General features: G+C 46.0%; 58 protein-coding genes (2 of these 58 only partly in view). 26 read left to right on the top strand and 32 right to left on the bottom strand.

What is annotated here, in order from left to right; genetic code table 11:
- Positions 1 to 1,625, bottom strand: the 5' portion of a protein-coding gene (gene ilvD / locus ACYRYY_RS06900; RefSeq protein ID WP_460214874.1) for a dihydroxy-acid dehydratase. It extends 31 nt beyond the left edge of the window; only the first 1,625 of its 1,656 coding nucleotides appear in the window; its start codon is at positions 1,623 to 1,625; its stop codon lies beyond the left edge, outside the window.
- Positions 1,626 to 1,931: 306 nt separating this feature from the next.
- On the opposite strand from ilvD, the gene ruvB reads away from it, so the two are divergent.
- The 3 genes from ruvB to ACYRYY_RS06915 all read left to right on the top strand — a co-directional run bounded on the left by ruvB (position 1,932) and on the right by ACYRYY_RS06915 (position 5,120).
- On the top strand, positions 1,932 to 2,960 hold the full coding sequence (gene ruvB / locus ACYRYY_RS06905) for a Holliday junction branch migration DNA helicase RuvB (protein WP_460214875.1): 1,029 nt from the start codon (positions 1,932 to 1,934) through the stop codon (positions 2,958 to 2,960).
- The gene (gene radA, locus ACYRYY_RS06910; protein WP_460214876.1) at positions 2,960 to 4,291 is read left to right on the top strand and encodes a DNA repair protein RadA; all 1,332 of its coding nucleotides are present in this window, start codon (positions 2,960 to 2,962) and stop codon (positions 4,289 to 4,291) included. Before ruvB ends, radA begins: the two co-directional genes overlap by 1 nt.
- A 61-nt stretch (positions 4,292 to 4,352) precedes the next feature.
- Complete coding sequence (locus tag ACYRYY_RS06915; protein WP_460214877.1) at positions 4,353 to 5,120, top strand: enoyl-ACP reductase FabI; 768 nt, start codon at positions 4,353 to 4,355, stop codon at positions 5,118 to 5,120.
- Positions 5,121 to 5,170: 50 nt separating this feature from the next.
- Here the strand turns inward: ACYRYY_RS06915 and ACYRYY_RS06920 are convergent, their stop codons facing one another.
- Positions 5,171 to 6,025, bottom strand: coding sequence for a DUF2156 domain-containing protein (locus ACYRYY_RS06920; RefSeq protein ID WP_460214878.1), 855 nt, complete (start codon positions 6,023 to 6,025; stop codon positions 5,171 to 5,173).
- 235 nt (positions 6,026 to 6,260) lie between these two features.
- On the opposite strand from ACYRYY_RS06920, the gene ACYRYY_RS06925 reads away from it, so the two are divergent.
- Genes ACYRYY_RS06925 through ACYRYY_RS06950 form a run of 6 tightly spaced genes read left to right on the top strand, consistent with a single transcriptional unit; the run spans position 6,261 to position 11,661 of the window.
- Complete coding sequence (locus tag ACYRYY_RS06925; protein WP_460214879.1) at positions 6,261 to 7,052, top strand: cytochrome C assembly family protein; 792 nt, start codon at positions 6,261 to 6,263, stop codon at positions 7,050 to 7,052.
- Between the two features lie 6 nt (positions 7,053 to 7,058).
- Complete coding sequence (hemA, locus tag ACYRYY_RS06930; RefSeq protein WP_460214880.1) at positions 7,059 to 8,324, top strand: glutamyl-tRNA reductase; 1,266 nt, start codon at positions 7,059 to 7,061, stop codon at positions 8,322 to 8,324.
- A 15-nt stretch (positions 8,325 to 8,339) separates the two neighbouring features.
- Positions 8,340 to 9,260, top strand: a complete 921-nt coding sequence (gene hemC, locus ACYRYY_RS06935; RefSeq protein WP_460214881.1) for a hydroxymethylbilane synthase — start codon at positions 8,340 to 8,342, stop codon at positions 9,258 to 9,260.
- Entirely contained in the window at positions 9,257 to 9,958 is a 702-nt protein-coding gene (locus tag ACYRYY_RS06940; protein WP_460214882.1) for a uroporphyrinogen-III synthase, read from the top strand. Before hemC ends, ACYRYY_RS06940 begins: the two co-directional genes overlap by 4 nt.
- A gap of 1 nt (position 9,959) precedes the next feature.
- A complete protein-coding gene (hemB, locus tag ACYRYY_RS06945; RefSeq protein ID WP_460214883.1) occupies positions 9,960 to 10,928 on the top strand; it encodes a porphobilinogen synthase in 969 nt (322 codons plus the stop codon).
- 1 nt (position 10,929) lies between these two features.
- Positions 10,930 to 11,661, top strand: coding sequence for a DUF815 domain-containing protein (locus ACYRYY_RS06950; RefSeq protein WP_460214884.1), 732 nt, complete (start codon positions 10,930 to 10,932; stop codon positions 11,659 to 11,661).
- Here ACYRYY_RS06950 and ACYRYY_RS06955 read toward each other — a convergent pair.
- Positions 11,658 to 12,053, bottom strand: coding sequence for a (deoxy)nucleoside triphosphate pyrophosphohydrolase (locus ACYRYY_RS06955; protein WP_460214885.1), 396 nt, complete (start codon positions 12,051 to 12,053; stop codon positions 11,658 to 11,660). The two genes, ACYRYY_RS06950 and ACYRYY_RS06955, sit on opposite strands and share 4 nt — an antisense overlap.
- 74 nt (positions 12,054 to 12,127) lie before the next feature.
- Between ACYRYY_RS06955 and ACYRYY_RS06960 the strand changes: the two genes are divergently transcribed.
- Positions 12,128 to 12,559 (top strand): PilZ domain-containing protein, encoded by a 432-nt coding sequence (locus ACYRYY_RS06960; RefSeq protein ID WP_460214886.1) that lies wholly within the window; start codon positions 12,128 to 12,130, stop codon positions 12,557 to 12,559.
- A 657-nt stretch (positions 12,560 to 13,216) separates the two neighbouring features.
- Here ACYRYY_RS06960 and ACYRYY_RS06965 read toward each other — a convergent pair.
- The 7 genes from ACYRYY_RS06965 to ACYRYY_RS06995 all read right to left on the bottom strand — a co-directional run bounded on the left by ACYRYY_RS06965 (position 13,217) and on the right by ACYRYY_RS06995 (position 20,414).
- On the bottom strand, positions 13,217 to 14,386 hold the full coding sequence (locus ACYRYY_RS06965) for a phosphoglycerate kinase (protein ID WP_460214887.1): 1,170 nt from the start codon (positions 14,384 to 14,386) through the stop codon (positions 13,217 to 13,219).
- Positions 14,387 to 14,406: 20 nt separating this feature from the next.
- Entirely contained in the window at positions 14,407 to 15,402 is a 996-nt protein-coding gene (gene gap / locus ACYRYY_RS06970; RefSeq protein ID WP_460216465.1) for a type I glyceraldehyde-3-phosphate dehydrogenase, read from the bottom strand.
- 141 nt (positions 15,403 to 15,543) lie between these two features.
- Positions 15,544 to 17,187, bottom strand: a complete 1,644-nt coding sequence (locus ACYRYY_RS06975) for a PAS domain-containing protein (protein WP_460214888.1) — start codon at positions 17,185 to 17,187, stop codon at positions 15,544 to 15,546.
- A gap of 13 nt (positions 17,188 to 17,200) precedes the next feature.
- On the bottom strand, positions 17,201 to 17,863 hold the full coding sequence (locus ACYRYY_RS06980; RefSeq protein ID WP_460214889.1) for a ComF family protein: 663 nt from the start codon (positions 17,861 to 17,863) through the stop codon (positions 17,201 to 17,203).
- 25 nt (positions 17,864 to 17,888) lie between these two features.
- Positions 17,889 to 19,412, bottom strand: a complete 1,524-nt coding sequence (gene gpmI / locus ACYRYY_RS06985; protein ID WP_460214890.1) for a 2,3-bisphosphoglycerate-independent phosphoglycerate mutase — start codon at positions 19,410 to 19,412, stop codon at positions 17,889 to 17,891.
- 192 nt (positions 19,413 to 19,604) lie between these two features.
- Positions 19,605 to 19,970: a TraR/DksA family transcriptional regulator gene (locus tag ACYRYY_RS06990; RefSeq protein ID WP_460214891.1), complete on the bottom strand. Its 366-nt coding sequence runs from the start codon at positions 19,968 to 19,970 to the stop codon at positions 19,605 to 19,607.
- A 12-nt stretch (positions 19,971 to 19,982) separates the two neighbouring features.
- Positions 19,983 to 20,414, bottom strand: a complete 432-nt coding sequence (locus ACYRYY_RS06995) for a 23S rRNA (pseudouridine(1915)-N(3))-methyltransferase RlmH (RefSeq protein ID WP_460214892.1) — start codon at positions 20,412 to 20,414, stop codon at positions 19,983 to 19,985.
- Between the two features lie 203 nt (positions 20,415 to 20,617).
- Between ACYRYY_RS06995 and kamA the strand changes: the two genes are divergently transcribed.
- The 4 genes from kamA (at position 20,618) to ACYRYY_RS07015 (ending at position 24,762) form a co-directional block, all read left to right on the top strand.
- Entirely contained in the window at positions 20,618 to 21,934 is a 1,317-nt protein-coding gene (gene kamA / locus ACYRYY_RS07000; RefSeq protein ID WP_460214893.1) for a lysine 2,3-aminomutase, read from the top strand.
- Positions 21,924 to 22,751, top strand: a complete 828-nt coding sequence (ablB, locus tag ACYRYY_RS07005) for a putative beta-lysine N-acetyltransferase (RefSeq protein WP_460214894.1) — start codon at positions 21,924 to 21,926, stop codon at positions 22,749 to 22,751. Before kamA ends, ablB begins: the two co-directional genes overlap by 11 nt.
- A 102-nt stretch (positions 22,752 to 22,853) precedes the next feature.
- Complete coding sequence (locus ACYRYY_RS07010) at positions 22,854 to 24,425, top strand: PAS domain-containing sensor histidine kinase (protein ID WP_460214895.1); 1,572 nt, start codon at positions 22,854 to 22,856, stop codon at positions 24,423 to 24,425.
- Entirely contained in the window at positions 24,415 to 24,762 is a 348-nt protein-coding gene (locus tag ACYRYY_RS07015) for a response regulator (RefSeq protein WP_460214896.1), read from the top strand. The genes ACYRYY_RS07010 and ACYRYY_RS07015 overlap by 11 nt, the downstream gene beginning before the upstream one ends.
- Before the next feature lie 5 nt (positions 24,763 to 24,767).
- Here ACYRYY_RS07015 and ACYRYY_RS07020 read toward each other — a convergent pair whose 3' ends face one another.
- The 3 genes from ACYRYY_RS07020 to sppA form a co-directional block, all read right to left on the bottom strand.
- The gene (locus ACYRYY_RS07020) at positions 24,768 to 26,762 is read right to left on the bottom strand and encodes a PAS domain-containing sensor histidine kinase (RefSeq protein WP_460214897.1); all 1,995 of its coding nucleotides are present in this window, start codon (positions 26,760 to 26,762) and stop codon (positions 24,768 to 24,770) included.
- 181 nt (positions 26,763 to 26,943) lie between these two features.
- Complete coding sequence (locus tag ACYRYY_RS07025; RefSeq protein ID WP_460214898.1) at positions 26,944 to 28,467, bottom strand: YifB family Mg chelatase-like AAA ATPase; 1,524 nt, start codon at positions 28,465 to 28,467, stop codon at positions 26,944 to 26,946.
- A 118-nt stretch (positions 28,468 to 28,585) separates the two neighbouring features.
- Positions 28,586 to 29,443 carry a signal peptide peptidase SppA gene (gene sppA, locus ACYRYY_RS07030; RefSeq protein ID WP_460214899.1) on the bottom strand — a complete coding sequence of 286 codons (858 nt, stop codon included), beginning with the start codon at positions 29,441 to 29,443 and terminating at the stop codon, positions 28,586 to 28,588.
- Between the two features lie 120 nt (positions 29,444 to 29,563).
- Between sppA and ACYRYY_RS07035 the strand changes: the two genes are divergently transcribed.
- The 4 genes from ACYRYY_RS07035 (at position 29,564) to ACYRYY_RS07050 (ending at position 34,212) form a co-directional block, all read left to right on the top strand.
- Positions 29,564 to 30,730, top strand: coding sequence for an iron-containing alcohol dehydrogenase (locus ACYRYY_RS07035; protein ID WP_460214900.1), 1,167 nt, complete (start codon positions 29,564 to 29,566; stop codon positions 30,728 to 30,730).
- Positions 30,731 to 30,747: 17 nt separating this feature from the next.
- The gene (locus ACYRYY_RS07040; RefSeq protein ID WP_460214901.1) at positions 30,748 to 31,734 is read left to right on the top strand and encodes a YhdH/YhfP family quinone oxidoreductase; all 987 of its coding nucleotides are present in this window, start codon (positions 30,748 to 30,750) and stop codon (positions 31,732 to 31,734) included.
- A gap of 105 nt (positions 31,735 to 31,839) precedes the next feature.
- Complete coding sequence (locus ACYRYY_RS07045) at positions 31,840 to 33,951, top strand: ATP-binding protein (RefSeq protein WP_460214902.1); 2,112 nt, start codon at positions 31,840 to 31,842, stop codon at positions 33,949 to 33,951.
- A gap of 9 nt (positions 33,952 to 33,960) precedes the next feature.
- Positions 33,961 to 34,212 carry a hypothetical protein gene (locus ACYRYY_RS07050; RefSeq protein WP_460214903.1) on the top strand — a complete coding sequence of 84 codons (252 nt, stop codon included), beginning with the start codon at positions 33,961 to 33,963 and terminating at the stop codon, positions 34,210 to 34,212.
- A 53-nt stretch (positions 34,213 to 34,265) separates the two neighbouring features.
- On the opposite strand, the gene ruvA is transcribed toward ACYRYY_RS07050, so the two are convergent.
- From ruvA to ACYRYY_RS07070, 4 genes are all read right to left on the bottom strand, one after another.
- Positions 34,266 to 34,838: a Holliday junction branch migration protein RuvA gene (gene ruvA, locus ACYRYY_RS07055; RefSeq protein ID WP_460214904.1), complete on the bottom strand. Its 573-nt coding sequence runs from the start codon at positions 34,836 to 34,838 to the stop codon at positions 34,266 to 34,268.
- A complete protein-coding gene (gene ruvC, locus ACYRYY_RS07060) occupies positions 34,835 to 35,323 on the bottom strand; it encodes a crossover junction endodeoxyribonuclease RuvC (RefSeq protein ID WP_460214905.1) in 489 nt (162 codons plus the stop codon). Before ruvC ends, ruvA begins: the two co-directional genes overlap by 4 nt.
- Positions 35,324 to 36,073: a YebC/PmpR family DNA-binding transcriptional regulator gene (locus tag ACYRYY_RS07065; RefSeq protein ID WP_460214906.1), complete on the bottom strand. Its 750-nt coding sequence runs from the start codon at positions 36,071 to 36,073 to the stop codon at positions 35,324 to 35,326.
- 150 nt (positions 36,074 to 36,223) lie between these two features.
- Positions 36,224 to 36,964: a cytochrome c biogenesis CcdA family protein gene (locus ACYRYY_RS07070; protein WP_460214907.1), complete on the bottom strand. Its 741-nt coding sequence runs from the start codon at positions 36,962 to 36,964 to the stop codon at positions 36,224 to 36,226.
- Between the two features lie 218 nt (positions 36,965 to 37,182).
- Here ACYRYY_RS07070 and ACYRYY_RS07075 point away from each other — a divergent pair, with 218 nt between their 5' ends.
- From ACYRYY_RS07075 to ACYRYY_RS07100, 6 genes are all read left to right on the top strand, one after another.
- Positions 37,183 to 37,605: a cytochrome c maturation protein CcmE gene (locus ACYRYY_RS07075; RefSeq protein ID WP_460214908.1), complete on the top strand. Its 423-nt coding sequence runs from the start codon at positions 37,183 to 37,185 to the stop codon at positions 37,603 to 37,605.
- Between the two features lie 169 nt (positions 37,606 to 37,774).
- Positions 37,775 to 39,691 (top strand): heme lyase CcmF/NrfE family subunit, encoded by a 1,917-nt coding sequence (locus ACYRYY_RS07080; RefSeq protein ID WP_460214909.1) that lies wholly within the window; start codon positions 37,775 to 37,777, stop codon positions 39,689 to 39,691.
- Positions 39,684 to 40,391 (top strand): ABC transporter ATP-binding protein, encoded by a 708-nt coding sequence (locus ACYRYY_RS07085; RefSeq protein WP_460214910.1) that lies wholly within the window; start codon positions 39,684 to 39,686, stop codon positions 40,389 to 40,391. Before ACYRYY_RS07080 ends, ACYRYY_RS07085 begins: the two co-directional genes overlap by 8 nt.
- A 1-nt stretch (position 40,392) precedes the next feature.
- Entirely contained in the window at positions 40,393 to 41,070 is a 678-nt protein-coding gene (locus ACYRYY_RS07090) for a heme exporter protein CcmB (protein ID WP_460214911.1), read from the top strand.
- Positions 41,071 to 41,073: 3 nt separating this feature from the next.
- On the top strand, positions 41,074 to 41,739 hold the full coding sequence (locus ACYRYY_RS07095; RefSeq protein ID WP_460214912.1) for a cytochrome c biogenesis protein: 666 nt from the start codon (positions 41,074 to 41,076) through the stop codon (positions 41,737 to 41,739).
- Positions 41,740 to 41,859: 120 nt separating this feature from the next.
- The gene (locus tag ACYRYY_RS07100; protein ID WP_460214913.1) at positions 41,860 to 42,375 is read left to right on the top strand and encodes a hypothetical protein; all 516 of its coding nucleotides are present in this window, start codon (positions 41,860 to 41,862) and stop codon (positions 42,373 to 42,375) included.
- 1 nt (position 42,376) lies between these two features.
- Here the strand turns inward: ACYRYY_RS07100 and ACYRYY_RS07105 are convergent, their stop codons facing one another.
- From ACYRYY_RS07105 to ACYRYY_RS07140, 8 genes are all read right to left on the bottom strand, one after another.
- On the bottom strand, positions 42,377 to 43,054 hold the full coding sequence (locus tag ACYRYY_RS07105) for a TrmH family RNA methyltransferase (RefSeq protein WP_460214914.1): 678 nt from the start codon (positions 43,052 to 43,054) through the stop codon (positions 42,377 to 42,379).
- A 72-nt stretch (positions 43,055 to 43,126) separates the two neighbouring features.
- Positions 43,127 to 43,504: a hypothetical protein gene (locus tag ACYRYY_RS07110; protein ID WP_460214915.1), complete on the bottom strand. Its 378-nt coding sequence runs from the start codon at positions 43,502 to 43,504 to the stop codon at positions 43,127 to 43,129.
- A gap of 218 nt (positions 43,505 to 43,722) precedes the next feature.
- Complete coding sequence (locus ACYRYY_RS07115) at positions 43,723 to 44,370, bottom strand: enoyl-CoA hydratase/isomerase family protein (protein WP_460214916.1); 648 nt, start codon at positions 44,368 to 44,370, stop codon at positions 43,723 to 43,725.
- Positions 44,370 to 45,155, bottom strand: coding sequence for an enoyl-CoA hydratase/isomerase family protein (locus tag ACYRYY_RS07120; RefSeq protein ID WP_460214917.1), 786 nt, complete (start codon positions 45,153 to 45,155; stop codon positions 44,370 to 44,372). Before ACYRYY_RS07120 ends, ACYRYY_RS07115 begins: the two co-directional genes overlap by 1 nt.
- Positions 45,152 to 45,469, bottom strand: coding sequence for a DUF1634 domain-containing protein (locus ACYRYY_RS07125; protein ID WP_460214918.1), 318 nt, complete (start codon positions 45,467 to 45,469; stop codon positions 45,152 to 45,154). The genes ACYRYY_RS07120 and ACYRYY_RS07125 overlap by 4 nt, the downstream gene beginning before the upstream one ends.
- Positions 45,470 to 45,473: 4 nt before the next feature.
- Entirely contained in the window at positions 45,474 to 46,295 is an 822-nt protein-coding gene (locus tag ACYRYY_RS07130) for a sulfite exporter TauE/SafE family protein (RefSeq protein ID WP_460214919.1), read from the bottom strand.
- 182 nt (positions 46,296 to 46,477) lie between these two features.
- Positions 46,478 to 47,218: an HNH endonuclease gene (locus ACYRYY_RS07135; RefSeq protein WP_460214920.1), complete on the bottom strand. Its 741-nt coding sequence runs from the start codon at positions 47,216 to 47,218 to the stop codon at positions 46,478 to 46,480.
- A gap of 72 nt (positions 47,219 to 47,290) precedes the next feature.
- Complete coding sequence (locus ACYRYY_RS07140; protein ID WP_460214921.1) at positions 47,291 to 48,130, bottom strand: zinc dependent phospholipase C family protein; 840 nt, start codon at positions 48,128 to 48,130, stop codon at positions 47,291 to 47,293.
- A gap of 115 nt (positions 48,131 to 48,245) precedes the next feature.
- Here ACYRYY_RS07140 and ACYRYY_RS07145 point away from each other — a divergent pair, with 115 nt between their 5' ends.
- A complete protein-coding gene (locus ACYRYY_RS07145) occupies positions 48,246 to 48,479 on the top strand; it encodes a hypothetical protein (RefSeq protein ID WP_460214922.1) in 234 nt (77 codons plus the stop codon).
- An 11-nt stretch (positions 48,480 to 48,490) separates the two neighbouring features.
- Positions 48,491 to 49,057, top strand: coding sequence for a hypothetical protein (locus ACYRYY_RS07150; RefSeq protein ID WP_460214923.1), 567 nt, complete (start codon positions 48,491 to 48,493; stop codon positions 49,055 to 49,057).
- On the opposite strand, the gene truA is transcribed toward ACYRYY_RS07150, so the two are convergent.
- The 7 genes from truA to trkA form a co-directional block, all read right to left on the bottom strand.
- Positions 49,058 to 49,792, bottom strand: a complete 735-nt coding sequence (gene truA / locus ACYRYY_RS07155) for a tRNA pseudouridine(38-40) synthase TruA (protein ID WP_460214924.1) — start codon at positions 49,790 to 49,792, stop codon at positions 49,058 to 49,060. It abuts the gene before it with no gap.
- Positions 49,785 to 50,468, bottom strand: coding sequence for an energy-coupling factor transporter transmembrane component T family protein (locus ACYRYY_RS07160; protein WP_460214925.1), 684 nt, complete (start codon positions 50,466 to 50,468; stop codon positions 49,785 to 49,787). The genes truA and ACYRYY_RS07160 overlap by 8 nt, the downstream gene beginning before the upstream one ends.
- 33 nt (positions 50,469 to 50,501) lie before the next feature.
- A complete protein-coding gene (gene tatA, locus ACYRYY_RS07165; RefSeq protein ID WP_265822826.1) occupies positions 50,502 to 50,708 on the bottom strand; it encodes a twin-arginine translocase TatA/TatE family subunit in 207 nt (68 codons plus the stop codon).
- Between the two features lie 49 nt (positions 50,709 to 50,757).
- Positions 50,758 to 52,251: an apolipoprotein N-acyltransferase gene (gene lnt / locus ACYRYY_RS07170; RefSeq protein ID WP_460214926.1), complete on the bottom strand. Its 1,494-nt coding sequence runs from the start codon at positions 52,249 to 52,251 to the stop codon at positions 50,758 to 50,760.
- Positions 52,252 to 52,440: 189 nt separating this feature from the next.
- Positions 52,441 to 54,669 carry a carbamoyltransferase HypF gene (hypF, locus tag ACYRYY_RS07175; RefSeq protein WP_460214927.1) on the bottom strand — a complete coding sequence of 743 codons (2,229 nt, stop codon included), beginning with the start codon at positions 54,667 to 54,669 and terminating at the stop codon, positions 52,441 to 52,443.
- Positions 54,666 to 56,117, bottom strand: coding sequence for a TrkH family potassium uptake protein (locus tag ACYRYY_RS07180; protein WP_460214928.1), 1,452 nt, complete (start codon positions 56,115 to 56,117; stop codon positions 54,666 to 54,668). Before ACYRYY_RS07180 ends, hypF begins: the two co-directional genes overlap by 4 nt.
- 2 nt (positions 56,118 to 56,119) lie before the next feature.
- Positions 56,120 to 56,872, bottom strand: partial view of a Trk system potassium transporter TrkA gene (gene trkA, locus ACYRYY_RS07185; protein WP_460214929.1) — the 3' portion only. It continues 588 nt past the right edge of the window; only the last 753 of its 1,341 coding nucleotides appear in the window; its start codon lies off the right edge, out of view; the stop codon is at positions 56,120 to 56,122.

The raw sequence follows: 56,872 nt of genomic DNA on the forward strand, positions 1-56,872 counted from the left end.
GCGCTTGAAACACCTTTTGCGTATTTCAATAGGTAGCCGTGCTTAACCTTGGGTTCAGGTTTGACCCAACGGGCCTGCCGTCTCCTAAGTTCATCTTCGGAAACAGCGAGACCAATACCTCTCTCCGGGATATTGATGTCAATGACATCCCCGTCTTCTACTAACGCAATCATGCCGCCTTCCGCAGCTTCGGGAGATATGTGCCCTATGCAGGGTCCCCTCGTGCCGCCGGAGAAGCGTCCGTCTGTAATAAGTGCAACTTTGTTAAGCCCCATGCCCATTATGGCGGCGGTGGGAGCAAGCATTTCACGCATTCCCGGTCCGCCCTTGGGACCTTCGTAACGGATGACAACAACATCACCGTTTACTATTTTACCGGCGTGGATAGCAGCCATAGTTGCTTCCTCGCTGTCGAATACTTTTGCCTTGCCGCTGAAAACAAGCATGTCGTCATTAACTGCGGACTGCTTGATAACGCATCCGTTGGGAGCAATGTTCCCTTTCAGGACAGCGATTCCGCCCTCTTTATGATAAGGGTTGTCCAACGGACGAACTATGTCCTCATCAAAGATGCGGGCTTTGTCGGCGATTTCATATATTGTGCTGCCGCTAACGGTTATATTGTCCTCAAGCAGAGGCTTAAGACGTTTCTGGAAAGCGGGGATACCGCCTGCGGCGTCAACGTCTTCCATATAATACTCCCCGCCGGGGTTAATGCTTGTGATGTGCGGCGTGGATTTGCTGAATTTATCAAATGTCTGAAGGTTAAGTTCAACACCCGCTTCATAAGCGATTGCGGGAAGGTGAAGAGTGGTGTTAGTGGAACCGCCGAGAGCAAGATCCATCTTCACTGCGTTGTTGAACGCCTTTTCATTCATAATGTCTCTGGGTTTAATGTCCTGACGTACAAGTTCGCATATCTGAACGCCTGATTCAAAGGCGATTCTGCGCTTATTGCCTGAACCCGCAAGCCCTGTTCCGCATCCGGGAAGGCTCATGCCCATAGCTTCGGTGAGACACGCCATAGTGTTTGCGGTGAAAAGACCCTGACAGGCTCCCTGTCCGGGGCATGCGTTCATCTCAAGCCCTTCCATCTCTTCAGCGGTGATATTGCCCGCACGGCACTGAGCCATAGCCTCGAAGCTGTCTGTGATGAAAGAACGTCTCTTCATGCGCCAGCTTCCGCCGAGCATAGGACCCGCCGTAACAATAATAGATGGAACATTAAGCCTCGCCGCCGCCATAAGCATGCCGGGGGTGATTTTATCGCAGTTGGATAGGAATACCACTCCGTCAAGAGCGTGTGCTTCAACCACACACTCAATCATATCGGCAATGGCGTCCCTTGAAGGAAGGCTGTAGTGCATTCCTGAATGTCCCATGGAAATGCCGTCGCAAATTCCGGGCACACAGAAAATGAAGCCGTGCCCTCCGCCTGTGTGAATGCCTTTGTCAATGAAACGCTCTAGGTCTCTCATCCCTGTGTGTCCGGGTATAAGGTCGGTGAAACTGGAGCAGATGCCGATGTGCGGTCTTTCCATGCTGCTTTTGGGTACGCCTGCGCCGTACATAAGCGCGCGTGCAGGGGCTCTGTCCAGACCTTTTTTCACTCTGTCGCTTCGCATTAGGCTCTCCTTAATGTAGAAAAAAGCCTTAAAAACCCTGCGGTTTCAAGGCTTTGAGAAAGTTTTGCGCCCTGCCTGACTTCAGGCAGGCTAAACATTGTTAAGCAATAACATTAGCACAACACCTATACATGTTCAAGGTGTAAAACGCCGTTTATAGAGATTTAAAGAAAATAAGCCTGATTCGGGCTGATTACAATAAAAATAATCATCAATCCGCATCTAGATCAAATAGAAACTGCCCTGAAATACACATAGCTCTCCGCCTTGTTGCTTTTTAATTTCTTTGCTGATATTCTTTTCCCGATGGATTCAGATAACATTTTTTCCAAAGATAAATTCGATGAAGACGGGCTCACGAGCCACATACGCCCGCAGAAGCTTGACGACTACATAGGTCAGCACAAGGTTAAGGAAAACCTGCGGATATTTGTTCAGGCTGCAAAACAGCGCGGGCAGAGCCTTGATCACTGCCTGTTTTACGGTCCTCCCGGTTTGGGCAAAACCACCCTCGCCTACATCATTGCCAGTGAGCTTGGGGTAAACATCAACTCCACATCGGGACCTGTGATCGAAAAGGCGGGAGATCTCGCCGCCATTCTGACAAACCTTCAGGAAGGGGATGTCCTCTTTATAGATGAGATACACCGCCTTCACTCAAGCGTTGAAGAGATACTTTATCCGGCTATGGAGGACTTCAAGCTGGATATAATAATCGGCCAGGGACCTGCGGCAAGGACAATCAAGGTGGATCTGCAGAGCTTCACCCTCGTGGGCGCAACCACCAGAGCGGGACTGCTCACTTCACCCCTGCGTGACCGCTTCGGCGTGATCATGCGCCTTGAATTTTATGATGAAGATAACCTCGCATCCATAATCTCCAGAGCTTCAAAAATACTCAACCTTAAGACAGAACATGCAGCGGCACTTGAAATAGCCCGCAGGAGCAGAGGCACTCCCCGTATAGCTCACCGTATTCTCCGCCGTGTGCGTGACTTTGCTGATGTGCTTAATAACGGTCTTGTGGATCTGGATATTGCCCGTGAGGGGCTTCTCCGCCTTGAGATAGATAATGAGGGGCTTGACGCCTCCGACCGTAACTTTCTCCGTGCGATTATAGAAAAGTATGAAGGCGGACCAGTGGGGGTGGAAACCCTCGCCGCCACAATGTCTGAAGAAAAAGACACCATAGAGGACGTCATTGAACCGTACCTTATATATAAAGGATTCGTCAAAAAAACCCCCAGAGGCAGGGTGGCAACACGCCTCGCCTATGAGCATCTTCATCTGGAATCAAAAGGCAGGCTCTGCCTTGACGACTTCATGGAGGACTGATGGCTAAGAAGAAATCGGTCTATATATGCCAGAGCTGCGGCAGCGTATCCCCTAAATGGATAGGCAAATGTCCCGAATGCGGAGCATGGAGCAGTTATGTTGAGGAGATGCCTCAGGACGAGGCTTCCCCGTCCGCAAAAGTGCGGGATGTTCAACCACTCCTTCTCGGCTCAATCAAAGGGCTTGAGGTTGACCGCACAATAACCGGAATCGGCGAGCTTGATCAGGTTCTGGGCGGCGGCTTTGTTAAAGGCTCTGTGGTTCTCGTTGGCGGTGAACCGGGCATAGGCAAATCAACCATTATGCTTCAGGTGGCGGGTATTCTCGGCACAAGGGGAGTAAAAATACTTTACGCATCCGGCGAGGAATCGCCCTCCCAGATAAAGATGCGTGCAGAAAGACTGGGCATATCAACTGATAATCTCTCGATCCTTGCCACAAACTCCCTTGAAGATATCCTAACAGCGGCAGACAGAGATAAGTTTGAATATATTGTGGCTGACTCCGTGCAGACAATTGCATCTGAGGAGTTAAGCTCCGCCCCCGGAACAGTGGGACAGGTGAAGCATGTCACCTACCGCATGGTGGAGGCCGCCAAACAGAAGGGCATAACAACTCTTATCGTCGGTCAGGTTACAAAAGACGGATATATCGCAGGTCCTAAGGTTTTGGAACACCTTGTGGACACAGTTCTATACTTTGAAGGGGACTATTCCAGAGGGATAAGGATACTCCGCTCCGTTAAAAACCGTTTCGGTCCCACAAACGAAGTCGGACTCTTTGAAATGAGCAGTCAGGGACTTCTGGAATGTCCTGACGGCGGACTTCTCGGCAGCACACAGTCTGACGCCGCCGGAAAAGTGCTTGTTCCCGTCATGGAAGGCACAAGGGCATTCCTTGTTGAGCTTCAGGCTCTTGTCACACCCACCTATTTTCAGTTTTCACGCCGCAACGCCAACGGCTTTGACACCAACAGGCTCAATATGCTGATTGCTGTCCTTGATAAAAAAGGCGGTCTTAATCTCGGTGCATCGGATATTTATCTGAACATAGCCGGAGGAATAAAAATAACCGAAACCTCCGCCGACCTTGCAGTGTGCGCCGCAATAATTTCTTCGTTCAGGGAAAAACCGGTCCGGACAGACACTGTTTTCATAGGAGAAGTGGGGCTGACAGGGGAAACAAGGAATGTAGCCAACATTAAAAACAGATTGACCGAGGCGGTCAAATTTGGCGTGAAGCGTGCATATCTCCCCGAAAAGATGGACTTTGACGGAAAACTTGATATAATCCCAGTTAAAAATATTTCAGACTTTCTTGACAAATTCTAAGCAGACACCTTGTCTGAAACCGCTTACGCGGCTTGTTGAAACATCAGTTATTGGAGGAAACATGGGCTTACTTACAGGAAAAAAGGCTCTTATCTTCGGCATTGCCAATAATAAAAGCATAGCTTACGGCATAGCGAAAAAATTTAAGGAAGAAGGGGCGGAACTTGCGGTCTCCTACGCAGGCGAAAAGCTCGAATCCAGAGTAGTACCCATTGCAGAAGAACTCGGCGCAAAGCTCTGTGTTCCCTGTGATGTCACATGCGATGAAGATATAGCGAAAGCATTCGGCATAATAGCCAAAGATTTCGGTAATATAGATATTCTTGTCCACTCAATAGCCTTCGCCCCCGGCGAGGCTCTCAAGGGACGTTATATCGACACCGCCAGAGACGCTTTCAAGCTCTCAATGGATATCAGCGCTTATTCGCTGGTGGCACTCTGCAAAGCGGCAGAACCCATAATGAATGAATGGGGCAGCGTTATTAACATGTCTTACTACGGCGCAGAAAAGGTTGTTACAAACTATAACCTTATGGGTGTGGCAAAAGCCGCTCTGGAATGTTCCACACGCTACCTTGCCTGTGACCTCGGCGAAAAGAAGGTTAGAATAAACAGCATATCCGCCGGGCCCATCAAAACCCTTGCCGCTTCAGGCATCGGAGGTTTTAAAAACATTCTCGCACACATTGAGGAGCGCTCACCCCTTCACCAGAACGTTACCATCGAAGATGTCGGCGACACTGCGGCTTTCCTCGCAAGTGATCTTTCCAAGATGATCACAGGCGAAACACTGCACGTTGACTGCGGCTATAATGTAGTCGGCGTATAATAAAAAACTTCAAATCAATAAAGCCGCCTCATAAGGGCGGCTTTTTTTATTCAGATTTTGAACCTTACTCTGTATTTTTTAAGAAGCAGATCCGGCTGGTAGCTTCTTTTTGACTGGCGGAGACTGTCTTTGCCCATATCCTGTTCAAAGTTGATGAATTTATACTTTTCAGGCAGGTGCTTGGCAAATTCGTTGAATATAAACTGATAAACGCCCTTAAACTCCACAAGCCCCTTGGCAAAGTGCATTACATAAGTATCGGAGTTCAGCTCCTCACCCAGTATAAAGCCGCATGGTTTACCGTTTGCGTAGTAAATCTCCCCGCAGAGGACAAGTTCCTCACAGTGGGTCAGAGCCTCCAGACACGCAGTATAGTCTGTCTGTTCTTTCGGAAGATCCGCCTGCTCCTGCCATTTCTCAAGGATAGAAAGAGCATCCTCCTTAACTTCGCTGCAGATAGAACGGCTTGTGCCCTCATACTCCTCGTGAAACTGCTTAACAAGATTGCGCTTTTTGTGCAGCTTACGCCCTGCGTATGTAGCCATCTTTTCTCTGGTGTATATGTAGTCCGAATCCGCTTCATCACTGACATATTCTATACTTTCAGGATCAAGCAGGGCGAGGCTTTCCTCTGAGACAGGAAAGAAAAACTCCGCTTCTTTCTGAAGCTCAAGAATTTTTTCCTTTGAATATGCCTGAATATTGTTCACCGGCTGGATATACTTTTTGCCGTCGTAAGTTTTGCCTTTGATAACAGGCTCGTCCCCGGCGCATATCTCATACTCATGCGTATCTCTGAAAAGAAAGATATTGGCAAAGGTATATTCGGAAAGTGGTTCGGATATACTGCGAAACCTTCCGTACAGCAGTTCCTTATGATTTAAATCTATTTTTTCCCAAGTCATACAAGTCATAGCAGATGAAAATACTACAAGGGTTGTCTTCTTTCAATGGGAAAAACTCTTAACATCATTTACAGCGTCAAAAAAAGCGGATCAGGCAATTAAAAAACATAAATAAAACAGGAATATCAAAATAAAAGCTTACGATCACGGGAAAATTTTATATAATAATATTTCGGACTTCACAAAACCGGATAATTTTTGTAACTTACGAATCATCAGCGGAGTGGGAGAAAACATGCACTTTGATTTTGCTCTGGGCGCGGCTATCCTCGCTTTCATACATATAACGCTTTATCTTTTTCTGGGGAACAAGTATCTCCAGCACCTTACAAATCTGTTCGCAGTTCTGGCGTTTCTTCTCTTTACGGGGAGTATAGCTACTCACTGGAAACATTTCGGGCACTTTCCCTCCTACTCCTTGGGTGATCTTTTTGCTATGGTCTCCCTTACGCTTACTCTTATCTACCTGCTTCTCTACATGAAATACAGACGCCCCCTGCTTGGGCTTTTCATATTTCCCATAGTTATTATACTCAGCGCCCTTGTACTGGTTCTGCCTTCCGCCGCACCGAAAGACGCAGCAGGAGCAAGCGGCATATGGCTGTTTATCCACCTGCCCTTCACTGTTGTGGGCACTGCTTTTTTTATATTTGCAACAGTGGCAAGCATTATGTACTTTCTTCAGGAGCGGGAGCTTAAACGCAAAAACTTCGGGATAATATTCAAACGTTTTCCGCCACTTAATCAGATTGACCGTCTCACCGCCATAAACCTCCTTTGCGGGTTTTACTTTTTCAGCGTGGGTTTGATATCAGGCTTTGTCTGGATGATGTACGAACCCGACCGCATAGGGTTCATTATGCCGAAAATGATATTTGCCGTTATCACATGGGTGATATTCGGCTTGATAACATATTTAAAAAAATACAGAGGCATGACGCCGAGAAGCACCGCCTACTCGACTTTGGCGGGGTTTATTTCCGTTTTGGTCACTTACGCCGGTGTTGCGTTTTTTCTCATGGGCTGAATATAGATGCAGTTAGCAGTTGTAGGATTAAACCACAATACTGCGCCTGTTGAGGTGCGGGAAACTTTGGCAGTAGCCGAAGCGGTTCTGGAGGAGCTTTATGCAGATATCCTCCGTAATGACAGAATATATGAAGCAATGGTGATCTCCACATGTAACAGGGTGGAATATTACATAGTCACCGATGACTTTCTCTGTAACGTTGACAGTGTTCTCAAGATCATTTCAGAGCAATGCAGAATTGAACGCTCTATTCTCCAGAAGTACACATACATCCATTGCGGTGAAGACGCCGCAAAACATATCTTCCGTGTGGCCGGCGGGCTTGACTCTCTGGTTATGGGCGAACCTCAGATATTCGGTCAGGTAAAAGATGCCTTCGAGAACTCACGCAAATATAATGCGGCAAAAACCTTTATCCGCAAACTGGAAGAATTCGTTATCAAAACCACCAAAAAGGTCAGAACCAACACAGGCATAGGGGATAATCCGGTTTCTGTCAGCTCTGCTGCTGTTGAACTGGCTTCCAAGATTTTCGGCAGCCTTGAGGACAAACATGCCCTCGTGGTCGGCGCCGGGGAAATGTGTGAGATCGCCTGTAAACACCTCCGGGGCGCAAGCATCGGAGGCATAACCGTTACCAACAGAACATTTGAGAAAGCTGAACGACTCGCTGAAGAGGTCGGAGGAAGCGCTGTTCCCCTTGAAAACTTCCGTGAGGAGCTTTCCCATGCGGATATAGTGCTTTCATCAACCGGAGCAAGCGGATATATGATCGAAGCAGCTGACATCAAGCCTGTTATGATCAAACGCAAACATAAACCGATGTTTTTCATTGATATAGCCGTACCCAGAGATATTGACCCTGCGGTGGCTGACATTGAGAACGCATACGTTTACGACATTGATGACCTGAAAGCCGTTGTGGAGTCCAACAAAAAACTCCGCCAGAAAGAGGCTGTGAAGGCTATGGAATATATTGAAACCGGAGTGGCGGACTTCTACCGCTGGGTAGAATCCATGAAGATTGTACCGGTGATAAAGGCCCTGCGTGAAAGCTTTGACGAAAAGCGCATGCTTGAGCTTGACCGCTTCTGTGATAAGTTTAAGGTCAGTGATGCCGGGGAACGCAGAAAGCTTGAGTACCTCCTCAGCGCATTCATGAACAAGGTTCTCCACACTCCACTGAACAACCTGAAGGATCTGGCTCCCGGCAAGGAACGCTACAGTCTTGATGAAGCTGTTAAAATTATTTTCGACTTAAAAGATTAATACAGGGGATAGATAATGAAAAAAGTAAGAATTGCAACAAGAGGAAGCATGCTCGCTTTATGGCAGGCAAACCACATCAAGGATCTGCTTGAAAAACAGCACAAGGTGGAGTGTGAGCTTCTTGTTATCAAAACTCAGGGAGATAAAATTCTCGATGTGCCCCTCGCTAAAATTGGCGGTAAAGGGCTTTTCGTGAAAGAGATAGAGACAGCACTCCTTGAAAATCAGGCGGATATAGCAGTTCACAGCATGAAGGACGTCCCCATGGAGCTTCCTGAAGGTCTTGAACTTTACGCCAGCCCCGAAGGGGAAGCACCGGAAGATGCTTTCGTCTCAGTGAAATACAAAAATATAGCAGACCTGCCTCAGAATGCTGTCGTGGGTACAAGCAGCCTCCGCAGAAAGGTTCAGCTTGCACGCCTGCGCCCTGATCTTGAGATAAAAGATTTAAGAGGCAATGTGAACACACGCCTCAGAAAGCTTGACGAAGGCGAATATGACGCAATAATCCTTGCCCGTGCGGGTCTTGTGCGCCTTGAATACCATGACAGAGTGACAGACGTTATATCAACCGAAGACATGCTTCCCGCTGTCTGCCAGGGGATTCTGGGTATAGAAGTCCGCAGTGACGACAAAGAAAGCAAGGCTCTCCTTGACTTTCTCCGCCATGAACCCACAGAAACAAGGGTAAGATGCGAAAGAACCTTCTTAAGAAGGCTCGAAGGCGGATGTCAGGCTCCCATAGCAGGTCATTCCGTTATTGAAGGCGACCGTATTATAATGAAAGGGCTTGTTTCTGACCTTATAGGCGAAACATACATAGAAGCCGAAAACAAAGGCAGTGTCCTTGATGCAGCCGAAATCGGTTATGAACTTGCTGAATCTATACTTGCCGCAGGCGGTAAGGAAATACTGGATGAAATATATTCAAAATGAGACAGGTTCTTGTAACCAGACAGAAAAGCCAGTCGGCTGAACTTGTGCGCCTTCTTGAGAAAGAAGGCTTTCAGGTTTTCTCACTGCCGCTCATAGAGACATCTCCCACAGGTGCCGAAATTCCTGCAAGCGAATACGATGTGGCAGTTTTCACCAGTCCTGTTGCCGTTTCCTCCTTTGCCCCCAACTTCGGCAAAGTTAAATTCCGCTATACTGTTGCAGTGGGAACAAAAACCGCCAAAAAACTTGGAGAGTACGGCATCACTCCCGACGGAATTCCGGATGAATTTTCAGCGGAAGGACTGATCCGCATGTTCTCAGAAATTGACGTAAAAGGGATGACGGTTCTCTCTCCCGGTGCGGAAAAGCGTGCTGGGGATCTCTGCGGCTATCTTGCAGAAAGGGGAGCAATTGTTGACAAAATAAGCACTTATAAAACATCCCCGGTAATATACGAAAAAGGCTTTGTTGATAAATACTTAAAAGACAACGGCATAGATATAATAACCCTGACCGCACCGAGCGCCGCAGAAAGTCTCCTCTCCCAGACAGAGAACTTAAAGAGTGTGACACTTGTCAGTATAGGCAAAACCACATGGCAGTATCTGAAAGAAAGAGGGCATGACTCTGTTTATCCTCAGGTGCAGACCATAGAAGGCATGACTGAATTAATAGCTAATCTTTACAAAGGAGTTTAACATGGCATTTCCCATAGACAGAGGCAGAAGACTCAGAAGTAATCCGGCAATCAGAAAAATGGTGAGAGAAACTCACCTTTCAGTTGATGATCTTATCTACCCTCTTTTTGTGGCGGAAGGAGAAGGGATCAAAAAAGAGATCTCCTCAATGCCCGGCGTTTACCAGATGAGCATTGAGCATATTGTTACGGAATGCCAGAAACTCAAGGCTCTCGGTGTTCCCGCTGTTATTCTTTTCGGAATCCCCGAACATAAAGATGCCTTAGGTTCACAGGCATACGATAAACACGGCGTAATCCAGAACGCAATCAGAGCAATAAAACACGAAGTCCCAGAAATGTATGTTGTGACAGATGTCTGCATGTGCGAATACACAGACCACGGGCACTGCGGAATTATCAAAAACAACGATGTTGATAATGATGAAACACTGAAATACCTCGCTCTTGAGGCTCTCAGCCACGTTGAAGCAGGTGCGGATATGGTTGCCCCCAGCGATATGATGGACGGACGCATCATAACCATCAGAGACATTCTGGACTGCAACGGCTACCATAACATCCCGATTATGAGCTATGCTGTTAAATACAGCTCTGCTTTCTACGGTCCTTTCCGTGAAGCGGCAGAAAGCACACCCTCATTCGGCGACCGCAAAACATACCAGATGGATCCTGCCAACAGGCGTGAGGCTCTCCGTGAGGCAATGAGCGATGTTGAAGAAGGCGCTGATATCCTCATGGTTAAACCCGGTCTGCCCTATCTTGATATAATCCGTGAACTTGCAGACAATTTTGACAAACCTATCGCAGCCTACAATGTCAGCGGAGAATACGCAATGCTCCACGCCGCCGCTCAGAGAGGCTGGCTTGACTATGAAAAAGTAATGTTTGAATCCCTTCTCTCAATGAAGAGAGCAGGCGCTAAACTTATTCTCACCTACTTCGCAAAGGATGCGGCGAGGCTTCTCTGAGATGAATGGAGTCTACGCTTTTAAATGGCGCGGCGGTGCCCTTGAGACCATTGAAGAAATGGACGCAGTTCACCGCAGTGACCTTGTGGATCTGGACAACCAGATAGAACTTGCAGAAAAAAATATACGTTCTTTCACAGCCGGAGGGGCTCATCTTGATATGCTCCTCTGGGGGGAAAGAGGTGCAGGCAAATCATCCATAATCAAAATGCTCCTCACCGAATATCATAAACAGGGGCTCAGAGCGGTGGAGTTCCGTCAGGAAAATATAGCAGAACTTTCCGCTCTTTATTCCACAATCCGCAGAGACTCCAGACACTACTATATGATCTTCTTTGATGACATATCGTTCGACCGCAATGATGCGCTGTTCAGGCGTTTTAAATCCGCACTTGAGGGCGGGTTGGAAAAACGTCCTTCAAACTGTATGATAGTTGCCACGTCAAATATGCGCCATATGGTTCCCGATAAAGCTGCGGACACCAACGATATTTATGACCGTGACGAGGAAAATGAAAAAATCTCCCTTAAATCACGTTTTGCCATAAACATAGGCTTTTATCCCATGAGGAAAGAACCCTATTTGCGCATTGCGGAACATTACCTTAATAAATTCGGGTTAAATATTGATGACTGGCAGAGGACTGCGGAAAACTACGCAATGGACAGAGGCGGAAGAAGCGGAAGAATAGCCAAACAATTTGCTATACAAATGCTCTTAAACAACTCTTAGGCTCTGCTCAGCATGATGGTACGGACAGGTTCAACAAAATGAACATCCGCAGGGGCAAGGCTGTATGAGCCTAATTCATCAGCGCTTACCCATGCCGTATCATCGTGAACCTTAGGGACAAGACGCCCTGAAATCCAATCGCATTCATAGACAATAAGGCGGATTGACCATGTGTCGTAATGGTGGATACACTCGCCTATGAGACCGCCCACACGGACATATATGCCCAGTTCCTCATTAATCTCACGCACGATCGCTTCTGCGCCGGATTCGCCATGCTCAATCTTTCCGCCGGGAAACTCCCAGAAACCGCCAAGCCTCTGGTTCTCACCCCTGCGGGCAAGGAAAACTTTGTTGTCTTTAAATATCACCGCTGCCGCAACATCTGTCATTTTTTTCTCCGAGGTCTTGTAATTTTATAATAATTTCATGTAGAATTGTATAAATATTTAAAGGTTCATACACAATGTTCAACAAAATTAAAGGATTAATCTCAAAAGGGGAGCGCAAGCGCAGCTTCAGGCGTGCATCAGGCGGGTTCAGACTCTGTATAACGGTTCTTAAAACAGATAAAAAAACAGGGCTGACAGAACCGTCCACTTGCTTTATTGCCCGAGTGCATGACTACAGCGCCGGGGGACTCTGCATATTCCACAATAATAACCTCCTTGAAGGTGAAGAGGTGGAAATAGGCAACAAGCACTCCATGAAGAAACTGGCGTGCCTTAAGTGCCCGAATATGCCTCTCACTGCGGACTCATTCGCATCAGATATAATCAGAGGGCGTGTAGCATGGCGCACCCACAAACTATGCGGCATCCAGTTCACCTCAATCCGCAAAACTGATGAAAAGAAAATCAACGACATGGCTCTGGACAAGGTTAGCGGCGGCAAGTAAGCTTTTTTGTTAAACGATCGTCCAATACCTTACATAAGGCACATGGATGTGCCCGCGGAGTGCGTACCGCAGCGCATGCGAGGAACGCAGAACGAAGCGGAAGCAGCAAACGGCTTTGCCGTGAAGCCTGCGTGTGAATAGAAACAACAGGGATGTTGGTTTCTATGAACTATCAGAAGACAGACAAGGTTAGCGGCGGCAAGTAAGCTTTCTATTAAACGATCGTCCAGTATCTTAGATAAGGCACATGGATGTGCCCGCGGAGTGCGTACCGCAGCGCATGCGAGGAACGCAGAACGAAGCGGAAGCAGCAAACGGCTTTGCCGTGAAGCCTGCGTGTGAATAGAAACAACAGGGATGTTGGTTTCTATGAACTATCAGAAGACAGACAAGGTTAGCGGCGGCAAGTAAGCTTTCTATTAAACGATCGTCCAGTATCTTAGATAAGGCACATGGATGTGCCCGCGGAGTGCGTACCGCAGCGTATGCGAGGAACGCAGAACGAAGCGGAAGCAGCAAACGGCTTTGCCGTGAAGCCTGCGTGTGAAGAATGTTTGTTTATCCGGTGAATGGAAAAGAGAAGGGGGAACTTTTTGTAAAAAGCTTCCCCAAACCCCTTAAAAAACTTTAATCTGCTTCGCAAATGAGGCAGAGTTTTTATCCTAAGACTTCTATTCCGGGCAGTTTGCCGAACTCAATATATTCAAGAGATGCTCCGCCGCCGGTGGAGATATGCGCAAGTTTATCAGAAACACCTGCCTGACAAGCAGCGGAAACTGAATCACCGCCGCCGACAACCACCACAGCGTCACTGTCGCCAAGGGCTCTCGCCAGTGAGAAAGTGCCTTTGGAAAACTGTTCCTTCTCAAATACACCCATAGGGCCGTTCCAGAGAACAGTCTTACACTCATCAAGTGCCTTTATATACAACTGCGTTGTCTTCGGTCCTATATCAAGCCCCATCATGCCGTCGGGAATGTTCTCCCCTTCGGTGATAATACCTGTGGATGTATTGAATTCCGGCGCAACAACATGATCCACCGGAAGGTATATCTGCACCCCTTTTTCAGAGGCTTTTTTGAGAATTTTGTCTACAGTTTCATCCTGATCATTTTCAACAAGGGAGATGCCTGTCTTAATGCCTTTGAACTTCAGGAAGGTATAAGCCATTGCTCCGCCGATGAAAATCCTGTCAGTGAGCGAGATAAGCGATTCTATTACGCCGATTTTATCGGAAACCTTCGCACCGCCGAGGATAGCAGCGAAGGGTCTGTCAGCGTTTTTAAGAAGCTTTTCAAAATACCTTATCTCCCTTTCAACAAGGAAACCTGCTGCTTTGTCCTCAACAACCTCGGGAAGACCGTAAACCGATGCGTGCTTTCTGTGGCAAGTTCCGAAGGCATCATTAACATAAGCGTCCGTGAGCTTCGCAAGCTCCTCCACAAATTCGGGGAGATTTTTCTCTTCGCCTTTGTAAAAACGGAGGTTCTCAAGGAGAAGCACTTCACCGTCACGCATTTTGCGCACAGTGTCCTGCACCTTTTCACCTATGCAGTCGTCTATAAAATCCACATGGAAATAGTTTTTGCTTATGTATTCGGCAACTGGTTCAAGGGAATACGCCGGATTTCTCTCGCCTTTGGGTCTGCCTAGGTGTGAGGCGAGAATAACCCTCGCCCCTGCGTCCTTGGCATACCTGATGGATTCCAGAGCCTCACGTATGCGGGTATCGTCCTGAACTACACCGTCTTTGAGGGGGATGTTAAAATCCACCCTCATGAACAGTCTTCTTCCTTTTAATTCAAGATCTTTTATGCTTTTAGCCATTTCGTTTTATCCGTCAAGGATTACAGAACTCTGGTAACGAGTTCGGCAACTCTGTTCGAGTAGCCCCATTCGTTGTCATACCAGCTGAAAACCTTAAGCAGTTTGCCGTCGATAAGCGTTGTAAGCTCTGCATCAAAGATTGATGAGTGAGGGTTGCCGTTGAAATCGCATGAAACAAGGGGCTCTTCGCTGTAGAAAAGAATGCCTTTAAGCTTGTCAGCCGCTTCTTTGACAGCAGCGTTGACTTCTTCAACAGTAACAGATTTTTTAAGGCTTACAGTAAGGTCAACTATAGATACGTTGGGTGTGGGAACACGGACAGACGTACCGGTAAGTTTTCCTTTAAGCTCAGGCAGAACCAGACCCACAGCCTTAGCAGCACCGGTGGAAGTGGGTATCATGCTGAGAGCTGCGGCTCTTGCCCTTCTCAGGTCTTTGTGAGGAAGGTCCAGAATCTGCTGGTCGTTAGTGTATGAGTGGATAGTAGTCATAATTCCTGACTCTATACCGAAATTGTCATTAAGCACTTTCGCAACGGGAGCAAGGCAGTTTGTTGTGCATGAAGCGTTAGAGATGATATTGTGCTTGGTTTTGTCGTACTGGTCGTCATTAACACCTATAACAAGTGTGATGTCAGGGTCAGTGGCCGGAGCGGAGATAACTACTTTTTTAGCACCTGCTTTAAGGTGAAGCTCTGCCTTTTCTCTCTTAGTAAATATGCCTGTTGATTCGATAACAACGTCAACACCCAGTTTACCCCAGGGAAGATTTGCAGGGTCTCTTTCAGCGCTGATAGCAATTCTTTTTCCGTCAACTATGATGGCGTCCGCCTCCGCCTTCACGTCAAAGCCAAAGATTCCGTGTACAGAATCATATTTAAGAAGATGTGCAAGAGTATCGGGGCTGGTAAGGTCGTTTATTGCGACCACATCAACGTCAAGTCCTCTTTCAAAGATCGCTCTGAATGCGCAACGTCCGATTCTTCCGAATCCGTTAATACCGATTTTAACACCCATCATGTGCCTCCATATATTTTAATTAGTTTCATTAAACTGAAAAACTCCGCATAAACGGAGTCAGTATACCGTCTTAATACGCCTGAAACATGCGGCAAACACTGCCGCCTAAATAGCACACTGTTCTGCTGAAAAACCTTATCAGCCGGCTTCCGGCGCACTGTCTCCGGCGTCACTAACATTTACACTTGTTTTGGCTGTTTTTCCACCACAAAGTTTATCATAATCACGTTTAAGGCGGGCGATCTCGCTGTTAAGGAAAGCGAGACTCTGTTCCATATCCGGCTGCTTGAGGGATGCCTTGTTATTAAGAACGTTTATCAGTCTTTCAAGCTGATAAACCGTTTTTTTATTCAGCTCGGTGTATCTGGTCTTGCTGTCGTCAAGGTTAACCTGATAATTCCTCAATGCACTCGCCGCACGGGTGAGCTTATTGCGGAGTTCGGCATTTTCGTTCCTTGTACGGAGCAGTTCGTTCATTTTATCTTCGGACAGAAGACGTTCAAGAGTTATACGCATTTTCTGGAACTTTGTCTGAAGCTCCTCATAGCTTTCATTCAGGGCGGAATATTCCTTTTTAAGTTCTTCTATCTCATTTATGTCGTTAAGTTTTGACATTTTATACTTTTTAATCTGCCCTTTGTATGTTTCAAGGGAGCTGATAAGTTCGTACTGTTCCGTCATGTCAAACAAATGCTCTCCGGCTTCGTCAATCTCACCGTCATGATTCGGCACGGGGTACATCTGCTGCTCTATTTTAAGGAGCTTCTCTCCTTTATAAACATCTATATGTTCTGTGGTTTCCTTTCCTTCCAGAGCATCGCTGAGATGGCACCATGAGCATGGCTGGTCAAAACCGTAAAAGACTTTATAACATTCCTGCCCCACAATCTCATTCAACGGAGTATCCCCTGAAAAATTGCCGGCAGCACGGTTTACGTTTTTTACTATATAATGCCTGTCCACGGAGAAAAGCGGCATGGGCAGACCGTCCATCAGCTTTCTTATCTTGTTTCGGCTTATCTTGACTATACCGAGAAGCTCTTCAGACTTAACAAGCTCTTCACTGTGGGTTTCAAGCTCCGCCTCAAGCTCATGTATCTTAACATCATTATCTGACAGAACATCATCATAACTGCCGAGCTTACTGTTAAGGGCTTCCGCCTCTATCTGAGCAGACTGAAGTTCAGCCTTAAGGTTCAGAATCTCCTCGTTTTTGGCGACAATCTGCTCTTTAAGCTCCATAACTTCTTCAAGGCTGCTGTCATCACTGCTTTCGGCGTTCTCCATCTTTTCCAGAAGCTCATTCTGAACAAAAAGCCTGCGCTGAAGTTCGAGCAGTTTTCCGTCTTTTTCGGCTATATTTATCTCAAGTTCCGTAACTTTACCGATCACTCTTTCAAGCTCACGGCGGAGTGTCTCATCAGCAGTATAGTTTCTGAAAACAGGTTCGGGAGCAGGCTGTTCGGTGAGCGCCTTTGACGCAAACAGAGAAAGAACCCTGGCAGATTTCTGCCCGCCTTTGCTGTCCTGAATGACAAGAATGATTTCACTCCCTTCCGCCTCAATCCGGAAGAAGTAAAAGACGATTATTTCATCCCCTTTTCTGAAATAAATAACAGATTTGGACTCATCCTCAAGCCCCGGTCTGATAGTTTCAGGAACAGGCATGAGTGATGTTTTTCCCCCGTCAATACGGTACATTTTGCCGGCGTGCGGCAGATATGCAAACATGGGGAAATCCAGCCCTTTGAGGTTGGATGCGAGCATGTCCAGCATCTTCATTTAAAAAACTCCATCAATAATATCCTGAGCAGCAAAGTGTATATACATCCACCAGCTCCGCTCCGTTTATTTTAAGAACCTTAGCGCATTCGTTGACTGTTGAGCCTGTTGTGTAGATATCGTCAACTATGAGGATTTTCTTTCCCGAGCAAACGCCGCTGACGGCGAACGCACCGCTTACGTTCCTTATTCTCTGCTTTTTTTTCAGTTTCCACTGATAGCCGGTTTTCCTGCGGCGCACAATGAGCCTTTCGGCCTTTTTCCCGCTTATTCCGGCGATATATTCAGCCAACACATCCGCAGGGTGCATAACCCTCCGCAGTTTTCTTGTATAATGCGAAGGCACGGGGGCAATCACATCATATTTGAGAAAAATGCTGTCCGGCTGTTTTATGAGCCCGCCCAGATGAAAAATACCCCTCACACCGTAAGCAAACTTGATTTTCTTTAACAAATCCTTCAGCGGCGGAGCATACAGATAGTCAGTATGCAGTCTGTCATAACGTCTTGTAGGGCAAAAACCGCATACAAGAGCCTCTACGTTCAGAGGGTGCCCGCATGTTTTGCAGAATGTTGTCAGATTACGCAGATTTCCGGCGCATTCAGCGCAGAAGATTCCACCGGGGGCATCTTCCCCGCAGGAAGCGCAGACAGGGCGGAAAATTTCCGATAACATCCGTTCTCCGCTCCCTTTATAAGCCTTATTTCACCAGAAGCGATTCACCTGTCATCGCCTCAGGCTGTTTAATTCCCAGTATATCAAGAAGCGTAGGGGCAATGTCTGCAAGTTTGCCTCTGCCGCTTTTCAGCCTGCATTTATAATTATAAACTATAAACGGTACAGGATTCAAGGTATGTGCAGTGTGAGGCTGATCATTCTCATAGTCCCACATCTGCTCGCAGTTGCCGTGATCAGCAGTTACCGCAAGCACAGCCCCTGTTTCACCCGCAATCCGGATAACCTCACCGAGGCACTCATCCACAGCACGGCATGCCTTGACGGCAGCCTCTTCTATTCCGGTGTGCCCTACCATATCAGGGTTTGCGAAGTTCATCACCGCAACATCTATTCCGCCCTTGAGGAAGACTTCCTTAAACCTTTCCGCAACCTTATAAACGCTCATTTCAGGTTTTTTATCATAAGTAGGAACATCCTTTGGGGATTCTATGAGCTCCCGCACTTCACCCTCAAAAACAGTTTCACGCCCACCGTTAAAAAAATATGTGACATGTGCGTACTTTTCTGTTTCCGCTATGCGGAGCTGTTTTAAACCCTGAGCGCTTATGACTTCGCCGAATATATCGTTCAATTCCTCCGGCGGATACGCCACGGGGAAGCTGTAGTTTTTTTCATATCTTGTCAGTGTCATAAAATTGACCTGCGGATGGTCTTTTCTGGCAAAACCGCCAAATTTACTGTCATTAAAAGCAAGGCAGAGTTCCCTTGCCCTGTCCGCACGGAAATTATAAAAGAACACAAAGTCCCCGTCCTTAACCTTTCCGTTAACACCTTCTATAACTGCGGGCTGTATAAATTCATCGGTTTCGTTATGTGCGTAGGAGTCAAGCACAGCCTGAGCGGCTGATTCCGCCCTGCGCCCGATACCCAGACGGAGGATATTGTAGGCTTTTTCCACTCTTTCCCATCTTTTATCTCTGTCCATTGCATAATACCTGCCAGTGACAGTGGCAATCTTTCCTGTCTGTTTTTCAAGAAGGAAAGCTTCAAGCTCTTTGATATATTCAATGCCGCTTTTCGGAGGAGTGTCTCTGCCGTCCATGAAGGCATGGATGAAAATTTCTTTGATTCCTTTCTTCTGCGCCATTATTATCAGACCCTTAAGATGGTCAATATGGCTGTGAACCCCGCCGTCAGAGAGAAGACCAAAGAAATGCAGCCTCCCGGAGCCTTTGCGGGCATCATCAAAAAAAGTGTTTATATTTGAGTTTTCCTCAATGGCGCCGGAACGTACATCCATGCTTATTTTCAGGAAATCCTGATAAACTATGCGCCCTGCGCCTATGTTTGTGTGACCGACTTCAGAATTACCCATCTGTCCGGCAGGCAGACCGACCCTTTCCTCGCTTGCGTCTAGGAGTGTATGCGGGCATGTGTCTATGAGTTTAAGAAAATTGGCAGGATGGGACTCAAAAACGGCGTTGTTCTTTTCATCTTCACGGCAGCCCCAGCCGTCAAGTATCAGTAATATAAGCTTATCAACCATTACACACCTTTTATATCCGCTGCGAATTGATACTGACTGTATTTAACAATACCATATTCTCGCGATGCAGTCGCGCAAGCGTTAAGATAATAGAGGCGGTGAAAAACGGCAACAGAAAAAGACTCCTCACGAAGCCGAAAATAAAACAAAACACCGGCAAAAGCGGGAATTCCCGCCTATGCCGGATTTATGCTACATTTTTATGAGACCCTTTTTTTCCAGTTCGGATTTGCAGTCGGTGCAGTATCTTGCAAAGGGAACATATTCGAGCCTTTTTTGCTCTATTTCCTCTTCGCACTCTATGCACACGCCGTAAGTTCCGGTTGCTATACGCTGGAGAGCCTGCTCAACCAGCCTGAGTTTAAGCGCATCGGTTTCGACCTTACCGAGCATGAGGTTTTTGTTGTAGATGTTGTAAGCTTCGTCAGCGGAATCCTGAACCCCTTCAGTACCAAGCTTTATTGCTTCGTTATACTTTTCGTTCAGTTTCTCGATAAGCTCTTTTTTCATATCGAGCAGTTTCTGTCTATGGTAGCTTAACCTTTCAGCATCCATCATACATTAACCCTCCTATTTATGGTAGGGATGACCCTTTATTATAGTTAATGCCCTGTAGAGCTGCTCCGCCAGAACGACAAGGCTTATCCTGTGCGCCATTGTCATCGCAGAAAGCGAAACAGTTTCGTGTAAATGGGCTTTAAGCTCCTCGTGCAGACCGTCTGCCTCGCCGATAAAGAAAGTAACTCCGCCATATTCTTCAAGCTTTTTTTCCAGCCATGCTGCAAATTTTTCGCTGGTGAATGTTTTTCCCGCAGGGTCCATCCCCACAAGTGCCCCTTCTCCGGCCTTGAGCAGAAGAGGAAGCTGCTTTGATTTGTTGGCGGAAAAAGCCTCAACCACCGAACAGTCAGCGTATGCGCCTATTCTTTTCACATACTCCGATGTCAGTTCTTCTACGGCTTTGTCACGTATCCGTGAGGTCATTACGATCTTTAGTTTCATAAATTAAACGGAAATATCAGAGGGCTAACCGTTTGTCAACCAAGAACGGCACATTTTAGGAACTTTTAACATTAAAATAAGCTTAAAATGCTCTTAAACTGCTTTTTATGCCCATTTATAGGGGCAAAACTCATACATATGTTTATATTTCATGTTGAAAATATGTCTACATGATATATAATTGTAACAAAAAGGAGGCAACAGTGAGTATTTACACACCTAATCAGAAGTCAATTGCCGAATGCATTCAGCCGGATTCGTGCATGAAGGACTGGAAAGACTGGCACTGGCAGCTCCGCCGAACGATCAGGGACATAAAAACCTTTGAGGCGGTGCTGGGAATCAGCTTCACTCCGGAAGAGCGAAAGCATCTGGAAATGACGGCTGAGAAGTTTCCCATCGCAATAACCCCCTATTACGCCTCTCTTATAGACAAAGAGAACTGGCGCGACGACCCCGTATTCAGACAGGCATTTCCATCAGTAAACGAACTCATAACCGAAACATGGGAAATGAGCGACCCTTTGTCCGAGGATGTTGACAGCCCGGCAGAGTGCATAACCCACCGTTACCCGGACAGGGTTCTTTTTCATGTAAGCAACATGTGCGCCATGTACTGCAGACACTGCACAAGAAAACGTAAAGTCGGTGATAAGGATTTCATCCCCGGCAGAGAAACCCTGGAAAAAGGGCTTGCATACATCAGAAAGACCCCCGAAGTGAGAGATGTGCTTATATCCGGCGGAGACCCGCTCATGCTGACGGATTCAGCTATAGAGTGGATACTGGACGAACTGAGCGCAATAGAGCATGTGGAAGTGATAAGAATAGGAACCAGAATACCCGTTGTTCTCCCTTACAGAGTAACAGACGATCTGGCAAAGCTCCTCGGAAGTTACCCTAACCTGTGGCTTAACACTCATTTCAACCATCCGAGAGAGATCACCGATTCATCTATGGCAGCCCTCAAAAAGCTTTCATCCGCCGGAGTTCCACTGGGCAATCAGTCTGTTCTCCTCGCAGGGGTAAATGACTGCCCGTACATAATGAAAAAGCTTGTTCAGAAGCTGGTGAGCAATCGTGTGCGCCCGTACTACCTTTATCAGTGCGACCTTTCAGAAGGTCTTTCCCACTTCCGTACACCAGTGGGCAAAGGTATAGAGATAATCGAAGCTCTCAGGGGACATACAAGCGGTTTCGCCGTTCCTGTTTACGTCATCGATGCTCCCGGCGGTGGCGGGAAAATACCAGTCAGCCCCAATTATGTAGTGTCATGGTCAACCAATAAGGTTATACTCCGCAACTATGAAGGGGTTATTTGCTCTTACAAAGAGCCTGACTCATACGAGCCTGTGTTCTGCGACAGAAAATGCGACACATGCAACCTTGTCCTCAATGTCACGGGAGAGGAAAACCCCTCTGCAATAGGGATAGAGCGTCTCATGGCAGACTATGATGACCAGATAACGCTGATTCCCGAAGACACTGAAAGGCTGAGGAGACGCAACGATGACGGATGAGATAATAACTCTGGACGGTGCTTCGGTACATCACGGAAAATTCAGTGACAGGGTTTATATACTCTCTTTTCCTGAGACCTGCGGAGAAGAAACCGCAGCAAAAGCGGAGGAACTGGCAGAAAAAAACGGCTACTCCAAAATAATTGCCAAAGTGCCGGATACCAAAACAGATATTTTTCTGAACAGAGGCTTCATAACGGAAGCAGAGCTGCCTTTAAAAGACGCTCCGTGGGAGAAGGCGGTGTTCCTATCCAAATTCACTGACCCGTCCCGACGTGAAGAGAAAGAGAAGAAGCTTCAATCAGAGATCCTTGTGAAAGCACTCAGCTATCAGCCTTCACAGGAGGTCCCCTTTGATATGTGCGAGAGGATGTCCCCTGCCGATGCTGACGAAATGGCGGAGGTTTACAGGGTAGTATTTGAGTCCTACCCTTTTCCCATTCACGATCCCGATTACATAAGAAAAACAATGCGGGATTCAGTGGCATACTTCGGCATAAGAGAAAACGGGAAGATAACCGCTCTGGCAAGTGCGGAGCTGAATCCTCATATCAATGCGGCGGAAATGACTGACTTTGCCACTCTGCCCGATGTGAGAAGCAAGGGATACGCTGGCGCACTCCTCGCCAGAATGGAGGATGAAGTGCCTAAGCTTGGCATAAGCACTTTTTACACCATAGCCCGCTCTCTCTCCTTTGGCATGAATATAACTTTTGCAAAAAGAGGATATAATTTCGGCGGCAGACTGATAAACAATACAAACATCTGCGGCGGAACAGAAACCATGAACATCTGGTATAAATTTTCAGGGAGCTGACGCTCCCTGCTTTCTTTTTATCCTTTTTCAGTCTTTTTTATTATTGATTTTAATCGCAGGAAATATATGATTTAGCTTATACACAAGATTAAGGACTGAATTATGACTCAATTGAATTTTTCCGAACGGACAGATCTGAACAGTAATACTGTGTCTGATTATGAACATATTTTCAGATATGCAAAAGCCTGCATGGTTACCTTTGATCCGGAGACAACACTTATTACCGATGCAAATGAAGCTGCATGCCGTCTTTACGGCTACAGCCTCAGGGAACTCACCCAAAAAAGAATTCTGGATCTGACAACCTCAAAACCGGAACGCGCCAGAAACCTGATAGAGCATGTGCTTCAGAATAAAGAAGACGTAATCGGAACATGCCACAGAGATAAATCCGGCTGCCTGCACTATCTTGAATTTCATTCATCAGTATTTATGTCTGGCAATAAACCTTTTATCTTCAGCATAATTCATGACATCACTGAAAAAACTATAGCAGAACGGGAAAGACAGCAGGCTCTGGAATACAGCGAAAACAAATACCGCACCTATGTTAACAATGCCCCCATCAGCATATTTATAACCAGCCACACAGGGAATATTATCGAGATCAATAAAGAGGCCTGCCGTATTACAGGTTACAGCGAAGACGAGCTTCTTTCGATGACAGTTATGGATCTTTGGGCTCCAGACTCAGAAGAGAGCGCCCGCAAGGCGGAGGAAGCTCTTTTTGAACAGGGTATAATGTCAGAAACGCTGAAATTCATCCGAAAAAACGGAGAAAGTTTCTTTATGAGTGTTTCTGTAATAAAAATCGCCCGAGACAGATTTATAGGCTTCTGCCAGGACGCCACAGCCACTGCCCAGCTTGAAAGCGAATTGAAAATAATGAACGAAAGCCTCAAAGAGCAAGTTAAAATTGAGGTTGAAGCTCGAAGAAAACAGGAACAGATTATACATGAACAGAAAAAACTGGCAGACATGGGGCAAATGATCAACGCCATTGCCCATCAGTGGCGTCAGCCGATTAATGCTCTGGGGCTTTATATACAGGATGCGCATGAATGCTGGAAGAGAGGACTGATGAATAATACCTACATGGATTTGTTTTCTGAAACCAGTATGGGTATAATAAAGCACATATCATCCACCATTGATGACTTCCGCCTGTTTTTCGCACCTGATAAGAAGAAAGTGCGCTACAACGTAATCAGAGAGATTTCAGAGCTTGCAGGACTCATTGAGGTTCAGCTTGCCGCAAAGAACATAGACATACGTATAAACAGCAACTCTGAAGATGAAATACAGGTTTACGGATACGCAGGCGAGTTCAGACAGGCGCTAATCAATATAATATACAATGCCGCTGACGCCATAGAATCGGCACCGGACAAAAGACACGGTGAAATCAGCATAAATATCGGCACTGAAGGATGCTCTGTCGTAATAACTGTTACAGATAACGGAACAGGCATACCTGATGGACATCTTCTTAAAATATTTGAACCCTACTTCACAACCAAAGAAGAGGGCAAAGGAACCGGCATCGGTCTATATATGACAAAACTGCTGATTGAAAAGCATATGGGAGGCAGAATCACCGCCTCAAACAGCGAAAAGGGCGCCTGCTTTGCCATAATTCTGCCTAAAGGGGGAAACTGTGATGAAGAATAAAACAATTCTTTACGCAGAAGATGACCTTATGGTGAGTAAAGTCATGTCCATGATACTCGCCAGAGAGTTCAGAAAAGTTTACACCGCAAGAAACGGCAAAGAAGCTCTGGATCTTTTCCGTGAGCATAAGCCGGACATAGTAATAACAGACCTTGCTATGCCCGAAATGAGCGGCTTTGAGCTTGTTGACAGGATAATGGAGGAAAAACCTGATACAAAAATCGTTGTAACAACAGCGTACAGAGAGGAAGCGGACAGAGTTCAGGGCGTAAAAAAACTTTTTAAGCCCATCGACAGGGATGAATTTTTCAAGTGTCTTGATGAGCTTGGCAAATAGTGAGCCTAGGACTTAGGAATCAGTATTTCAAAAACGGCTCCTTCCTCAGTGCTTTCTGCGGTTATTCTGCCGCCGTTGTGTTTTTCTATTACCATTTTTGACATAAACAGCCCTATTCCCGTGCCTTTGCCCTCCTCTTTTGTGGTATAGTAAGGGTCAAAAACCTTGGGAAGCTTATCGGGGCTGATTCCTGTGCCGTTATCTTTTATGCGTATCAGAACATTATCAGACGTATTTTCTATCTCGATCCTGATAAATCCTTTCAGCACACTGCCCTTTGCCATGTTTTCCTCAATGGCATCCACGGCATTATAAACTATATTCAGCACTGCCTGCTTAAACTCATCCAGATAACCGGAAACAGAAGTCTTCTTATTCGGACAGTCACCCCACAAAGTTTCCTCTGTACAGTCGTGAATATTGTCGGAGCAAACACAGTATATGCGGTAACTGATTTTTCTGTCATAAAGCTGAACACGCAGCAGTTTCATCAGCTTGATCATTTCAGATGCCACGTCAAAACACGTCTTGGTTTTATCAGGTGCAAAAAAAGTACGGAAATCATCGATGGTTTTTGACATATGCAGAACCAGATCCTTACAGACAGTCTCAAAAGTGCGGATATATTCTTCTGAAAGCTCGCCTGATTCGTAAGTATCCATAATATCCTGAATGTAAAGGATCAGAGCGTTTATAGGCTGGCGCCACTGATGAGCTATGGCGTTAATCAGAAGCCCCATATCCTCAAGTTTTTTCTGTTCAAAAAGAAATCCTTCCTGTTTCTGCCTGATTGCCACCTCATGCCGCACTCTTTCCCCTAATTCCTCATTGAGTTTTTTCAATGCCTCCTCAAGGAGAACGCTGCGGGTGACATCCTTGCAGATGCCCATATAAACTCCGCCTTCAACTTCGGCGATATTAAGATAAATATAAAACTTTTCGCCGTTCTTTTTTGAAAACTTAAGAGATGCACTCTTTGATCCGTTTGCCAGCATCTCATTAAAGGCTTTTTCTGCTTCTTCTCTGTTTTCAGGCGCAGCCAGATCAATAAGCCTCATTGAAAGAAGCTCGTCCCTTGTATATCCGGTAATCAGGCACATTGCTCCGTTTACGTCTTTGCACCTGCCCTGCGGGTCGGTGAAGAAAATAGGATCGGGCGCATTTTTGACATAAGTGACGTATTTTTCTTCTGACGAATGTAGTCTTTTGGCGCTGTCTTCAACTTCTGCGGCAAGCCTGTCATTCAGTTCTTTCAATGTTTTATTCTTTTCTTCCGTCTCAGCGAAAAACCGCAGACGTTCACTTATATCCCTCACAACGGATATATTATATTTTTCATTGTCCCGCTCAAATGTTTTAAGGCTGGCTTCAGCGGGCAGAAAAGTTCCGTCCTTTCGCCTGTGGACACAGTAAATAAGGCTGTTACTGTCTGCTGAAAGTCTGGTCAGATAAGGAGAAAAATCTCCCCATTCCTCCGGCTCAACACGAAAATCGTTTACAGAAAGCTTCTTAATCTCTTCAGAGGTGTATCCGAGGTTTACACAGGTTTTTTCGTTAGCATATATAATTCTGCCGTCTGAAGCTTTGGCAACAAATATTGCATCATTGGACATATCCATAATTTCATAAAGGAACTGAACTTCTTCTGTTTTACGTTTTAAAGGACTTATATTCTCCACTGCAACCAGCGAAATTTTTTCTCCGCCGGCTTCTATAAGTGTTTTGACTATTTCAGCATGTTTTATTTCGCCGCCGGCGCATATATGACGTGAGCAGAGAGAAAGGCTTCCGCTGCGGATTATTTCATCCCATTCAGTCTTAAGTGCATCAGGATCAAGATCGGGACATAGGCGCACAGCATTCATCCCTGCCATTTCTTCTTTTGCATAGCCAAAATATGAAGAGGCAGCTTCATTTGCTTTCAATATGTCACCGTTTTCGTTCTGCCAGAGAAGGGGTGCAGACGCTTTTTCAAAGGAGCGTTCAAATAACTCAGACAAAACGTTTTTACTTATAGAAACATTATCAGATTTCAAGTTAAACCCTAGTAATTAATTATGATTCATAATATCATATTTCAGGAAATATACACAATCATATCAATCGTTATTAAAAATAATTACCATAATAACAATCAATATCAACTAAATAGGCTTGTCAGGTATAAACTGCGGTTGGAACTTAGGTTTCTCTATCCAGAAGTCTGTAGTGAAGTGCCTCCAGAACATGTTTAGGAAGAATCTCCTGCACATTTTCCATGTCTGCCAGTGTGCGGGCGACCTTAAGTATTTTTGAATAGGCTCTGGCGGAATAACCGAACTTGTCACAGGCGTTTTCAAGAAGTTTCATACTTTTGCCGTCAAGCCTGCAGTATTTTTTTATCTGCTTTTCGCCCATCTGGGAATTAAGGAGTATTTTTTCACCGCTGAAACGCACTTTCTGAGCCCTATGAGCATTAATCACTCTTTCTCTCATAGTCTCGGAACTTTCACCGTCCTCAAGACCGGCAAGCTCCTTCAGGTCCACAGCATTGACCTCCATGTGTATATCTATCCTGTCCAACAGAGGACCGGACAGACGGGCACGGTATTTCTGAACTTGAGACGGCGTGCAGACACATTCTCTCTTGGAGTCGCCGTAATATCCGCACGGACAAGGATTGCACGCAGCAACAAGCATGAATGATGCGGGGTATTTCACCGTTCTGTCGGCTCTGGCAACCGTAACCTCTTTATCTTCCATTGGCTGGCGGAGAGTCTCAAGCACACTCCGGTTAAACTCCAGAAACTCATCCATAAACAATATGCCGTTGTGGGCTATGCTCACCTGCCCGGGCTTTGCTTTGGATGTTCCGCCCACTATGGAAACAGAACTGCTGGTATGGTGAGGAGAAACAAAGGGACGCTCGAAGCTTATATCTGCCATATTCTTCACAAGCCCTGCAACGGAATGTATCTTGAGAGTCTCTATCGCCTCTTCCATATCAAGCTGCGGAAGAATACCGGGCAGCCTGCGGGCTATCATAGTCTTTCCGCTTCCCGGCGGTCCTATCATAAGTATATTGTGCATTCCCGCTGCTGCAACCTCTGCTGCACGGCGTGCGGTGAACTGCCCTTTAACATCCCTGAAATCGTGCATCTGTTCACGGTAGGCAGGCGGACTTACTGCGGTTTCTTCTTTAAAAACAACGCCGTCTTCATTCATGAGCCAGCCCAGAACATCCTGTAAACTTGCTGCGCCGCCGATATTGATCCCGCTGACCAGAGATGCTTCCGCCACATTTTCAGCAGGGAGAATGATGTTCTCAAACCCTTTTTCCCTTGCAGCATAAGTTACGGACAAAACCCCGCTCACAGGACGCAGCCTGCCGTCCAGAGAAAGTTCACCTATGAAAAGGGTTTTGTCTGTATCTGCATCGATATGCCCCGAAGATTTCAAAAGCCCGATGGCAACAGGCAGATCAAAGCCTGTGCCCTCCTTACGGAAATCGGCAGGTGCAAAATTGATTGTGATTGGTTTATTGAATATGGAGAACCCCATATTCTTCAGAGCGGAGCGCACCCTGTCCCTGCTTTCACGGACAGATGTTTCAGCGAGTCCCACCATGCTGAAGGACGGAAGACCGACATTTGCCGTATCCACCTCAACCTCAATAAGAACACCCTCAATACCCGCCACGTGAGCAGAAAAAATACGGCAGAACATCGCCCCTCCTCATATTTACAAAGAGTATATGCTAATAAACACGGGATGTTCAATAGTAAAGACCAAAAGAAAAGGCGGGGTTTCCCCCGCCTGCGAAAGCTGATTTACTTAAAAAGTTTCAGTACCCCTTATAAAGATACATGAAGTGTGCGCCCCCTGCGAGGCTTACACCTTCAAAACTGCCGAACAGTTTGTCCCATACGGTAATTTTCTTATCAAAGCTTCTAAGCTCAACATTTTCAAGCTTAAGCTCGTTCTTCATCTCTTCAAAGGCGTCTCTTCTGCTGCCGAGGTTATCCACAAAGCCCATCTCAAAGGCTCTCTTGCCGGTAAAAACCCTGCCGTCAGCCTGAGAGCGAAGAAGCGTTTCATCCATGTTTCTGCGCTTCTGAATATCCTCAACAAACTGCTCATACATATCCATAACAGTCTGCATCAGAATTTCCTTTTCGGCATCGGTCATTTCTCTGTCAGGAGAACCTATATCCTTAAATTCGCCGCTTTTCAGGGCAAAGTTTTTAATGCCTATGGTGTTCATCAGCTTCTCATAGTTTGAAAGCTGCATTATTACCCCTATGCTGCCCGTGATTGTGGTCGGCATGGCAAATATGCGGTCGCATGCGGCGGAAACATAGTAGCCGCCGGACGCTGCAACGCTCTCCATCGAGGCGTAAACGGGCTTATTTATCGTCTGGATATAGTCAAAAATCTCTTTTGTGGGGGTGATAACTCCGCCGGGGCTGTTTACCCTTATGATTATACCTTTCACCCTGTCATTTTCAGAAAGCTCTTTCAGTGTGTTAATTGTCTCTTCCGCATCATATATTATCCCTGAAACAGAAATTTCAGCTACAGTGTTTTCCGGAAGATGTCCGCCCTCTGCACCGCTGATAACATAGACTGCTCTGCCCACAAGACCGAGGATCAGAAGAATCATTATAATTTTTATTGTTATTTTCCCTATACTTCTTTTCATATGTCCCTCTTTAACGGATTAATAGCAGAATATAAGAGCGCAGTAAAGCCAATTAGCTGTCAAGGGGCTTGAACCAATCCGTATAAATGCTATCCTTACTATATTAACGGAGGACATGTAATGGACAATTTCACACTGAACATTCCCACAAAAATCTTCTTCGGCAGAAATCAGATAAAGGTTCTGGGAAGACAAATAGAAAAATACGGCGGCAAGAGGGTTCTTATCTGCTACGGCAGTAAAAGAATAAAAAAAGAAGGGCTGTTCCAGACCATAACAGACAAACTCGCAGACAGAGGGCTTTACTTCACCGAACTCGGCGGAATTGAACCTAACCCCAGAATAACCAGCGTACGTGAAGGGGTTAAAATATGCAGAGAGGAAAACATAGACTTCATCCTTGCGGTGGGAGGGGGAAGCGTAATAGACTGCGCAAAAGTTATCGCCGGTTCTGTAAGTTATGACGGAGACCCATGGGACTTCTGCCTGCGTAAAGCAGCAATCAGCAAGGCGCTGCCCATCGGCACTGTGCTTACACTCGCCGCAACAGGTTCCGAATCAAACGGAAATGCCGTTATCTCAAATGTTGAGACAAAGCAGAAGCTCCCTGTTTATTCGCCTATTCTCTGGCCGAAGTTTTCCATCCTTGATCCGGAATACACATACTCTGTGCCTCCTTTCCATACAGCAGCGGGCATAGCAGATATAATGAGCCATATATTCGAGCAGTATTTTTCATCCACCGCTGATACATTCACGCAGGACAGGCTGGCGGAAGCACTCCTTAAAACCTGCCTTAAATATGCTCCCGTTGTTATGGAAAACCCCACTGATTACACTGCCAGAGCAGAGATACTCTGGGCTGGCAACCTTGCCCTCAACACTCTTCTCTCTCTGGGAAAAGAAGGTGACTGGGCAAACCACGCCATAGAGCATGAAGTCAGCGCAATATTTGATATATCCCACGGGGCTGGGCTTGCCGTTCTTTTTCCGAACTGGATGAAATATGTGATGGATGACACAAATGCAGATAAATTTTACCAGCTTGCGGTAAATGTGTTCGGCGTTGCGGAAAGCAGCGATAAAAAAGCCGCAGCATTGGAAGGAATAGACCGTCTGAGATCTTTTTATAACTCCATAGGCATGCCCTCAAAACTTTCTGAAACAGGTGTTGAGGAGGAATCTCTGCAAATAATGGCTGAAGGCGCTGTCCGTTTCGGTGAAATAGGCACATTTAAAAAACTGAAATCAAAAGACGTACTCGCCATTCTTAAAATGGCTTATTAATCAGACAGGAGGCAGTTATGAGCATATCTTTCAGGGCTTATGTAACATCTGAAAATTCAGACGGTACATATTCAGGCAGGATCACGGAACGCAGCACAGACGATCTCCCCGCAGGGGAAGTGCTTATCCGTGTGCGCTATTCATCACTGAACTATAAGGATGCTCTGTCCGCCTCCGGAAATAAAGGTGTAACAAAGAAATATCCGCACACTCCCGGTATTGACGCTGCCGGAGAGGTTGCGGAATGCACAGACGGCAGCTTTAAACAAGGCGACAAGGTCATTGTCACCGGTCATGACCTCGGCATGAACACAGCAGGCGGTTACGGAGAATATATCCGCATACCTTCGGCATGGGTTCTGCCTCTCCCTGCCGGTTTAACAATGAAAGAGGCTATGTCCCTCGGAACAGCGGGTCTTACAGCCGCACTCTGCGTGGAGGGTCTCCTGCACATGGGGCTGAAAAGCGGTCAGATCGCAGTCACCGGAGCAACAGGCGGTGTAGGAAGCATTGCGATCTCAATATTAAAGGCGGAGGGTTTCACCCCTTTTGCAGTAACAAGCAAGGCGGATCAGGCAGATTTTCTCAAATCGCTGGGAGCAGAAGGCATAATCCCTTCCTCCGATTTCACAGCAGGAAGCGAAAAACCACTTATGAAGCCCATATGGGACGGCGGCGTGGATGTTTTGGGCGGAAATGCCCTTACGGCGATGCTTAAATCCGTAAAATACGGCGGTGCGGTGTCCTGCTGCGGACTTGCCATGTCTCCTGATCTTCCGCTGAATGTGTTTCCTTTTATACTGCGGGGCGTCAGCCTGATAGGGATAGACTCTGTAGAATGCCCTAATGATAAACGTATCAGAGCATGGGAAAAGCTGGGAAGCATATGGAAGCCATCTATGCTGACTGATCTCAGCCATGAAACAGAGCTTAACGGACTTGATGAAAAAATTAAGCAGATGCTTGCAGGAAAAGCAGCGGGAAGGACAGTGATAAAGCTCTGATAAGATCATTCTGATACTTTTTTATATTGATAATTTCACTGTTCTGCCTGATCATGGACTATGAAAGTTAAATTCACCCGAAGTCTGCCCTACAAGCAGGCGAAAATGACTTTTTTCATTGCCTTCACTCTGGGTCTTCTCCTCAGCGCCCTATTGCTATGGATGGATTTCAGAAAGGAACAGACGAATGTGGAAGCCCGCCTTGGGCGTATTAATTCTATGATGTCCCAAACGGCGGGCTATGCTCTTGTTTCAGGAAATAAAAGCCTTGCCCAGAGCATAACAGACGGGCTGATACAAGTCGGGATAATCAAAAAAGCACGTCTGGTAAATGATAAAAACGAAGCACTCGCCGAAAGCGAAGCACCTGATGTTGATTCAGGCTTTGCCATTTCAATAATACGCAATATGTACACAGGAAAAACGATATTCCGTTTCCCTCTGGTTTATGGAAAGAACTGGAACTACGCAGGTTATGCGGAAATCTATCCCGATATCCAGAGCATATCAGAAGACTTCGCCTCACATGCCGGCACAGTGATAATATCAACATTCCTCGTTACTGCTGTTCTCTCATTGCTTTACGCTGTTTCGTTTCATCTCACACTGGTTCGTGAGATTCAGAAAATTGCAGGCAGACTCGCAGTTGCGGATCCTTCAAGCCAGTCAGTTTACAGCATCAACGTATCTGACAGGCACGCAAAGGATGAACTTGGGGTTCTCACAGAATCCCTCAACATACTTTTTGCCAGATATCATGACAACCTGCTGAAAGTCAGCAGAACAGAAGAGCTAAAATCCGCAAAAGAAGCAGCAGACACGGCAAACAGAGCAAAAAGCGAATTCCTCGCCAACATAAGCCACGAAATACGCACGCCCATGAACATAATACTCGGTTTCGCCGAAATCCTCGGCAGGGAAATAAATGAACCTGAGCATGCAAAGCTCCTTGAGGCAATCAAGGACAGCGGCGAAACATTGATGAAACTCATAAACGATCTGCTTGATCTGTCAAAAGTTGAATCAGGGAAAATAGACATAAACCCGTCACCCCTTAATATCGCCGCAGTGTTTGAAGAGACTATAAACATTTTTTCCGCCACAGCAGGTCAGAAAGGCGTTGAACTTCTGACAGAAACGTCCGGGTGTCGTAATGCAATTCTATTCGACGGAACAAGGCTGCGTCAGATACTTTTCAACCTCGTGGGCAACGCTGTCAAATTCACGGAAAAAGGCTTTATAAGGCTTTCATGCAGTATGAAAAACGAAGATAAAGACACATGCTCTTTAACTGTCACAGTGGAAGACAGCGGCATAGGAATAGAGGAAGATCAGCTTGAAACAGTATTTGACAACTTCACACAGCCGCAGGGGCAGGATCACGCCAGATACGGCGGAACAGGTCTCGGACTTGCCATCACAAAGAAACTCACTGAAGCAATGAACGGAACAGTAACTGTTTCAAGCACTAAAGGAAAAGGTTCAGTATTCACAGTCAGATTCCTCAATGTTCCCATCTCCTGCAAAATTGAAAAACAGACGCCGGCAGACGAAGCAGTCATCTTCGAGCCTGCAACAATACTAATAGCTGACGACAGCCCCCAGAACAGATTTCTTATCCGTCTTCTGCTCAAAGAATACCCCTTCACTTTTGTAGAAGCTCAGAACGGACGTGAAGCTTTCAGCAAGGCAGAAGAATTTATCACTGATGTAATACTGATGGATATGAAAATGCCCGATACTGACGGATACACTGCTGCTAAGATGCTGAAAAGCAGCGGCAAAACAAAAAATATACCCATAATTGCAGTTTCGGCGGATGTCTTAAATGACCGTATGGACGAGGCATTTGCCTGCGGCTGTTCGGTCTATGTGAAAAAACCCATTGTTTCATCAGAACTTATCAATGCTCTCAAGGTCTTTCTTACATACACGGTAAAAGAAAATCCGAAGCCTGCCCTCACTGCGGAAGTTTCAGTTCTTACTGATGAACAAAAAAAATTAATCAGAGATGAGCTTTACGGAAAATGGCAGAGTATATCAAGACGGTTCGTTATAAGCGATATGATAAGCTTCGCAGATGAGGCTCTTGTCCTTGCGGAGAAAGAAAATATAAAAGAATTGAAAAACTGGGCGGAAAAACTTGCAAAAGAAGCAAAAGAGTTCGATATTGACTCATTAACCGGAACGATAGATAATTTTACCGGATTCATATAAGGAGACAACATGAGCGACACATGCGGATGCGGAAGCGGCGGCTGCGGCGGTCACGACCATGACCACGAAATTGATGACGAGAGTATGGTGAGCATGGCTTTTGCCATGGAAAAAGAATTTATGGACGAAATAAATCAGGCGTGCGAAGTTAACGGCATGAGCTTTGAAGAATTCGTTTACAGCTGCCTTGAAGTTGGCATCGGCATTACAAACGGCGATCTGCATCTTATCGATTCAGAAACCGGTGAAAAAGTCGAGTAAGAAAAGAGTTAAGACCGGCACTGAAAAATGTGCCGGTTTTTTTATATCATTTTTCAGGAAAGAGTGCGTGAAAGCGCTTTTTTGAGATTTTCCTCAAATGAGCTTTCCGCAGAGAATGATATGCGGACGGCGTTCTCAGCATCTTTTCTGGAATAACCAAGATTGCACAGCGCACTCACCACATCCTCTGAGGATTCTTCCGGCTGGGTTTCTGTTTTAAAAACAAGACCAAATTTATCTTTCAGCTCAAGGATTATCCTCTCCGCCGTTTTCAGACCGATCCCCGGGATTCCTTTAATCTTAACCACATCACCCGAGACCACCGCTTTTTCAAACGACCTCACATCAAGCCCGGAGAGAATGCCCAGCGCCATCTTGGGTCCCACTTTGCTTATTGATGTCAGGAGGGTAAAAAGCTTTTTTTCCTCAGGAGTCACAAACCCGAACAGGCTGATATCATCCTCACGGACATTCATCAGCGTATAAAGGGAAGCCTCTTCCCCTATATCAGGCAAGGAAGCAAAGCTCTGCATGGAGATGCCTATTTTAAAAGCTACGGCGCCTGTATCTATCACTGCAAAGTCGGGGTGCTTTTCAAGCAGTTCGCCTTTAACTCTGTATATCAAAACCGCCTCCCGGTAATCTCAAGTCCCAGACACACTGCCACAGCCAAGGCATCGGATGCATCAAGCGGGCTTTTGCCCATCTTCATGCCGAGGAGAACCTCCACCATATGCCTGACCTGCTCTTTATCCGCCTTGCCGTAGCCCACAACAGACTTCTTCACCTGCAAAGCGGTGTATTCATTAACGCTCATGCCGCATGAAAGAAGGGTGGCAATTATTGCCCCCCTTGTCTGCCCCAGAAGCATTGCGCTTTTTATATTGACTGACTGGAAAATATCTTCAACCGCAGATATCTCCGGTTTATATTCACCCACAGCCCCTCTGATTCCTTCGCATATTACACCAAGGCGTTCAGGGAGAGTTTTTTTGCTGTCAGTGCGGATCACGCCGTGGTAAACATGTTCCACTTTCCCCGGCCATGCCCGCACAACACCTATGCCTGTGCAGTTAAGTCCGGGGTCAATCCCCATTACTATGCGGGACAACTAGTCCTCAAGCTGAGACATTACTTCGTCATCAGCCTCAAAGTTAGAGTAAACCTCCTGAACATCGTCCAAATCCTCAAGAGAATCGGTAATGTTCATAAGCTTACGGAGATCTTCAGCATTCACGGGGACACTGTTTTTAGGTTTCATGGTTATTTCTGCAAATTCAAAGGAATAGCCTTTCTCTTCAAGAGCAGTCTTTACATCCATGAAGTCGGAATACTCGCAGTAAACAGCGAAGACATCGCCGTCATCCACAACATCTTCTGCTCCGGCTTCCAGAGCTTCTTCCAGAAGTTTTTCCTCATCCGCCTTGTCTTTTGCGATCTCAAGCAGACCTTTCTGTTCAAATATCCATGCAACGCAGCCGGCTTCACCCATGCTGCCGCCTTTTTTAGTGAGAGTGCTGCGGACTTCCGCAACCGTTCTGTTCCTGTTGTCTGTCAGAGTTTTAACAAGGATAGCAACACCGCCGGGACCGTAGCCTTCATATGTCACATCTTCGTATGAGGCCTCGTTGCCTTCGCCTGTTCCTTTCTTGATTGCCCGTTCAACGTTGTCTTTAGGCAGGTTTACAGCTTTTGCCTTGTCAAGAGCCAGTCTGAGGCGGGGGTTCATGTCAGGATCTCCGCCCCCTTCTTTTGCTGCCACTGTGATCTCACGGGCAACCTTAGTGAAGACTTTCCCTTTTTTAGCGTCCTGAGCCGCCTTTCTGTGCTTAATATTCGCCCACTTACTATGTCCTGCCATACGGGTTTACTCCTTTGAAAAATATATTTATCAAACCTTTAGGGGTATTTTGCATAAATAGCCCCCACAGGGTGCAGGGGCAAGCAAAAAAAGCAGAATAGTATAGTATAAATGCAGTTTCAAAAAAAGATCAAAATCGCAATGAAAGCGCTAAAAATTTATGCTGCCGAGAAACGGAAACCACCTTACAAGATATGCACTGAGAATAACCATGCTGTTTGTCGCCATAAGCAGACCTATTATTATGAGCAGTACGCCCGAAACTTTCTCAACTACCATGACAACCTTTCCAGCTCTTTTCATACCGGAAATAACATGCCCCACAGCAAGGGCAGCAAGGAGAAAAGGAATCCACAGACCCAGCCCGTATGTAACAAGGAGACCTATTCCCTGTCCCACGGTTTCCTGCTGGGAAGCCATGGCGAATATAGCCGCAACCACAGGACCAAGACAGGGGGACCAGCCGAGAACAAGAGCAACGCCAAGAAAAAATGCCTGAATAAGAAACGGTGCGCCGGCCTTGCGCTGATAGTTCCATTTTTTCTGCACCAGAAGCTTGTTTATACGAAAAATGCCCGCCATATGCAGACCGAGAATTATAATAAGGATGCCCGCAATGCGTCCGAGCATTATCTTATGCTGCGCCAGAGCCTTACCGACTGCGGTTGCACTCGCACCCAGAACCACGAAGACCAGAAGAAACCCAAGTCCGAAAAACACCGCCCCGAGAACAGCCTTAACCCTTGCTTTTCTTGATTCACCGGAGGTGAGGGTATCTATTGTCTCACCGGATATAAAAGACAGATAAGCCGGAAGCAGAGGAAGAACACACGGGGAAAGAAAAGACAGAACACCTGCTGTAAATGCTGTAATAAATCCGATTTCATTCATAATCACTACCTTATACTCATTTTTCACTTTGGTAAAGACAGGCGGAGCTGTTAAATGTTCCCCGCAAATATATATTATATTCAGATATTACGCTAAAACGATACTGAAATACCTATAAATCTTAGGTTTCTTAATATCTTTTACTAAACTTTTTCCTTGATCAACTGTCGGATTATGTACATTATAAAATCAAAGTCAAGACGTTACGGAGTCAGCCAATGAACAAAAACACTAAGTTCCTCGTTGCCACTGCGGTCATTGTAATTGCCATTTCGTTCCTGCTTTTCAGCGGCTTCAAATCAGAAGGGGTGTATTACCTCACTGTGGGCGAAGTTCTCCATAACCCGGAAAAGCTTAATGAGAAGGGCATGCGCGTGAGCGGTGAAGTTATCCCCGGCACAATCACAAAAAACACAAAAGAAAGGCACCTTGTTTTCGATATCATGGATGTTGAAGAGGGCGGAGCAGTGATGACCGTTGATTACAAAGGCATTATTCCCGACACATTCAAAGAAGAAATCCATGTCATCATCGAAGGCAACTACGACATTGAAAATAAAAAGTTTATTGCAAAAACTCTTCTTACAAAATGCCCCTCAAAATATGAGGTTGACGCAGAAGAAGAGACAACTAAAGGATAATTTTTATACCTTAAAGAACTTTTTATACAATTCCATATCAACTTAGTATACTATGCAAAGTTTATTACGGTGTGCGGGGTCTGTCCGTAAACGGGCAGATACTCAGCGGTGATGTTTTGCAAATCTAAAAATCACGAGGTGAACAGTGGGCGGAGCAGGATTTTTGTTTATGCTCCTTGCGCTTATAACAGGCGCAGGTGCTTCTTACTTCTACTTAACAGGGATGAGAAGCGAAAACAAAATTTACGATAAAATCGGAGGATATTTCCTCATCGCACAGACAGCGGCAATCGGTATTGCCTCTCTGGTTCTTCTTCTGGCGCTTGTCACAAGCAATTTCAAGATTGAATATGTCGCTCAGTACACAGACCTTGCACTGCCTATGGTTTATAAGCTCAGTGCTTTCTGGGCAGGGCAGGCAGGTTCTCTACTTTTTTGGGGACTTCTTCTTGTTATATTCGCCATGATTGAAATGATAAGGCTCAGAGATTACGACCCAAGATATAAGAGTACTGTTCTTTTTGTTATATCAGTTTCGTCTTCTTTTTTCCTGATCCTTACCTGTTTCGTTACCAACCCTTTTGCGGAACTGAACTTTATGCCGCAGGACGGCGTGGGAATGAACCCCCTTCTCCAGAACCCCGGAATGATTTATCATCCGCCAACACTTTTCCTTGGCTTTGCCGGTTTCACAGTTCCTCTGGGACACGCCATAGCATCCATCATCACCAATGACGGTTCAAACCTTTGGGTGAAAGAGAGCAGAGGATGGGCAATATTCTCATGGGTTTTCCTTACAATAGGTATTGTTCTCGGCGGTCAGTGGGCTTATGTTGAACTTGGCTGGGGCGGATACTGGGCATGGGATCCAGTTGAAAACGCTTCTCTTCTTCCATGGATCACCGCTACTGCTTATCTGCACTCCGCTCTTATATACGAGCAGAGAAACAAGCTCAAAATATGGACTCACACCCTGCTGATGACATCCTTTATACTCTGCATATTCGGAACGTTTCTCACAAGAAGCGGCGTTATAGAGTCTGTTCACTCATTCGGCAAATCAAGCCTCGGTACATTTTTCATAGTATTTATGGTGGTTGCAACAGTTGCTTACCTCATCATGCTGCTCACAAACCTCAAGCTTTATAAAGATCCCGAAGAAAAAGAATTTCACTTCTCCTCCAGAGAAGGAATGTTTTTCATCGCAAACTGGGTTTTCCTCGGTCTCATGGTTGTTGTCCTTGTGGGAACAACCATGCCTATCCTCTCACAGGCATATTACGGGATTATGGGAGTCTTCGGAGTTGTGGGCAATAAGCTTACGGTTAATATCCCCTACTTCAATAAAGTATCCACCCCGTTCTTCATACTGATCCTTCTTTTTGCGGGTCTTGCCCCCATGGCTCAGTACGGCAAGGAGATAGGGGAAAGCTTCTATAAAAAAATAATACCCGCTGTGATTGCTGCTCTGGCATCTATGGTGTTAATGTATGTGAAAGGCTATACAATGCCTATCCCTCTCATTCTCACAGGTGTGACAACACTTTCACTCGCCACAATCATCACAAGGATTATAACCTCCGTTAAAAATAACGGAGCCAGAGTAATCCTCACTCAGCGCAGGCACTACGGCGGACTCCTTGTCCACATAGGCGTTGTTATAATGGCTTACGGAATCATCGCCTCATCCTTCTACAACATCAAGGATGAGCATGTGGTAGCCCCCGGTGAAAGCTTTACATTCGGTCAGTATGAAATGCAGGTGGGTGAACTCACCGTAAATCAGGGTCAGAACTTTACATCTGTCTACGCACCTGTTAAAGTAACAGAAAACGGTAAAGAGATAGTCACTGTCGCTCCGGAAAGACGCTTCTACAACAAACGTGAGGAAGCATGGGCGGAAGTTGCAATCTACTCGAAACTGAAAGGCGACCTCTACTTCATACTTGCCAGCTATTCCAAACCTGAAAACTACATCGGAATTCAGGTAGTTTATGAGCCTCTTCTCATTTGGCTCTGGATAGGCTGCGCCGTTATGTGCGTGGGCGCTGTTTATACTGTTACCGGCAGGAGCAAAAATGCCTGAGCCTATTTTCAGGCTGGATAATGTTAAAAAGAGATACGGTCACACCGAAGCATTGAAGGGTGTGACCTTTGAACTTGCGGAAGGGGACTTCATGTCTGTGTTCGGACCGAACGGGGCAGGGAAGTCCACCCTTCTGAAAATCCTTTCCACCCTCACCAAACCGAGTGAGGGTGATATTTTTTTTAAAGGTACGCCCATAAAAAAGATGAAGGATGATTTCAGAAGACACTTCGGAGTAATCTCGCACCAGCCTTTTTTATATGAAAACCTGAGCGCTTTTGAAAACCTTGTCTTTTACGGCAGGCTTTACGGACTAAAAGATGTCCCCGCAAGGGCGGATTTTCTGTTGAAAAGAGTTGAACTTCTCGCCAGAAAGCATGACAGAGTACGGGCGTTTTCAAGAGGAATGCTCCAGAGGCTTTCCATTGCCCGTGCGCTCATGCACGACCCTGATATTATCCTGCTTGATGAACCCTACACAGGGCTTGATCAGCATGCCTCACTGGTTCTCACAGGCATCCTTAAGGAACAGTTTTCCCTTAAAAAAACCATAGTTATGGTTACTCACAATCTCCCCAGAGGTTATGAGCTTGCCTCCAGAATAGTTGTTGTCAAAGGCGGCAAATTCACTCTGGACAGCAAAAAAGAAGAGATTCCCGAAAAAGAGTTCGAGGAAATATACATGCAGGCGGTAAGCTGAGATGGGCTATTTTAATACCGTATTCTGCATTTTCAGAAAAGATATTCTTGAAGAGTTCAAGTCCAAGGAAGTTGTTAATTCCATGCTGGTCTTCTCCCTCCTTGTCGTTGTTGTATTCAGCTTCATTTTCGAGCCGGGCAGCGACATGAAAAACGAGGTTGTCGGCGGCATATTGTGGATGAGCTTTGTTTTTGCAGGACTTCTGGGGCTGAATAAGTCTATGATGACAGAAGTTCAGGGGGGCAACCTTCAGGCGCTTCTTTTATCTCCCGTTGATCCAAGCTCAATCTTCTTCGGCAAAGTTTTAAGCAATTTTACATTCATAGCAATGGTGGAGATAATCACAATCCCCATATTCACAGTGCTTTATAATGTAAATGTTTTCGCAGGCGGAGCATTGACTGCATCTGTCTTTTTCCTCGGCACATACGGGTTCGCCGTGCTGGGAACGCTGTTCTCGCTCATATCCGTAAACACCAGAACAAGGGAAGTCATGCTTCCGCTTCTGCTTCTGCCGATACTTGTTCCGGTCATTCTCGCCTCAGTGCAGAGTCTTAATATTTTTGTCCTCGGTCACGATCATGCTCTTGCTTACCCGTGGCTGAAGATCCTTCTTATATTCGATATTATTTTCACCGCCGTTGTATTTGCGGTGTTTGACTTCATAGTAGAGGAATAGCTAATGAGCAAAGAAAAAATCCTTGACGCAGCACTTATTATCCTTGTGCCTTTCGGTCTTTATATGGCGTTTATCTACGCTCCCGTGGCAAAATCTCTGGGACCTAACCAGAAGATTTTCTATTTCCATGTGGCATCAGCGTGGATTTCGTTTTTCGCCTTTTTTGTGACCTTCTGCACGAGCATTCTTTACCTGATGAAGGATGACTTCAGCTTTGACGATATAGCTGAAAGCTCCGCCGAAATCGGTCTTCTCTTCTGTACCATAGTTCTTACCACCGGTCCCGTTTGGGGCAAGGCTGCATGGGGAGCTTGGTGGACATGGGACCCCAGACTTACCACCACTGCGATCCTCTGGTTTATCTATGTGGGCTATATAATGCTCCGCAAGTTCATAGATGAAGACAGCAAAAGAGCCCGTTTTGCAGCTGCTGTGGGTATAATCGGCTTTATAGATGTGCCTATTGTCTTCTTCTCTATCCGCATATGGAAAAATACCATACACCCCAACGTGGTACAGAAAGGCGGCGGCGGACTTCACCCCATGATGCTTCATGCTATGTTTGTTGCTCTTCTGATATTCACGCTGCTTTATTTCAGCCTGCTTATCAAAAGAGTGCGCCTTGCAAGGGCAAGACGCAGATTTGCAGCTCTGGAAAGAGCATCCTAGAAAAACTCCAAGCCTCCCGGTGCAAACCTGCGGAGGCTTTTTTAATCAGTAAAATTACCATGCCATTGCCTGCTTTAAGCTGTATAATTCATTCATAGACTTATTTAAGGCGGTGGAGTTATGTTTGAATTAATTGCTCTGGCTCTGGCAAAGGCTCTGGCGGCTTATCTCTTCAAATTTTATGTTCTGGCGACACCAGTTGTAAAAATCGAAGGCGCACCAAACTGGTTTTATAAGGAATCTTCAAATGAAATATGCGTATTTGCCCACGAGAGGGGCGGCTACGACGCCGTGGACGCACTGAAAGGCAGTTCATATACCCTTATGAATGAAAAGATAAACGGCATACTTCAGGTGGCGGTCTATGATGAATACAGAAACCTGAAAGACCCTAAAGAGATAGAATTCACAAAAGCATTTATGAAAGACCCTGAACTTCCCGTGTTTATAACCAAAACAATGCAGTTCAGAAATATAGTGTACGACAAAGATATACACACCGCATTTTCAAAAGCATGCATAGGGAAAAATGAGCTGATAAGCTATCAGGAAGAAAGGCTTGAAAAGCTGAAATACTCCCTCTCCCACGAACGCGCCGGAAACGCGTTCGATGAACTGGAAGAGTCGGTTAAATAGCTTATTTTGAAGAGAAAAGAGCGTGGAGGATCACCGCCGCACTCTGTGACACGTTCAGCGAGTCAATATCTCCTGACATGGGTATGCGGAACGCAGTGTCAGCCTTCTCCAGCACACCGGGGCGTATTCCTTTGCCTTCGGAGCCCAGGATAACCGCTGATTTTTCCGCAAACTTCACATCATTCAGCACTGTTTCTCCGTCCACATCGGCGGCATATATCTTGTAGCCCATCTTCTGCAAATCTTCAGCGGCAGAGCTGATGTTCGTTGTTTCATAAATATCTGCATAGAACAAAGTTCCGCTTGAAGCTTTGCAAACTGCCGCCGTGACAGGAGCCTGATGATATCTCGCCACGATTATTGTCTTCACGCCGAAACAGTTCGCCGCACGGATTATAGTCCCGTAGTTATGGGGATCCTGTATCCTGTCCAGAATGAGGACATCGCCCTGTATATCTTTCTTATGGCGGACAAATTCTTTCGGTTCTATATCATTTATCTCTGCCGCAACGCCCTGCGCCTCATCCCCGAAACGGTGTTCAAACTCCCTTCTGCCAAACTCCGCCGCTTCAAGGTCATCAGGTTTCTCCCTGAATGTTGAGCCCTTGCGGAGAAAAAGGTTTTTAACCAGTCCGAGTTTAAGCGCTTCCGCTACAGTGTTTCTTCCGTGTATTATCATATTCCTTTCCTTAGCTGATTAGCTAGAGGGAGTTATAACAGCCCTTGAAAAACCCCGCAAGGAAAAAGAGTTTCACACAAGCTCATCAAAATAGAGCCCCCTCATGAAAAGCTCAGTGAGATACTGCTGGTCACGGTACTCTCTCGTAACTCTCTCTTCCTTTTTTTCTTCAAACTTCACAAGAAGATCTTTAAGCTCTTTGCGCTCGTTCACTATTTCGTCATACTCTACAAAGCGCAGGTGTTTAACCTTTTCCTGCTTGGCAAAATCTTTTTCACGCAGTTCACTGTGATACTCAATAGTATCGTATTCCGCTATGCGGAGCCTGCGTTTATCCTCGATTCTGCTTGCTGTTTCTGCGATGGCTGAGTTGTGAAACTTAACCACCTCGCCTGATGAATTTCTGTTGTCCTGCCTTTCCGGCAGAGCGCTGCTGCGTTCGATTTTCATACTGTCCCCCTGACTTGTACAAATTAGGGGTGCTTGAATACTGTGCGGGAACCTTTTGAAGCGTCTGAAAATACTGGTAAGAAAGGAGTTCTTCGCACGGGCACACCTATAAGGCAACATCCCTGTAAAACAATTGCATCCGTGCATCTTTCTTATCGGCTAAAACGAAAAAAACTTAAGTGATTTTTAAGAAAAAAAGGGAAAAAATATATAGAAACTTATAAACCTTTGTGAAAAAAGCTCCTTTTCATACTGCTAAGGAGAGTCCTATCTTTTAAAGAAATTTTAGATGCTAAGGAGTTAGTGTAAGAATCCATATCTGCTGCGGAAGAAAAGACATCAAGAAGAAACCCGTTTTTTTTCATTACATCCGCACGGAACATTTCTCCGGTGTAAAAGAAGTCAGCAGCGGCGGCTGGTTTCATTATCCGTGGAATTGCCTGCGTTCCGCCGAACCCGGTGATTATCCCAAGCTTCGTCCCCGGATGGGCGAATACGCTCTCAGCCGTGGCAAGTCTGAAATCACACGCAGCAGCGAAATCCATGCCTCCGCCCATGCAGTAGCCGTCTATCTCCCCTATGACTATCTGCGGAACAGTACGCATCAGGTTAAACAGAGAGTTACCGAGCATCGAAAACCCCTTTGCGGTGAACCCGTCATAGTCATACATAGTCTTGAGGTCTGCTCCCACTGCAAAACATCCGGAAGCACCCTGAATACGGATCACCTTAGCGGGAGTCTCCGCCGCCTCTTTAATGCTGCGGATAATCTTCTTTATGGTCGGCGCATCCAGCAGGGTAAACCTGCCTTCAGGCGGGGTAAGCGTTATGAATGCTGTGAGTTCTTTCAAAGTGAGGCTTATCATCACTCATCCTCAAACCGGAGATCTTCCCAGCGGTTTTTGAATACCGGCTTTCTCTTCTCTATAAAAGCGCCCATACCCTCACGCTTGTCCTCACAGGAAAATGAAAAGGTAAAAGCGTTTTGCTCAAACAGCAAAGCCTTGTCAAAATCCATCTCCAGTCCGTTATTCACAGTTTCTTTGGCGAGACCAAGTATAAAAGTGCTTTTTCCGGAAAGTTTCATGCACAGGGAATCCACATGCTCATACATTGATGAAGCATCGCTGAATACTGCATTAACTATACCCTTTGCATAAAGCTCCTCCGCAGAAACTGCTTCGCCGGTGAAAACCAGATACTTTGCGAATGTTTCATAAACTTTGCGGGAAGCAAGTTGGGTTCCTCCGAACCCGGGAATAATACCTAAGTTAACTTCAGGAAAGGCGAATTTAGATGAAGAGACAGCAAATATAAGATCACAGGCAAGAGCGGTTTCAAATCCTGCCCCGAATGCCTCGCCGTCAATCTCGGCTATCACCAGCTTTTTCAGCCTGCGTATTGTCTTTATAAGTCTCTGCCCGCGTTCGGCATAGACTCTGGCTTCCTTCTCACCGAAAGAACCCAGATCTGACACTGCACGCCCCATTGTAAAGCTGCCGTCTTTTCCACGAAGGCGTACAAAATCTATATTTCTGTCCGCTTCCGCATCCTCAAGAACACGGCAGAGTATAAGCGGATCAAAGCATCTTTTTTCTAATGTAATAACCGCTGATTTTCCTGAAATTTCAAGACCGAAACATCCCATCATTCACCCAGAATCATAACCACGCAGAGCATGGCAACTATAATAATGCACATGGCAGCAAGGCGGTAGTTTTTCTTAGCCAGCCCGTGCCAGAGAACATAAAGCACACCAACAGCAGGAGCTGTGATAACCGTCCATATGCCTGTCATTATGGTGTCAGTCCCGTTGAGGGTAAACGCACCCGCTATATGCCCTGCAATGCTCTTATTAACATATTCAGCGCCCAGTCCGAGCAGATTTTCCGCCAGACCGAGGATAACAATGCCAACACCGAAAAGACCTATATATTTAAGGAGTCTGCCAAGATTTTTTTCCATAACCCTACCCCAGCGACCTTATGAACATCTGCAATGCAATGAGGAGCAGAATGAATATGAAAAGTTTTTTGATTCGGCTGTCCGTCACTTTGCGGAGTTTTGCCGTAGCGAATGTTGAACCGATGAGAACTCCGGCTATTATGGAACCCGCAAGCTGCGGCAGCATATACCCGTGAAAAATGTACGCTACACAACCGGCCGCCGCCGTGAAACCTATCATAAAATTGCTTGTTGCAGTCGCCACACGCAGCGGCACGCCGGAGAGAATATTCATGGCAGGAACCTTAAAAAAACCGCCGCCGACACCAAGCATGCTCGAGATAACGCCAGCACCCGCCGAAACAAGCATAGAGTAATGCACTTTTTTTACCTTATAGTGAATCACCCTGCCCCGCAGTTCATCCATGTACGAACCGGAATAAAATCCATTTCCTTCATCCGGCGGTGTCTCGGCATCTTCTGTGCTGACAGTCTTTTTCCACATGAGATAAGCAGTTATAAGGGTAACAATGGAGAACATGATAAGGATAGGTCTTTCGCTCACGGAAACACTGATGTAACCGCCGATAAGAGCGCCGAGAATAGTCACTGTCTCAAGTGTCACAGCAAGAGGTACATTGACAAAATTACGGTTGAGGTTTGATGCAGAGATAAGCACACTGCCCACGGTTATGGACGCAAGGGAAGCCGCCACCGCTGTGTGAATCGGGTAACCGAATATAAGAACAAGCACAGGGACAATCAGCACTCCGCCGCCGATTCCCAGCAGATAACCAAGGACGCCCGCAAGTATCCCCACGGGGATAAGCTGTAATATTTCAATCATATACTGATATAGGTTAATGAATGATGAATGTCAACTTAATAGCTTAAAACTGCACATCCTGTCAGTTTTAAGCACACGCTCGCGCCGCAGTAAATGCGGCTTCGCTTCGCACGACGCAACTCCATCCTTGGAGTTGTAGTAAGCATCTATAGTCTCAAATAAAATTCAAACATTATCTTGACTCAAAGATGTTTTTTCTTAGTTAGAATCATTTGTTTGAGTTCTTCTATTGTATAAGGCTCCGGTTTTCTTTTATGCAACATGGAATGGCAATTTGGACAAACAGGGACTAAATCTTTGCAAGGATCAACCATGTAACCCTGATTTATCGTACTGAGAGGTTTTGTATGATGCACATGGATAAACTGTCTTCCAACATCTCCATAAAACGCAGAAAAATCAAAATTACAAACGATACATTTATAACCTTTTATAGCAAGACACCTTTTTCTTGCAATAGAGTCTCGTTCATAAACATTAACAATAATACTTTTTTTTGCACCTTCGTATACTGGGGTATCAGTAGAAATCTCCTCAGGAATCTCAAATCCACTCATTTTCAATATTGTAAATTCATCAAGTATTTTTTGCAGCGATACTAACTTCCCACCATTTGGAAGCTTGGCATAATATTCAATATGTGATTCAACAGAATCTAACGCTTTACTTAATCCAATATACCCAAAATCATCATGAATCTTCCTCAGAAAGTATTCCACAGAATCATTATTAATATTTCGAGAATAATTAATCCCTCTCAGCATACAAGATAATACTTGAATATAATGACTTGCAGAGGCTTGATTCATCTTACAATTCACAACAAGATAACCTATAGCCTCAATTCTCGTTATCTCTTGGTTATAGAATTTTTTACCTTGCTCATATGCTGCTTCAATCATTGTTTTTGTTATAACCGACATACTGCTAACCTCTAATGTATTAAAGAAGTTAAGCATTAACTTTTTATTAAAGCAACAAATTCAGGCTGCTCTCTAATCAGTCGGCATATAAGAATAAACATCTCTGCTGCGGTAGCGTTCCTTCATTTTGCGGATTCCCACGTTTTTCACAAGCCTGTCGTGTTTTTCACGGGCTTTTTCCATCGCCTGTTTACCCATGGGGTCATAATCGCTGAGAGCCTCAAAACCTTTGGAGACAGACAAACCGGCAAGCTTTTCCGCTTCTATGCGGAAGCTGACGCAATGCTCCTTGAATGAAGGCATAGTGGCAAGCTTATAAGCCTTGACAGCCTTCTGAAGCCGGAACATTTTCTGATAACTCAAAGCAAGGCGAAGTGTGTGCATCTCCTTGGTAAAAAAAGAAGGATCAATATTCATCACCCGTATAAAAAGATCACCGAGTTCTTCCGCCTCTGTCATCAGCTTCATCATTGTTCCGCTGTAGCGGTTGTTGTGCAGAGCCTCTTCTGCGTATTCCAGCATCAGGTGAGACCCCATGCGCCCCTTACCCATATACATAAGATGCTGCGGGACAAAACGGTTATGCGCCACAATATCCGCAGAGAGATGCGCCGCATAACCATGGGCAAATGCCTGTTCCTCATCGGTTTTAATACCCTTAAACAGCTTTGATACAGTTTTCCATGAATGTGTGTCGAGATTACGCTTATATTCCGAAAAATCTTTCAGAAACAGGAAAAAGTCAGGAAAGATATTGCCCAGCATGAAGTAGGCAGGGTATGCTTTAATAACTCCGTTTGCTGACGCTAAGATACTACTGGCTATGGCAAGGTGCGTCTGGAAGCCCCATGCAAAAGCCGAATCAGGGACAAAATACAGTAAGACAGCGGCAAAGATAGATATAGTTTTCATGCTAATATAGTAGTAACAGCTCCTGATTTCCGCAAGAGGTGTTGACAAAATAAATTAAGATAATTAAGGTATTAATATCCGCTAACAAAATGAACATAAACCGGAGGTAGTTGTCATGAAAGAAAAAGCTCTTGAACTCAAAAAGGAATTCACCCGCATGAAAGATGACTGGGAAGAACTTACCGAAGGCGAAAAACAGATAGCCAGAGACCGTGAGGCAGAGTACGATAAGCTCACGAAAGGCATGAACGAAGCAGATCTCAAATGGATTGAAGACGGTTTCGCTGTGTGGTATGCGGAATATATTGATGTTGAAACCAAAATTTTTATAAAACCCTGCGAGGGATAACGGAGATTATAATGAAGCGGATATTTCTGGTGCTGGCGGTACTCCTTTCGGTTGCCGCCTGCGTTACAGTGGGCAAAAAGACCACATCAATGGACGACACAACCTATTACACGCAGTTCTCATTCTTTTATAAAGCGGGTATCCATAAATCCGCAAACTACCGAGAAGGAACGCTTATCCCAATCAATACCCCTGTGAAAATCCGTTCCATAGGCGGATATGACCTCACGGGTGATGAATCCTTTGAGATAGCCACTGTTGACGGCAGGCATAAGATTGTCGTATCTAACGATAAAGATAACAGCGGCGTAAGCCTCACTGATTACAGGAACAAGCTTCTCGGCACGGAAAAGGTTGACTTGTCCGGCTATTCCGAACAGGCACAAAGCTTTATCCGTAATGGTGAAGCAGCCAAAGGAATGACCAGAGATATTATGCTCAAAGCGCTGGGGACTCCTCCTGTGGATTTAACCCCTTCGCTTAATGCTGAGACATGGATTTACCACCTGAATCTGTTCCAGAAAACATATGTTACTTTCGGTGAAGATGGAGTAGTGAGGGATATTTTCCACAAATAATCAGTAAAAAACTTCTTTAAGATACAATCCGCAGGCGGGGGCGGTCATTCCCGCCTTTCTTCTGTCTTTCCCTTTGATAATCTCATGTATATCCGCAGGGGTCTGCTTCCTGAATGCACCCCTGACAACCGTTCCGGTGATGATGCGGATCATCATGTGCAGGAATCCGCTTCCGTTGATTTCAAAATGAATATAGTCCCCGTCGGTGTAAACCTTTGTGTGGTATATGGTACGGACAGTGTTTTCCTTCATGCCTTCTGCGGCGCAGAAACAGGCAAAGTCATGCTCGCCCTCCACAGCCTTCAGAAGCTCCGCCATCAGCTCGATATCAGGTTTCTTCTTCAGCCACCAAGCCCTGTTTCTGTCCAGTGCAGAGGGTGTCCAGCGTGTAAGCAGCCTGTACATATATGTTTTGCTGACGGCTGATTTCTGGGAGTGAAACTCCGGCTCAACATCCTCCGCAGATTTCACAGCTATATCCTTGGGGAGAATGGTGTTTATCCCCATAACAAAACCTTCAGGAGGTATATAGTTTTCCGTGCGGAAATTAAAAACCTGATTGAGAGCATGAACTCCGGCGTCTGTGCGTCCTGAACCTATTGCAAAAAGGTTTGTTTTATACATTGTCGCCAGTGCTTTTTCTATCTCCGACTGAACAGTGCGCACCTCTTTCTGCGCCTGCCATCCGCAAAAATCTGTTCCGTCATATTCCACAATACATTTTCTGTTATACATAGTAACCGCCGGCAGAAAGAGTTATCACCAAAAAAAGTGCAGTATAATCTGACAGTTTCATATTTGGAAGTCTCATTCTTTCATCAAAAGTTTCAAGCATAACACACACGGAGTTCCTTGAATGTGTCATGGCTTTTTCCGCTAACGGAGCGAGAAACTCCTTTATGGAAAATAGCCTGCCGATTCGTTTTTCACCTTTTGGTCTGAAGAAAGTGAAGAACTCCGGCACAAAGCTCAGGGCACAGCCGAGAGAAACACTCAGCCCCTTGGCATCAACAAAAGGAACAATGCGGAACACACGGTAAAACAGCGCAGTGAGGTGATCTGTTTTGATCATGAATGTAAGAAGCGACGAAAAGAATATCAGAAGTGTAAGCCTGTAAACTATAAAAAGCGAAGACTCTGTATCTCTTATTCCGAAAAACCAGTGGCTTGCGAATGATGCAATAAGTACGGGAGAAAGAGGAATGAGCGCTCTCAGAAAAAGAACAGGGCTAATCCTTGAAAATAAGAGAACTGCGGCAAACACTGCCCAGAAATAAAACAAGCCGGAAGGGGATTTCACCATTCCGGCCGTAATTGTCAATATAATAACAGAAACAGCCTTAACAGCGGGGTGCAGCCTATGAAGGAAGGAATCAGTATCTATATAAGAACCGAAACTCCCCCCAGCCACTTAAAACCGCACCGTCAGACAGTCCTGAAATAATCAGGCGTCTTTATTTTCGTTCTCGATTTTCTTTTTATCCGTTTCCGGAGTGATATCGAGGGCGTCTTCTGCATCCTTTGCGGACTTTTTAAAGTTTCTGATGGCTTTTCCGAGACCGTCACCGATCTGAGGAAGTTTGCCCGCACCGAATATAACCAGAGCGATTATAAGGATGATCAGAATCTGCTGAGAACCTACTGAACCCATACTTTGCCTCCTAAAGATGTATGAACATTAATACACATCGTCCATTTATTCAAGGCTTATTATACTTGCGAATCCGCTTTATAAGTGTCACTGATAGACTTATAAATAAAAGCACTCCAAGCCATGTGTAACCGTATAAACTGAAGAACGTTCTCTGTGTGAGAAGGTTCATCTCGTAGTCCAGATACCCTTTTTCGCCCACACCCATAACGGACTTTATACGTCCCTTCTGGTCTATAAAGGCAGATATTCCGGACTGTGTGCAGCGAGCGATCCACCTGCCGAATTCCGAGGCACGCATCACATCTACTGCAAGGTGCTGATAGCGTCCGTGGGAAAACCCGAACCAGCTGTCGTTGGAGATGATCGTTACCATATTTGCCCCGGCTGCGATCTGAGCCATGAGCTGTTTGTAAAATGCGCCCTCGTAGCAGATCATAGGCGCAATCTTCATTTTATCAAGGTCAAAAACGCCGAACGTATCACCTTTGCTGTAATCCTGCGCTCCGCCGAAGAAGTATTCATCCACAGACTTAAATAGCCCGCCCAAGGGAAAATACTCACCGAATGGGACAAGATGCACCTTGTCATAAACCGCAGAACCTGCCCCTGCGTAAAGGGCGGCACTGTTGTAGTAGCTTCGTTTGTTCTCCTGCTCTTCCCTGCGCATTACGCCTATCAGAACAGGAGTGTCCTCACCTATGGTGGAGAGGGTGAGATCTATCAAAGCATCGTCCTGCACCATAACCGGATACGCAGTTTCCGGCAGTACAAGCAGATCATAATCCTTAAAACCGCTGCCCAGCACCATCTGCTGAACATTGCTTATCACACGTTCCTTCTTGTCCGCATCCCATTTTTCTTCCTGCGCCACGCCTGTCTGCACCATGCGGATCTTTGCAGAACCCTCTGCCGCAGGTTCGGGCATGATAGTACCCAGCAGATAAAGCACCACAGGGAGGAAAATTCCGCCTGCGAACATTGCGTGCTTTTTACTGCGGACTCCGTGATAAACAAGGAGGTTTCCCGCAACTATCAGAAAGCTCAGCCCGTATTCGCCCATAAACGAAGTCACAGTGAGAATGTCAGGGTACAGATACTGTGTCTGCCCCAGAGTAAGCCACGGAAAACCCGTAAGGAATCCCCCCCTGAAATACTCGCCGCAGGCGAAAACAACAGGCACAAAAAGAAGAGAGCCTTTCGTGCGGGCAAAAACCCACATAGTCAGCCCGTAATAAAGCCCAAGGTAGGCGGCAAAAACCGCAGTTACTATCCAGGATACAAAAAGCGGCGCACTGCCTATATCCGTAAGGGGAAAAGACAGCCACGAGATTCCGAAAAAGTAATAAAACTCTCCGAATAAAAGTCCTGCCCAAAACGGGCGGATGTATCTTTTCTCACCGAGGATAAACAAAGGCACAAGAGCAAACCATGCCAGAAAGCCTCTGCCAAACCCCGGAGACGCAAGAGTGAGCAGCATAACCGAAGCAAACAGCAAAGCCGCCGCATGAAAAAGATCTCTGGAATTTGCCTTTTTGTTCATAATGAATATATACCGCCTCTGGAAAAACGAAGGTAAAGCCGGATATTTTTCAGCCGTGATACCTTACGAAGTAACTTTATTCAGCACATCCGCAAAGCGAATGGGTTTTTGAATGGTTTCTCTAAAGCATATTTCTTCAACACTATAACTATTTATTAAGTAAATAATTTTCAAAATATAGAATTTTTATCAAAAATTTATCCTATCACCATATACATAACCGCAGATCTGCCCAAGGGAGATACAACCGTCATTAGCAGGAATTCTGCCGTGAATTAGGGGGGTGAACCCGTTTGCTTTCAGGAGAGATGTAACTCGCTCAAGGAGAAGCATATTCTGGAACACACCGCCGGAGAGAGCGACATGCTTTATTCCGCTGCCATGTTTAATGCAGACATTCAGAAGCATGCGGGCAAAACCGTTATGGAACCTTGCCGAGCATACTGACTGCGGTGTGCCGGATGTCAGGTCACGAAAAAGTCCTTCAAACAATTCGGCGGGGTTCATTTCACCCGTCTCATAATAGTCTGTGACAGTTTTATCCGCCATATATTCCAGCTTTATCGCCAGATGTGCTTCAAAATCATTTTCTGCAATACCTGAAACCAGAGCCCCTGCTGCCTCAAAAAGCCTACCGGTGCTGGAGGTTTCGATGGAGTTCAGCCTTGTTTCTACTATTTTTTCAGTGAGTTTCAGAACAGTCTGCATCTGAGGAAATCTTTCGTAAAGAAAATCGGTGTATTTTTCCAGCCCGTATGCCTTCATCAGCGAAACAAGCATCATCAAGGGCTTTTTCGCCGCAGTATCCATAGCAGGCTGTAAAATATACGGCAAATGAGCGGAGCGTGTCACAGTTTTATCTTTCCTGACAAATAGTTCTCCGCCCCATATCCGTCCGTCTGTTCCGAGTCCAGTTCCGTCCAGTATCAGCCCCAGAGAATCGCCGGTGTGTCCGTTTTCTCCCAGAACAGCATAAAAATGCGCCAGATGATGCTGCATAGCAACGGTTTCAATCCCTGTTTCTGCGGCAAATCGGGTGCTGAAATAATCAGGGTGAGTATCTGTAATAATCTTCTTTGGCTCTATGCCGAGCAACAGGCGCATTTTATCCCATGTTTCGGCATAAAAGTCCCGTGTTTCAGGGTTGTCAAGGTCGCCTATATACTGCCCCGGAAATGCGTATCCGCCGGAGGCGAAGCAGATCCCGTTTTTAAGATGCGCTCCCGCACCCGCCACGGGTATATCCGCCTCAAACGGCAGCATCACAGGATAAGGCGCAAAGCCCCTTGCACGGCGCAGAACATATGGAAAGCCGCAGGCAACAGCCACTACGGAGTCATCCACTCTGTTATGTATATCTCTGTTATGATGAAGGAATTTATCCGTATAATGCTTAAGTTTTTCTTCCGCCTCTACTTCATTTATGCAGATAGGTTCATCACGCAGGTTTCCGCTTGTGGCTATTATAAAGTCCGTATCAAGACGGCTCATCAGCACAGCATGGAGAGGGGTATAGGCTGTCATAACGCCTACATTGCTCCCCATGGGGTTCACTGCGGTGGAAAAAGGCGGATTCTCCCAGTCCAGAAGAAGAACCGGAGCCTGCGGACTTGTGATTATATTTCTTTCAGCATCGTTCAAAGGTCGGTATTTTTCGAGTACAACCGCATCAGCACACATCACGGCGAATGGTTTTTCGCCTCTGCGTTTAAGCTCCCGCAGTCTGTTCACCGCAGAATCATTCATGGCATCACAAATAAGGTGATAACCGCCCAAGCCCTTCATGGCGAGGATTTCGCCATTATTCACAGCATCAGCCGCCGCCTGTAAAGCCTCGTCTCCATGCAGCCCGAAGCCGTAAACCTGCGGTCCACAGACAGGGCAGCAGTCAGGCTGTGCGTGGAAACGCCTGTCAGCGGGGTTTTTATATTCTGATTCGCAGTCTGCGCACATGGCAAAGCTGCTCATTGTTGTCATTTTTCTATCGTAAGGTATTGCTTTTATTATGGAATATCTGGGTCCGCAGTTGGTGCAGTTTATGAAAGGATACTGATAACGTCTGTCTGTTTTGTCAAACAGCTCCCTGCGGCAGTCGGGACATATAGCCACATCAGGGGAAACCAGCGTGAGACCGTCAGTGTTCTCAGATTCTCTGATCTCAAAGCCGTCAAAACCATTTTCCACGCCTTCTGTTATTTTAACAGAAACTATGTGTGAAAGAGGCGGGGCAAGTCTTCTGACTTCATCGGCAAACTCTGCGGCTGCTTCATAGGGGCATTCAAGCCCTATCTCAACTCCGGCTGAGTCATTGAGGACATAGCCCTTAAACCCCTTATCCGAAGCAAGCTGATACACAAACGGGCGGAAGCCGACACCCTGCACAATTCCTTTGATTCGTATAATGTAAGTATTTGTCATTTCTTCCAAAACATAGGCGTAAACAGTACAAACACAGTGTAAAGCTCAAGCCTGCCTGCCATCATGGCAAAGCTTAAGATCCATTTAACATGATCCGGCAGAAAAGCATAGTTCTCCGCAGGTCCGACATTGCCGAAACCGGGACCAATATTTCCAACAGTTGCAAGAGCCGCTGTAAGAGAAGTGAGCAGATCTATTTCTGACGCTGCCAGAGCTACAGTTACAAGCAGAATGGTGCAGACATACAGGAAAAAGAATCCGCTTATGGCATAAACAATGTTCTTGCGCACCGGATGTCCGCTGATTTTCAACACAAAGACTCCTCTGGGATGCACAAGAAATTTCATTTCATTAAACCCCTGTTTGAGGAGGGTTGCGATCCTGACAACCTTTATACCGCCGGCTGTTGAGCCGGAACATCCGCCCACAAACATCAAAGTAAGCAGAACAACCTGCCCCAAGAATGTCCAGTATTCATAATCCGCAGTGGCAAAGCCCGTGGTGGTGAGGATGGATGCTGCCTGAAAAGATGCGTAGCGTATGCTCTGCCAGATACTGTCATATATTTTTCCATACAGACTGAAAGCGATAACCGCACTGGCGGAAACGAAGATCAAAAGATACGCCTTAAGCTCCGTATTGCGGAAAATCCCTTTGAAGTTTCCGCTCATAAGCCTGAAATGCAGGGTGAAGTTCATACCTGCTATCACCATAAAGAGAGTTATCACTCCGTCAATATAGGCCGAATCATAATGCCCTACACTTAAATTCTTTGTGGAGAACCCGCCTGTGGCGAGTGTGCTAAAGCTGTGGTTTACAGCGTCAAAGAAAGTCATACCGCCGCACACCAGAAGAAATGTCTCAAGAGCGGTGAACCCCACATAAACATACCAGAGGTACTTGGCTGTTTCAGCTATGCGGGGCGTAATCTTGTCCACAGTGGGTCCGGGGGCTTCCGCCTGCATAAGCTGCATACCGCCGATTCCGAGAAGCGGCAAGATCGCAACACCAAGGACAACAATGCCCATTCCGCCCAGCCAGTGAGTAAGTGAGCGCCACAGAAGAAGAGATTTTGGCATTTGTTCAATATCAGTAAGAATTGTTGCGCCCGTGGTGGAAAAGCCTGACATTGTTTCAAAAAAGGCATCAGTAACACTGAGCATCCCCACTTCAAAGATATAAGGAAAAGCTGCCACAGTTGAAGCGACAAGCCAGCTCAGGGTAACAACCAGCAGTCCGTCCCTTGTGGAAAGGGTTTTCTGCTTTTCATGCCGGAAAACAAATAGAATACCGCAGCTGATCAGCCCGCTGACGGATATGGAAAGCAGAAAACTGCGCACCGCTGCCCACTCCTCATAGAATGCTCCTACACCGGCACAGAAAAGAAGAAAAACATCAAGAATCAGTATAAGAACCGAAACGGTTTTGAATATAACCTTGAAATGCATAATCAGCCGGAAAACATCTCTGACAGCTCAGTGGAAGCTTCTTTTGCGGAGAAAGTCACAATTCTGTCTTTTTCTTTAAAAATGAAATTTCCGTCAGGAATAATGTGCTTTGAGCCTCTGGAGACAGCGGCAACAAGAGATCCGGAGGGGAACTTTATATCCTTAAGAGTCTTTCCGCAGAGTTCATTCCCCGCTCCGAGGCTGAACTCTGTCACCTCAGCTCTTCCGTCAAAGATCTTAAACACATTCAGAATATTTCCCTGACGCATATATTTAAGGATCGCATTCACCGAGCTAAGTTTAGGGCTGACGGTGGCATTGAGCCCCAGCTCCGCAGAGATATGCAGATAGTTTGTCTTGTTTACCAAGGCTATAGCCTTCTTAACTCCGAGAGATTTAGCATAAATAGCAGTGAGGATATTCAGCTCCTCATTGCTTGTGGTGGTAACAATGAGATCACTGCCGTCAAACTGTTCATCCTCAAAGATACTCTTGTCTGAAATATCTCCGTTTATCACCAAAGCGCCGGGGTAATCAGAGGCAACCTTCTTGCACAGCTCATAATCCCTGTCCACAACCTTAACTCTTCTGCCGAGCTGGAGAAGTTTTTCAGTAACGTATCTTCCCATTCTTCCAGCACCGACAATTACCACGGTTTTGATACGTTTTTTCGGAGTTCCGGTTTTTGTGAGGATTTTTTCAAAGGTATTGACCGATGCGACTATGAAAACGTGATCCCCTTCTTCCACAAGGGT

This window comes from Geovibrio sp. ADMFC3 (assembly GCF_054687035.1).

Excerpts from the sequence above, each read along its gene's own strand:
- ruvB (WP_460214875.1), top strand. The coding sequence starts at position 1,932 with ATGGATTCAGATAACATTTTTTCCAAAGATAAATTCGATGAAGACGGG.
- radA (WP_460214876.1), top strand. The coding sequence starts at position 2,960 with ATGGCTAAGAAGAAATCGGTCTATATATGCCAGAGCTGCGGCAGCGTA.
- ACYRYY_RS06915 (WP_460214877.1), top strand. The coding sequence starts at position 4,353 with ATGGGCTTACTTACAGGAAAAAAGGCTCTTATCTTCGGCATTGCCAAT.
- ACYRYY_RS06920 (WP_460214878.1), bottom strand. The coding sequence starts at position 6,025 with ATGACTTGGGAAAAAATAGATTTAAATCATAAGGAACTGCTGTACGGA.
- ACYRYY_RS06925 (WP_460214879.1), top strand. The coding sequence starts at position 6,261 with ATGCACTTTGATTTTGCTCTGGGCGCGGCTATCCTCGCTTTCATACAT.
- hemA (WP_460214880.1), top strand. The coding sequence starts at position 7,059 with ATGCAGTTAGCAGTTGTAGGATTAAACCACAATACTGCGCCTGTTGAG.
- hemC (WP_460214881.1), top strand. The coding sequence starts at position 8,340 with ATGAAAAAAGTAAGAATTGCAACAAGAGGAAGCATGCTCGCTTTATGG.
- ACYRYY_RS06940 (WP_460214882.1), top strand. The coding sequence starts at position 9,257 with ATGAGACAGGTTCTTGTAACCAGACAGAAAAGCCAGTCGGCTGAACTT.
- hemB (WP_460214883.1), top strand. The coding sequence starts at position 9,960 with ATGGCATTTCCCATAGACAGAGGCAGAAGACTCAGAAGTAATCCGGCA.
- ACYRYY_RS06950 (WP_460214884.1), top strand. The coding sequence starts at position 10,930 with ATGAATGGAGTCTACGCTTTTAAATGGCGCGGCGGTGCCCTTGAGACC.
- ACYRYY_RS06955 (WP_460214885.1), bottom strand. The coding sequence starts at position 12,053 with ATGACAGATGTTGCGGCAGCGGTGATATTTAAAGACAACAAAGTTTTC.
- ACYRYY_RS06960 (WP_460214886.1), top strand. The coding sequence starts at position 12,128 with ATGTTCAACAAAATTAAAGGATTAATCTCAAAAGGGGAGCGCAAGCGC.
- ACYRYY_RS06965 (WP_460214887.1), bottom strand. The coding sequence starts at position 14,386 with ATGGCTAAAAGCATAAAAGATCTTGAATTAAAAGGAAGAAGACTGTTC.
- gap (WP_460216465.1), bottom strand. The coding sequence starts at position 15,402 with ATGGGTGTTAAAATCGGTATTAACGGATTCGGAAGAATCGGACGTTGC.
- ACYRYY_RS06975 (WP_460214888.1), bottom strand. The coding sequence starts at position 17,187 with ATGAAGATGCTGGACATGCTCGCATCCAACCTCAAAGGGCTGGATTTC.
- ACYRYY_RS06980 (WP_460214889.1), bottom strand. The coding sequence starts at position 17,863 with ATGTTATCGGAAATTTTCCGCCCTGTCTGCGCTTCCTGCGGGGAAGAT.
- gpmI (WP_460214890.1), bottom strand. The coding sequence starts at position 19,412 with ATGGTTGATAAGCTTATATTACTGATACTTGACGGCTGGGGCTGCCGT.
- ACYRYY_RS06990 (WP_460214891.1), bottom strand. The coding sequence starts at position 19,970 with ATGATGGATGCTGAAAGGTTAAGCTACCATAGACAGAAACTGCTCGAT.
- ACYRYY_RS06995 (WP_460214892.1), bottom strand. The coding sequence starts at position 20,414 with ATGAAACTAAAGATCGTAATGACCTCACGGATACGTGACAAAGCCGTA.
- ablB (WP_460214894.1), top strand. The coding sequence starts at position 21,924 with ATGACGGATGAGATAATAACTCTGGACGGTGCTTCGGTACATCACGGA.
- ACYRYY_RS07010 (WP_460214895.1), top strand. The coding sequence starts at position 22,854 with ATGACTCAATTGAATTTTTCCGAACGGACAGATCTGAACAGTAATACT.
- ACYRYY_RS07015 (WP_460214896.1), top strand. The coding sequence starts at position 24,415 with ATGAAGAATAAAACAATTCTTTACGCAGAAGATGACCTTATGGTGAGT.
- ACYRYY_RS07025 (WP_460214898.1), bottom strand. The coding sequence starts at position 28,467 with ATGTTCTGCCGTATTTTTTCTGCTCACGTGGCGGGTATTGAGGGTGTT.
- sppA (WP_460214899.1), bottom strand. The coding sequence starts at position 29,443 with ATGAAAAGAAGTATAGGGAAAATAACAATAAAAATTATAATGATTCTT.
- ACYRYY_RS07035 (WP_460214900.1), top strand. The coding sequence starts at position 29,564 with ATGGACAATTTCACACTGAACATTCCCACAAAAATCTTCTTCGGCAGA.
- ACYRYY_RS07040 (WP_460214901.1), top strand. The coding sequence starts at position 30,748 with ATGAGCATATCTTTCAGGGCTTATGTAACATCTGAAAATTCAGACGGT.
- ACYRYY_RS07045 (WP_460214902.1), top strand. The coding sequence starts at position 31,840 with ATGACTTTTTTCATTGCCTTCACTCTGGGTCTTCTCCTCAGCGCCCTA.
- ACYRYY_RS07050 (WP_460214903.1), top strand. The coding sequence starts at position 33,961 with ATGAGCGACACATGCGGATGCGGAAGCGGCGGCTGCGGCGGTCACGAC.
- ACYRYY_RS07065 (WP_460214906.1), bottom strand. The coding sequence starts at position 36,073 with ATGGCAGGACATAGTAAGTGGGCGAATATTAAGCACAGAAAGGCGGCT.
- ACYRYY_RS07070 (WP_460214907.1), bottom strand. The coding sequence starts at position 36,964 with ATGAATGAAATCGGATTTATTACAGCATTTACAGCAGGTGTTCTGTCT.
- ACYRYY_RS07075 (WP_460214908.1), top strand. The coding sequence starts at position 37,183 with ATGAACAAAAACACTAAGTTCCTCGTTGCCACTGCGGTCATTGTAATT.
- ACYRYY_RS07080 (WP_460214909.1), top strand. The coding sequence starts at position 37,775 with ATGCTCCTTGCGCTTATAACAGGCGCAGGTGCTTCTTACTTCTACTTA.
- ACYRYY_RS07085 (WP_460214910.1), top strand. The coding sequence starts at position 39,684 with ATGCCTGAGCCTATTTTCAGGCTGGATAATGTTAAAAAGAGATACGGT.
- ACYRYY_RS07090 (WP_460214911.1), top strand. The coding sequence starts at position 40,393 with ATGGGCTATTTTAATACCGTATTCTGCATTTTCAGAAAAGATATTCTT.
- ACYRYY_RS07095 (WP_460214912.1), top strand. The coding sequence starts at position 41,074 with ATGAGCAAAGAAAAAATCCTTGACGCAGCACTTATTATCCTTGTGCCT.
- ACYRYY_RS07100 (WP_460214913.1), top strand. The coding sequence starts at position 41,860 with ATGTTTGAATTAATTGCTCTGGCTCTGGCAAAGGCTCTGGCGGCTTAT.
- ACYRYY_RS07105 (WP_460214914.1), bottom strand. The coding sequence starts at position 43,054 with ATGATAATACACGGAAGAAACACTGTAGCGGAAGCGCTTAAACTCGGA.
- ACYRYY_RS07110 (WP_460214915.1), bottom strand. The coding sequence starts at position 43,504 with ATGAAAATCGAACGCAGCAGCGCTCTGCCGGAAAGGCAGGACAACAGA.
- ACYRYY_RS07115 (WP_460214916.1), bottom strand. The coding sequence starts at position 44,370 with ATGATAAGCCTCACTTTGAAAGAACTCACAGCATTCATAACGCTTACC.
- ACYRYY_RS07120 (WP_460214917.1), bottom strand. The coding sequence starts at position 45,155 with ATGATGGGATGTTTCGGTCTTGAAATTTCAGGAAAATCAGCGGTTATT.
- ACYRYY_RS07125 (WP_460214918.1), bottom strand. The coding sequence starts at position 45,469 with ATGGAAAAAAATCTTGGCAGACTCCTTAAATATATAGGTCTTTTCGGT.
- ACYRYY_RS07130 (WP_460214919.1), bottom strand. The coding sequence starts at position 46,295 with ATGATTGAAATATTACAGCTTATCCCCGTGGGGATACTTGCGGGCGTC.
- ACYRYY_RS07135 (WP_460214920.1), bottom strand. The coding sequence starts at position 47,218 with ATGTCGGTTATAACAAAAACAATGATTGAAGCAGCATATGAGCAAGGT.
- ACYRYY_RS07140 (WP_460214921.1), bottom strand. The coding sequence starts at position 48,130 with ATGAAAACTATATCTATCTTTGCCGCTGTCTTACTGTATTTTGTCCCT.
- ACYRYY_RS07145 (WP_460214922.1), top strand. The coding sequence starts at position 48,246 with ATGAAAGAAAAAGCTCTTGAACTCAAAAAGGAATTCACCCGCATGAAA.
- ACYRYY_RS07150 (WP_460214923.1), top strand. The coding sequence starts at position 48,491 with ATGAAGCGGATATTTCTGGTGCTGGCGGTACTCCTTTCGGTTGCCGCC.
- truA (WP_460214924.1), bottom strand. The coding sequence starts at position 49,792 with ATGTATAACAGAAAATGTATTGTGGAATATGACGGAACAGATTTTTGC.
- tatA (WP_265822826.1), bottom strand. The coding sequence starts at position 50,708 with ATGGGTTCAGTAGGTTCTCAGCAGATTCTGATCATCCTTATAATCGCT.
- lnt (WP_460214926.1), bottom strand. The coding sequence starts at position 52,251 with ATGAACAAAAAGGCAAATTCCAGAGATCTTTTTCATGCGGCGGCTTTG.
- hypF (WP_460214927.1), bottom strand. The coding sequence starts at position 54,669 with ATGACAAATACTTACATTATACGAATCAAAGGAATTGTGCAGGGTGTC.
- ACYRYY_RS07180 (WP_460214928.1), bottom strand. The coding sequence starts at position 56,117 with ATGCATTTCAAGGTTATATTCAAAACCGTTTCGGTTCTTATACTGATT.